This window comes from Methylobacterium sp. 22177, from assembly GCF_052045615.1.
GTDB lineage: Bacteria > Pseudomonadota > Alphaproteobacteria > Rhizobiales > Beijerinckiaceae > Methylobacterium > Methylobacterium radiotolerans.
On sequence record NZ_JBQEPK010000004.1, the window covers coordinates 1 to 52,312 of the forward strand.

The following is a 52,312-nucleotide window of genomic DNA, read 5'->3' on the forward strand; positions in this document are numbered from 1 at the left end:
AGCTTCGGGTCGAACACGCGCTCGCAGGAGCAGTAGAAGCTGTTGCCGTCGATCAGCGCCACAGCGCGGCCGCCGCCGATGCGGTCGCGCCGGCGGGCCTCCGGCGTGCTCACGAGAGCTGCCCGCGGGCGACGTGCCAGCGGATCGAGAAGCGGACCACGCCCCAGATCGCCCCCTCGGCGAACTCGTCGACCGCGAAGGCGGGCAGGTCCGGGTTGCAGAAGGCGAGCCGGGCGACGTTGCCGTCGATCACGAGGCGTTTGCAGCTCATCTGGCCATCGATCGCCACGACGACGACGCTGCCGTGGCCCGCCTTCAGGCTGCGGTCGACGCAGGCGAGGTCGCGGTCATAGATGCCGGCGCCCTCCATGGACGAGCCGGCGATCCGCCACAGGAAGGTGGCGGGCGGGTTCGGCACGAGCCAGCGGGGCAGCTCGAGCGCGCCCTCGAGGAAGTCGTCAGCCGGGGACGGGAAGCCGGCGCAGAGCGCCTGCCCGATCAGCGGGACGCGGACGGCGTCAGGGCTATGAACCAGCAGTTCGTCGATGCGGTGAACTGACATGAGGCTCAGGCTGCGCAGCCGAGGCCGCGCGCGTAACCGTGGGAGACCAGTCGTCCATGGTCAGCGAGGTGGCTCTCGGCTGCGTCGATGTCGGCAAGGGCGTCGGTGATCGCCTGCACTAGCGCCGCCCAGCCGTCCCGATGCGCGGCCTGGTAGTAGTGAAGCGCGATCGCCTCGGCTTCAGTGAGACGAAACTCCACAGGCGGCTCGTGCTGGAGAGCGTGCATCGCATTTCGATTCCCTGCTAGAACAGACTGAGAACAAAGCGCAGGGGTGATCGCGGTTCAACCGTCGGTGTGGCGGCGGCTCGGATAGCGGTGGATCGCTGTGGAGGGTTCCCGAAAAGGGCAACGGCAACGGAGCTTTACCGCAACCGAAGCCGCCGAGACGAGACGACGACGATGGCGATGAAGACGGCATTCGTGGTGCAGCCCTTCGAGGTGCACCGGAAGCGGCTGCGGCCAGCCCGGCAGGAGCCTGCGCAGACCGAGAGCGGGGCGGTGAAGAAGGCCGAGAACTTGGCCAAGCGAATGCCGGGCGCGGCTGCGCTGAAGGTGGTAGCCGACGACGAGACCGGCGAGTTGGAGGGCGTCACGATCCTCGGCCAGTGGGGCGAGATCCCCGACGACTTCGCCGAGAGCCTGCAGGGCGGGTAGAACGAGCGATTGGCTCGGATCCCGAGCTCAGGAGAGAGGGAACCGTCAGCCTTGATCCAGCTTGGCTCGGCATGCCTGGAAAAACGCCCGCCAAGAAGAAGCCGGTCAAGGCGAAGGTCGCCGAGAAGGCGCCCCGCAAGATAGGCCTACCAACGCAGCTTGCGGCGATCCAGACGCGGTATCGCGACGCGCTGCTCGACGCAGCCGAGCGGCCCTACGCAGAGCAGGGCGATCGCATCCGGTCCGCATTAGCGAAGCTGCTCGCGGAGAAAGCTGCGCTGGGCGTGAAGGACGGCGAGGAACTCGCCGAAGTAGAGTAGCCCTACGGCCCCGCTCCCCGAGTTGCGAACTCCCAAACGGGCGGCCCCCAGGTCTGCCCGGGCTTCGTCAGGTAGCCGGAGAAGCGGTCGAACACGATCCGGTCAGGCTCGACGCCGACCAACGGGCTGTCGTTGACCATCAGCGCACCGGCGTACTCGATCCGCAGGAAGCCGTGCTCGGGGCGGGCGCCGAAGAGCTGCTCCGCAGTCCAGCTGAGCTGGAGTGCAATTACCTTAAAGAGCATCGTCAATATTTTCCGAGCCCATTCGCACTATGATATCGTCAGTTGTACCGCATATTTATCAAACTTATCGCAAACATTGTGGTTGAACTACCGTCTAAATAAATCGTTACGAGCGTCGCGTACAAATCATCAACCGGGAGCTTATTATTTGCATTGAGGCGAATCATTTTGCGCGCGAAGTAGAATGAGTTTATACAGTCACAATTCGATGCGGGAGAATATCGGATGAGGCGGTCTGCTAATTTTTCTGCAATGGCTGCGGCAAGCGCAGTCTTATTGCTTTCCTATTCCCCCGCCTATGCTGATATTACTGAAGGAATTTTTCGAGAAGTGACGAAATCCGCCTGCTATGGAAGCAGTCCTACTTTAGCAACGATGTATGTAGTTCGCAAAGATGATGGCGGATTTTCAGGTAGAATTGAGTTTATCTTTAAGGAAAAACCTTTCAGAGTTTTGCTTTTGGGATCAGGTATCGTCGACGGCAAAGAAAAACTTTTCGCAAAATCCTGGGCATCGCCTTATAGCCAAGAAGATTTGCCAAAAATCAATATTAATTGGATTGCGGGCAGCTACCTGATTACAATAACAGCAAAAGATTGGCGATGCCTGAGTGCTGATTATATACCTAACGGAACATCGCGAAGGGAGGCTCTGCTAGCGGAGCAAACGAAGTACGACGACGCTGATCGGCGTAGATGTGCAGCGTCTGCGAGTAATTACGAGACGTCTGATCTGGAAGTGGCGACAAATTTTGCGGCCGCCGCGAGCATATGTCAAACTGAAAACTTTACTTATCTAACAAAAATTGGGCAGAGCCAAATTTTTGAAATAAATGGTGACATGTGCAAATCAAGTTTGTTTGGCATGCATTTGCGGACACATCGCTTCCAAAACAGAGTTACAAACTGTAAGACCATCGATAATGAGGTCGAATGCAATAGCAATGTATATATGTTTTGTAAATCAACAGGTTCAGAGCGAGATTTGAACGATTGTAATAAATTCAATCTAATGTTTGATGCTGCCGTAAAATACAAGTATGATAAGATAGCATGCACTTGGAAATCGACATCATTTCAACCTCTCTTTGGAACCGTACAGCAAAATCCAAATGCACGATAAGACAATCTTGACATGATATTTTGTATGACAACTCGGTCTTTTTCGAGGTTGGCGCCGAGCGGATGCCTTGCTCAAGTTCGCCCGCATCGCCGCCCACCGCGTCGGGGTCAGATGCCGGCACGGCGAGGCGTGCTCGGACAGGCGCTCGATCTGGTCGCGCCAGGAGGCGACGGCGGGAGGGAGGTCGGACATGACCGGCGGGGTATGGTCGAATGGTTGCTGAAACAAGAAGGCGTGGGTCCAGACAGACGTTTGCTTTGCCGCATGCTCGTAGCCGTTCAGCGGACGTATGGCGGCCCGGCGCAGAACCCACCACCCCACATACGCAGAGCCGGGAATGACCAGATGCGCATCCTCTCGGCTACCAGGGCCGCCATACCCGCTCACGATAAGCAGGAAATCGCCCGGCGCTAGGCCGGGCCGCATTGGTCAAGTGTGTCGCGGGTCGCGCACCTTTGGGTACTCTTCTTCAGGTTCGTCCCAGTTCGGTATTTCCTGCCGCGCGGGCGCGGGGTCAGCGGCAACGACGACCGCGCGCGACGCCTTGCCGGACGGCTTCATCAACATTTTCAGCGCCTGGATCTTACTTTCCAATTCGCTTAGCCCATCGAAGTCAAGCAGCGCTTCGATTCGGACGGTGTTGCCCCGGATGCTCAGGTTAGGTTCGTTCAGTTCCAAATCACTCTGCGCCTGTACGGCGGCGGGCGGCGGAGTTGGTGAGGGGGCGGTCGCAACGAACTGACTGCTCATGGTCGCTGTCTCCTCTCGGGGGTGAGCCAGAGGTGACGCTGCATCGAACTCGTCTTCGACGCTCACACTTTCGTAAGCGTTTTCTTGCTGGAGGTACGCGCAGGTCTCCAGGTACGCTTTTGCTGCATATGGGATTGCCGCCGAAGCGAAGCCCGCTCGGGTGAGGTAGGACGTCAGCGTCGTCAGGGACGGCGGCGTGTTCGAATAGCGGTCCCGCAACTCCCGGAATAGGTCGGGGGCAAAACCAGCCTCGTGGAGTGCTTCGCGCTGCTCCTGATCACTATCTGGGTGCATGATGCGCATTGCCAGATCTGTCACCCGCAACTGGCCCTTCGCGACCTTTTCGGCCAGCGCGTAATGATAGAGCGCCGAGATTGCGCGATCAGAGCTGCCCGTCGCGCCAGCGAACCCCATGTGTCGGGCAGCATCTTCTCGCGACACCGGGTACTGCCGGTCCTGGGCGTGGATTTTTCGTGCCCATTCAACCACTTCCTTTAAGGGGGCGCTGGGGTAACCGGGGCTTCTGATCCTGGACATTGCTGCCTCCGTCGCGCCGCTTTGGCGCCCTTCAGCAAGGAATGTACGGTGTCAGAGCCCGTTGCGCCACAAAAATCTTGCTGACTAGCGCAGCAAGAGGTTGACGGCCTAGCACTGCGCCGATATTTGGGGTTTGTGGTCGCCCAGAAATGAAATCGGCCCGGCGAGGTGTCCTACCACCAAGCCGAGCCGATTTCTGGGTCCCGCCCCGAGGGTGATGTCCTACGGGTGGGGTGGCGAAGTGCGTCCTTCGCGTACCAGCGGAGATAGCGCGCTTCGTCCACGGTCGCAAGGATGTCCTATGCGTCGAGGACTACTATGGCTAATCGGTCTTGCCACTACGTGGCTCCGTACACCCGCGTCCGCTTCGGTCAGTTGGAGCATGTCACCGGGCACTGGCGCTGCTGCTGGTAACCCACCGCTCTCCCGTGCCGTCTGGCTTCGTATTCTAAAACGCCAGTGGTGCACCGCGAGGAATTCAGGTTGGCCGTCGAGGGACTTCGTCCCCCGGCGGCCATTTCTATTCACACGCTCGATAAATTCTCTACGTTGCCCGCTCGGCCCCGCCCCGATCTGCTCACGGGGCGCGGCAGCGGTTGCCCGATCAAAAGCGGCGCATGAAATCTCCGAGTTCGAGGCTCATCCCCGCTTGGAAGCCGATGTGCCATGCCCGCACTTCGGTAGGTAACATCCCGGCTCTCAGGTGCTCCTGGGCCACGATGATGCCGACCTCTTCGACCCGACGCACGAGGCCTTGAATGCTGCCCGTCTCGGGGCTCAGCGTCTTGATCATCTCGCTCGCCGCAAGCCGTCCAGCCTTTTCACCCCGAACGGCAGGAGAATGCGGGTCGCTCTGCGACGGCATGGGGGTCGATTGCCTCTTCTGCGGGAGCCGAATTTCAGCGCGGCTCGCGTGCCTGGATGGCGAGCGTCACTTGCCGGATCGTTTGAGCATCCTCTACGCGTGCGTCCCGAATTGAGAACGGGCAGCGGCGTGCTGCTCGGCGGCAGGGGGCTGTCAGAGTGGACGACGAGGACTACGACTTCGAGAGTTCGCCCCTATCAGGTCCCTTCACGCGCGACGGGCATGAGGTTGAGGTCGAGATCTACCGCCTTGCCGGCACGCAGGATCGGTGGCGTATGGAGGTGATCCACTTCTCCGGCTGCACGCGGTGGCAGGACACGTTCGCCACGGACTTGGATGCACACGCGGCCTTTCTCGCAACGGTCGAGGCTGCTGGGATGGGTCCCTTCGTCGGCGATCGGCCCAAGGCGATGAACTGACCGTCGTGCTGTCGTGAAAAAGCCCGCGCCGGCGGACCGGGCGGGCTTCTTAGGCTCGGCACCGACAAGGGAGGAATCCCGCCAAACCTGCAACTGAGAGTGGGTGAGGAGCAGGGAAAGACAAGCCCCCGACGGTAGGGACGCTGGAAGCGAGGACACGACTCTCGCCTAGGCAAATCGAACCACCCACCGTTAAAAGCGTTCACGCCCCGCAACTACGGAAAGCACGACATGAAGGTGATCTCAGCGACCGTCCTTGGCCTGGCGCTCCTCAGCGGCGCCGCTCCGGCCTTCGCACAGCCATACGGCGGACGCGACTACGGCTACGATCGCGGCGACTACGGCCCTCGTGACCGGGGCTACGGAGATCGGGGCTATGGCGATCGTGGCTACGGCGACCGCGACCGCCGCGACTACGATCGGGACTATGACCGAGGCTCGCGGGGCGGGCGTGGCGACTACGCTTTCAACGAGATGGAATATCTGCGCTGCAATCCGGACGTGCGCCGAGCGGTCATCGGCCGAGCGATCAAGTCCGGTCTGGAACACTACCGGAAGGTCGGCATGGCCGAAGGCCGGAAGCTGACCTGCAATTAGAGCGCGTCTGAAGAGCGGAGCAGGATGTAAGAAAGCCCCGCGCGGCGGTGCCGGCGGGGCTGAAACGACGAATGGCGCCCCGGCCGAAGCCAGGGCGCCCGCGCGGATGCACGCTGAGGATGCGGCGGGTCAGTCGGGCGGCCGCCTCATGAAGGCCTTCAGCATCGCTTCGCGGGTCTCCTTCATCTCGTCGCGCACCGAGACCACCATGTCGTCGATGCGCCGCTCCAGGCGCGTGATCACGTCACCGGTCACGTAGGTCCGCGCCACCTCGATCTTGAAGGCGTTCAGCTTCTCCTCGAGGGAGCGGATCTCGATCTTCGCCGCCGCCATGTCGATCGTGAGCGGCGAGACCGCTTCCTTCGTGCCAGTGCGCAGCTTCCCGACGACCCAGTCGACGCCCTTGCCGACCGAGAACAGGAACAGCGCGAGCGCGATGAGCTGCGCCCAGGTGATCGGCCCGGGCGACAGGAAGGACGTGTCCATGGCGGCGGTCTTTCGCGGCCCTGCCCCTCTCCGGGGCGGGAGAGGGTTACCGGGTGAAGGTCTTCTTGACGCCGAGCAGGCCGATCAGGCCGACGCCGGCCCAGATGATCGTCTTCTGGATCTCCAGGTACTCGCCCGGCATCGCGGCGATCTTCCAGGAGCCGACCGTGTGACCGTCCCAGGGGAAGCAATCGAAGGTGACGGCACCGAAGTGGATGATCGCGATCGCGAACGCGACGGGCATCATCCAGGCGGTCAGTAGGGAAGCCCGATCGGCGTTCCGCGCGGCCGCGACCTGCTGCTGCGCCACGACCCAGGCCTGGAACATCTGCGCGTTGGTCGAGACGTCGGCGCCGACATCGACCTGGTGCTTGGCGAGATCCGTGTCCGCCCGCTTGTTGGCGAAGTCGAGGATCTTGCCGAGAAGACCGGGGACGAGCGTGAGGAGAGCGGTGAGCATCAGCGGGACCCTCCGGGCGCGTCACGGTCCGGCGCGCGCATGGGCGGCGTGGTCGTGTAGGCCCGCATCACGAGGCCCATCAGGAAGCACCCGGCCACGATAGCCTTCGCGGTCCCCTCCGGCGCGCCCATGTCGATGAGCAGCTGCCGGAAGTCGACGGCGTGCAGCGCATCAAGCAGCGCCAGCAGGAAGGCCGGCGTGAAGAAGATGAAGGTGCGCCAGCCGCTGAGGCGGCGCCACAGCATGCGGGCGCGGTGGAAGCGGGAGCGCGGCATCAGGAGGCCTTTCGTCCGAGGAAGAGGTCGACGAGGCGGGTGAAGAGGCTCGGCCGGGCGGCCGCCGGCTTCGTGCCCGTCATCGGCGCGAGCGGGTCGGGCGCGGTCGCCGGAGCCGGCAGCGTGCCGGCCATCGCCTTCACGGGCGAGCGGTCCCCGCGGCGCGCGTAGACCTTGGCGCCGGCGTAGGAGGCGAGGGCGGCCTGGTCGTGCTCACCCTGCCGGCGCGAGATGATCGCGGCCGGCTTGTTCCACATCAGGAACGCCCCGACGGCGCCCGCGAGGTCGCCGGCATTGACGCGCCGGACCACGGTCGAGTGCGCGAAGCCGACCGGCCCGATGTTGTAGGCGAGGCTCACACAGGCATCGAAGAACGGCTGCGGGACGGGCTTGGCCAGGGCGGCGCGGACCGGCGCCGCGTACTTCTCCAGCGCGGCGGCGAAGAGGGCGTCGGACTGGAGGGGCGTGATCGTGAGGCCCGGCACGACCTTGATCAGCCCGGAGGCGGTCGTGATGCCGGTGCCGATCGTCCAGACGCCGACGGAATCCTTGTAGGCGGTCAGCCGGGTGCCTTCGCGCCCCTCGAGGGCGGCGCGTCCGATGGGCGAGACGTCCATGGTGGTCTCCGGGTCAGCCGAGGATGGCGAGGTGGACGCGGCCGACGCCCGACAGGCCGATGGCCCGGGCCGCGCCGCGCGAGAGATCGATCGCCCGACCGGCGATGAACGGGCCGCGGTCGTTGATCCGGACGACGACCGACCGGCCGCCGTAGGTCACCCGCACCCGGGTCCCGAACGGCAGGCTCCGATGCGCGGCGGTCAGCCCGTCGGGTGCGAACCGCTCACCGTTCGCGGTGCGGTGGCCGGAGCCGTACCAGGACGCGACTTCGGCCTGGGCGCGCGGGACCGATCCCGCGAGCGCGAGGCACGCGAGGGCGGCCCGCGCCGCGTGACGCAGGGGCATGATGGCTCCGGGCATGAAAAAGCCGCCCGGAGGCGGCGCGGAAGGACAGGTCGGGCGGGGTGGCGTCAGGCGGCGAGGCGCGCGGCCAGGACGAGGTTCTGCCACTCGTCGTACCGGACCGAGAGCGTGCTGGTCTGCCGGCCGTCGGCGTCGAGCACGGGACGCTCCTCGATCTCGACGCGCCGGCCGCCGTCGGCCTCCGGATCGTCGACCGCCACCGGCACCATCACCGCGTCGGGGGTCCGGCACAGCACCGACCAGGCGAAGGCGTCCTCGCCCTCGGCCTCGAACGCCGCGGCGATGTCCTGGGCTATCACCCCGACGTGCCAGCGCGCTTTGTCGGCGCCCTTCTCCTCGATCGACTGCTTCAGCTTGTACCGGCGCATCGGCACCGCCCGGACCGCGCGCAGCACGCTGTCGGGGATGGCCTCGATCTCGTCCTTCAGCTTCGCGTCCGAGTTCACCGTGACGGCGTTCTGGAGGTAAAGGTTGCGCCACTGGAGCGACGCGCTCTTGCCGAGGTCGCGGGTGTTGGTCGCGGCTGGCGAGATGCCGGTGCTGTCCACCGCGACCTGTTGGGCGCCGGCCGTGGTCAGGTAGACGGTCGTCGGGGCCTGGAGCTGGAGGAAGGCCCCGCTCGAGGCGGCGATCGTGCGCGAGCCGCCGTCGAGGCTGATGTCGCCCGACAGGCTGCTGGCGCCCACTACGGTCAGCCCGGAGTTGAGCGTCGCCGTCCCGGTCACGGCGAGGCCGCCGTTGAACGTGCCCTTGCCGGTGCTGGTCAGGGTGCCGCCGACCGTGAGCACGCCGGACAGGGCGAGGTCGTTGTTCAGCGTCGCCTTGCCGGTCACGGTCAGGGTCGAGCCGAAGCTCGCCGCGCCGGTCGCGCTGAAGGTGCCGCCGACCGTACCGTTGCCGGTGACGCTGAGCGACCCGAGCGAGGCCGCGCCGGCGGTGGTGACCGCGCCGAACGTGCCCGTGCCGGTCACAACGAGGTCGTTCCCGAAGGTGCCCTTGCCGGTGACGTTGAGCGTAGTCCCGAACGAGCCCCCGGCCGCGACCGTGAGGCCGGTGCTGTCCACGGTCACCCGCTGCACGCCCGCCGTGGTCAGGAAGACCGTGGTCGGGGCCTGTACCTGGAGGAAGACGCCGGCCGTCGCCGCGATGGTGCGCGACCCGCCGCCGAGGTTCAGATCCCCGCCCGCGGTCAGGCCGCCGCCGAAGGTGCCGGCCGCGGCCACGGACAGGCCGGTGCTGTCGACCGTGACGCGCTGCGTGCCGCCGGTCGACAGGTAGACGGTGTTCGGGCCCTGGAGCTGGAGGAAGCTGCCCGAGGTCGCCATGATCGTCCGGGAGCCGCCCGCGAGGGCGACATCGCCGGCGATGGCCGCGCCGTAGCCCGCGACCGGCGCCATGCCGAGACCGACGCGGCCCGCGGTGTCCGCGTGGACGCCGAGCACGCCGCCGGCCGTGAGGCCGACCGCGCCGCCGCTGCCGGGGACGAGGAACAGGCCGGAGTTCTGCGCGGACCCGAAGGTGTAGCTCGGGGCTCCGACCGAGCCGCTGTCGTCGGCGTACATGCGGCGGATTCCGCCGAACAGGCCGGTGTGCGTGTCCCAGACGAAGGAGGGCGGGGGCAGCGTCTCGCCGTCCGAGGTCGAGTAGGCCGGGGCGCGGTTGCCGCCGGTCCCCCAGTTCCCGATCCAGCCGCCGAGGATGTGCCCGGCGAAGAAAGTGTTCTCGCACGGGAAGAACCCATCCTGGCTCGCGATGCCGCGCACGCCGCCCGAGCCGGCATCGGCCCCGTTGCCGCCGGCATAGGTGAACATCATCGGCAGGAGGTTGTTGTCGATCCGGTCGATGACGACCGCGGCGCAGCCGGCCGCGCCGGGGATCTCCGACTTGATGCGGAAGTTATTGCGGCTGAAGCCCTGGTAGAAGTAGCCGGGCGCGTTCTTGGCGACGACCGCCTCGTAGGCGCGTAGCACCGTACCTTCGGCGGTGCGGGTCGCAGGCAGGGTCGTGGTGATCCGCCCCGTGCACTCCATGAAGCCCTGCGTCAGGCCGTTGAAGGTCGGGCCGTTGATCGTGCGCAGGACCGCGCCGTTCGCGGTGTAGCGCTGGACCTCGAACTCGAGGTTGGACCGGAACGCATGGATCACGTCGACACCGGTCGCGGCGATGCCCATGCAGTTCACCGACAGGCGCACGTCCACGCCGGTGATCGGGCCGTTGAGCCGGAACACCTGACCGGTGCCCCAGGAGCCGACCGCCACGAACTCGGTGCCGCCCGGGCCGCCGACCTCGCCGCCGCCGGGGGTCGAGCAGCCGCCGGCCGGCAGGACCGAGAAGCCCGCCACGGTCGAGACGCTGGTGTCGGTGCCGTTGCCCAGCTCCCAGGCCGGGGCGTTCACGTTGGCCGGATCGGGCGCGAGCGCGATCTTGCCCGTGGGCAGGTACAGGGTCCGGCCGGTCGTGAGGTAGGCCTTGGCGACGTTGAGGCCGATGCGGTTCGCCGTGGCCTGGATGACCGTGAGCACGTTCGGCACGACGCCGAACCAGCCCGCCTGCATGGCCGGCTTGCCGAGGTCGAGCTGGAACCACGTCCCGGCGGCGTCCTGGATCGCCATCGGGCCGGCCGAGGTGCCGCGGATGTAGGTCGCGCCGACGCCGTAATCGCCCGCGACCGCGAAGCCGGACACCCTGAATGAGTTGATCGGGATGATGCGGCTGGGGATGTCCGCGCGGGCGATGCCCAGCGCGACCACGGGCGCGATCGCCGAGGTGAGCGGCTGCGATGCGCCGCCCGGCAGCGTGATCCGAAGCTTCGTCGCGTTGCCGCCGATCACCCAGCCGGTGGCGAGCCACGCGTCGGTGGTCTCGTCGTAGACCACCGAGACGGTGGTGCCGGCCACGAGGTCGCCCGGATCGAACTCCTTCCCGGCGATGTCCCGCCAGGGCTTCGGCCCGGAGCCGTCGACGTTGAGGCTGGCCGCCCCAGTGTTGGTGCGGTCGAGCCGCAGCAACAGGGACATGCCCGGCCGGAGCTCGGACACGCCCGACGAGGTCGCCGCGACGTAGGCGTTGGCTGTGCCGGTCGTGACGATGCCGCCGCCCTGGTCGTCCGCGTAGGCGCGCATCGCCGCCATCACGGACCGGACCAGGCCCGGCAGGTTGCGCGCCGAGGCTCCGTCGATGGCCTGGATCAGGGCATCGGACAGCGCATTACGGGCCGCAGACAGCGACCAGTTCCAGACACCCATGACGGTGTTCTCCGAAGGTTAGGTCTTGATGGCCCAGATCACGACGGCGCCCGGGGGCACGTTCGGATGCGGGTCGCCCGAGCCGGCCGTGTCGATCACCAGCGTGTGGACGTGGTTCGGGGTCGGATCGATCGTGTGGGTGTGGTCGCCGTCGATCGGGATGTCGTGCGCGTGCGAGCCGCCCGGATCGGTCGAGAAGGCATGCCCGTGGTTGCCGGCGGCGCCCGTCGTGAAGGTGTGCGAGTGCGGCCCGCTCTGGGTCGTCTGGCCGTTGCCCTGCGAACCCAGGTTGATGCCGGTCACGACCTGCGCGTTGTTCGGCGTCGCGGTGCTCACCAGCCCGTAGCCGTACTGCACGACGTGGGCGTGATCGCCACTGATGTCGCTCGTCCCGGTGTGCGCGTGGTTCCCCGACAGCGCCGTCGAACCCGTGTGAGTGTGGTCGCCGCCGACCTTCGTGCCGCCGTGGTCGTGCGAGCCGGCCTTCTGGATCTCGGGCTCGAAGAAGCCGGCCGGCGACATGGTCGAGGTGTGCATGTGGCGCGGCATCTGCGGGGCCAGCATCACCACCTGGTCGGCGCCGCCCACGGTGCCGAGCGAGCCGTCGAGGCCGCCCGCCGCGGTCAGCCGGCCGGTGCCGCGGTTGGCGCCGAACAGGGTGCGCCCACGGGCGTCGGGCAGGTTGAAGGTCGTGAAGCCGTCGCCGTTGCCCCATCCCGTGCTGATCGTGGCGAACAGGGCGGCGTAGGCCGTGCGCGAGACCGCGCGGCCGTCGCAGATCTCCCAGCCCGAGGGCACGTTGGGCCCGGCGAACGCCTTGATCGCGCCGGCCTGCTCGGTGGTCGGCGACAGGGTGCGGTAGACCTGCGCGACCGGGTCGTAGACCACCGACCACACGACGTTCTGGCCGATGTCGCCCGGCCCGAACTGCGTCCCGTCCCAGCGCAGCCATGGCTTCGGCGTGTTGCCATCGGCCGCGAGCGTGCACGGGTTGAGGTTGGTGGTCGTGGTTCGGAACTTGAGCGTGTGCGCCCGGCCCGCGGCCTTCTCCGAGACGCGCTGCTGGGTGAGCACGGTGTAGGCGTCCGACCCGAAGGCCTGGTTCACGCCCGAGTTGTCGACCAGCCACAGCGCGACGGAGGCCATGAGCGCCCGCATCGCGTCGTTGATCGTCTTGGCCGGCTGCCCTTCGTTGAACAGGATCGGGGGATCCGAGACGTCGTTGCCCGAGGGCGCGACGTCCCAGTTGATGGCGCCGGGCATAGAGCCGTCCTCGGGTTAGCGGGTCGTGGCGCCGGGCAGCAGCGCGAAGAACCGCTGCGCGTCGAAGCCGGGCGCCTGCCGGCGGTTCGGCGGCAGCGGGGCAGGCGCGGGGGCCGGGGCTGCGGCCGCCTGGGCGACCGGCGAGGCAGCCGGCGCGTCGGCAGCGGTGAGCGCGCGGAGGATCGACGCGACCTGGGTGGTGCGGTCCTGCTCCGGCGCCTGCATCGCGGCGCCGCCGGCGGGCGTGACCGAACCTGCGGTACCGGCGGCGACCGGTCCGGCGAGGCCGAACGCGCCCCGGCCGACGCCGCCGCCAGGCATCTGCATGGTCGGCGCTGTCCCGCCCACCTTGCCGTTCGCCCAATCAACAAGCTGCCCGGCCGTCATCGGCCGCACGAACGGGTTGGCCGAGACCTGTCCGGGCTGGAGGACCTGCACGACCGGTGTGGACGGATCCGCCGAGAGCACCGCGCGGGCGCCGCCCGGCCCGGCGAAGTGCGAGAGGTATCGGGTGCCGTCGGTGTCCGGCAGGCCGGCGGCGCGGAGCTTGGCCCCGTTCTCGTCGCCGTAGTGCTGGATCATCTCCCTCGAGATGTCCGGGTCGTTGCGCAGGGCGAGGATCTGGTCCTGCGGCAGCCCGGCGAGGTCGGGCCGGTACTTCGCGACCTGATCCAGCCACGTCGAGTCGATGAACTGGCCGAGGCCGGTCGCTGAGGAGCGCGGGTTCTTGGCCGTCGCGTTGCCGCCGGACTCGGCCGTCACGACCTGGTCGGTGTAGGCCATGCGATGCTCCGGAAACGCAAAAGGCCCGCGCGATGGCGGGCCTTGCAGGGTCCGGCGCGCAGCGCTGCGGACGGTGGCTGTTTCGGGCAGTTCGCCCGTCGGGTCAAGAGTGGTCGGGGCGCTGACCGGTCCGGCGGGACGTGCTACCGTCCCGGCATGCCCCGCTGGCTTTCACGAACGCTATGGATGCTCGCACAGGCCGCCGCGATCGGCGGAGGCATGTATCTAAGCTTCTGGAGCAGCTACGCCGATCCTACGCCAGCGCCTCCGCAAGCCTACCTGATCGTGCTCATATGCTGGATCTGCATGACGGCCTTCGCGACCGCCTGCATCACCCGCCTATGGGACTGGCTTCTCCGGTCGTTTTCCGCCGGTCGCGCCCGAGTTGGCCAGGGTGAGCAACCTCGTGGCGAAGAGCTGAGCATTCGGCGTCCCTTCCCGCGAGCGGAGGAGCGCACGCAAGTCGGGCAGCGCCGCCGGATCGGTTAGCATCCGAGCGAGCTGGGCGCCGTTCACCTCGATCCGGTGGCGCAGATGCGCCTCCTTCGCGGCATTCTTCAGCCCAAATAGCACCGCGCCGCCCGCGCCACCGACGCCGCCCGCCAATCCGCCGACAGCGGCATGCGTGGCGGCATCCGAGATCGCGGAGGCGAGTGGGCCCTTCGACTCCGCCATCTGCTTGCGCAGGTCGATGTTGAAGGCCGTGTCGCTGCCCTTCTGCGGGCGCCAACCGGTCGCCTCAAGGGAGTTCAACATCCGATCCAGGCCGCCCCAGATCGTGTCACCGTTCGGAAGCGCACGGATCGACGCTTCGAGGTTCCGCGCCTGCTGCGGGTTGCCCCGTACACCCGAGGCGAACGCGGCGCCGCCGTACTGGGCGGGAACGCCACGCAGGTCGCGCGTGCCGGCATTCAGCGCGGTCTCCAGATGGATGCGGGCGAGATCCCGTGCGGCGGCGGGGTTGTTGCGCGCCACCGCCCCCATCGCCGCCGCCACCTCTTGGTGGTTGGCTCCGGTCGGCGCGCGCGGGAACAGCACGTTGACCGCGCGGCCGATGTCGCCTGTCTGTGCCAGCTCGCCGAGCGGCGAAGCCTCGACCCGGGCGAGCCCGTCTCGCGCGCGCACCACGTCGTCGAGGCGGTGGTAGACGGCCGGCATCTGCTCCAGCACATCGGAATTGTCGCGCAGCGCCTCGGAGAGCTTCGCGGCATCGACGTTGCCGTGCCGGTCGGTTGCCCCGTCCAGGATGCGGGACGCGACATGCCCCTCGTAGGCGCGTCGCGCCTCCGGGGTCGCGTGATCCAGGAACTCGCGCGAAGCGGAGGCGCCCGACAGGTTGGTCGGGACCTGCTCCGTTGGGGTCGCCATCCGCCCGGTGCGGGGATCCTGTGCGGTGATCCGGGCGAGGGGAGTGTTCCCGGTGAACGGGTCGATCGGCCGGCTGTTGGCGGCGAAGTTCGCGTCCGCGGTCGCCACCTCGGGCACGCGCTTCAGTTGCTCGTCGAGCACCGAGCGCGTGGCCTGCAGATCCCGAACCTTGGTCGCGTCGCCGATGTCCTGCGCGGCGCGGATGCTGAAGTCGAGGCGCTCCCGGGCATGCAGCAGCCCGGCGACGCTCATGTCTAGATCACCGCCCGGCTCGCGCAGATCGCGTGCGACGCTGCTCAGCGCCCCGCGCACGTCCCCCTTGGCGGTGCGGCCCTGCTCCGCGACGACCGCGAGCGCCGGACGCGGGTCGACCTGCCCGAACCGAACGTCTGGGATCTCCTCCGTCACGGTTGGCGTCTTCACGAGCGGCGCGGGCTGCTCGCGCATACCCGCGACGACGGCCTCAAAGGCGTCGACCGGGTCGTTATGCTGCCCGCGGACGAGAGAGCCGACCACTCGGTCACGGATGTCGGGGTGCAGCGTGCTCGCGTCGATGCCGACCTTGCCGAGGTCCTCGCGGAGGCGGCTGTTCGCGAGGGACACCGCCTGGCTGTAATCGTCGGCGAGCTGGCCTGCCGTCGGCGCGCCGCCCGCGCTCCGGCTCGTGCCGAGCGGGTACGAGGGGAATCCGCGCTGCTCGTTCTGGAGCTTGCGCAGGAGCTCGGACGAGATGTCCCGCGCCATGCCGCCATCGGCATCGGGCCGGAAATACCCTTCCTCGATCAGCCGCTCGCGCCAGAAGTCGTCGATCCCCTTGCCGGTCGGGCGGGCGACGTTGCCCTGCCCGGGGATGTTGAACCGGTGCAGATCGGTCGCGGCGACATCGCCATCGAGCCGGATGCCGCCGTTGCGCGCGATGAAGCGCGCGAGGCTCTCCGGCCCTGCCGCAGCGGCCTCCGCCTCCGGACGCACGAAGGCCTCCAGCGGACGTGGCGCCGCGTCGGTGAACTGCGGGCGCGAGTAGGCCTGCGGCGTCACGATGGGCTCGCCGGGCCGTTCCACCGAAATCGTGCGCTCGACCCCGACCGTCTCCGGCGCGGAGCGGGCGGCCGCATAGTCCCGCGCCGCCTGCTCCGAACGTGCAGCCTCGCGGGCGTCGAGGACACTTCGCATCTGAGGCTGGATCACGCGCCCAGCCTGATCGGCGGTCACACGCGGCCCGACGACATCGCGCGCGGCCGCGAGCGCCATGCCTTCCGGCGTTTGGCCAAGTCCCGCCCGGGCTGCGGCCTGGACATCGAGGCCGACAGCGGACGGGGCGGCGTTCTCCGGACCGATGCCACCGAGCACGGTCCTGCCGACGCTCTCCACCTGTCCAGGCCGAGCGGCGTAGGCCTCGTTCAGCGCACGGGCCCCCTCTCCGCCGGAATTGGCGACGACACGGCTCACCTGGGACAGGCGTGCAGCGCGGCCGCTGGTGACGTGGTTCAGCGCCTCGTCCAGCGTCAGGTCGATGCCACCTCCGGGCAGCGCCTTCGATTGTTCGCGCAGGACCTGCGCCGCTGCGAGGTCCTCCGGCGAGATGCCATCGAGCGCCTGGCGCATCAGCACGCTGGAGGCCTTCGGAGCCTGCGCCACCGCCGCGCCAACGCCACCACCGAGAGCCGCAGCGAACCGTGCGTAGGGTTCAGCCGACGGAGCGACCTGCCGGGCCGCCTGACCGGCCGCCTCGCTCGCGAGCGCCGGCACCACCACCTGACCGACGCGCTGCGCGATCGACCCGCCACCCAGCAGCGCATTCGGCGCGAACTCGGCGAGGGTATTCACCACTTCGCCGGGGAGCGTCTTCGGCTTCGGCAGTTCACCGGTCACCGCCTCGACAGGACGGAGGACCTGCTCCTGGCTGGGGAACCCATCGGCGATTGAGCTTCCCTCTGGGAAGAACGGGGCATCCTTCGGCGTCCAGCCCAATGCCTTCCCGACGATGCGCGCGGCTGGCGCGGCAGCATAGCGATCCATCACGTCGATCGCAGCGTGCGGAAACCCGATGAGACCAGCCACGCCTCGAGCCAGCCCAGCGGGGACCTGCTTCGCCACGTCGGCGATGACGCTCGGCTTGTCAGGCGTAGGCGTGTCGTCCTCGACGAGCGTGCCCGAGAACCGCGGACCGGCCGGAGCCGGGGCCGCATCATCCTCGACGAGCGTGCCGCTGAAGCGGGGTCCGGCCATGGGTCAGTTCTTCCGGTAGCGGCGACCATCGGCGGGGTCGACGTACATCGCCCCCTTCGGCAGGGCATCGAAGTCGGCCTGGGAGCGCGGGGCCGCGATACCACCGGGACCATTCGCGCCGGTGGCGCCGTCTGACCGCTGCGTCGCCGATGCCTGCGCGGCCGGGAACAGCGGATTGGCCGCAGCGTACTCCTCGAGCTTCTGGTCGAAGCCGGAGTCGAGACGGCCTCCGTTCGCCGCGGCGTAGTCTCGGCCGAGCTTCGCCACCGCCTGCTGTCGCTGCGCGAGCGAGCGGGCGATCGCGATGAGCTCGAGGTTGCCGGCCTGGCTCTGAGCCAGCGTCGGCGCGGTGCGGCCGATATAGTCGCGGTCGGTGTTCGAGATGCCGGGCCCGAGGGAGCCGCCCAGGCCGTCGAGCACGACCTTGTTGGAGAGCGCGTCGAACACCTCGGTGGGCTTCGTGTAGTTCGCGTCCTTCACGCCCATCGCGACGAGGAACTGGTTGGCGCGCTTCACCGTCTCGGCGCCCGTGCCGGAGTAGAAGTTCGGGTTGCGGGCCGCCTGCTCCATGAGGGCGAGGCTGTTGAGGGTGTTGCCGGCGTTCCGGCCCTTCGTGGCGAGGTCGACCTGATAGTCGCCGTACGCCTTGCCCACGGTGGCGTCCTGCGCCTTCTCGGCGCCCATGTTGATCGTGGTCCCCGTCGGGTTCACCGGTGAGACCTTGTTCTTGCTGTCGACCTGATAGGCACCTGGCGGCAGGCCACGGGCGATCCGATCGGCTTCCGGCAGAGGCGAGTACGTGTCGTCTGGCTTCCCGGCATTCGACCCCTCGGCCTGCGCCTGGGCCTTGAGGCGGATCACTGCGGGATCGTTGTCGCGACCGTGGTTCGGATCCCGGAGGATCTTGAGAGCCTCGGTCACGGCCGCACCATTGGCCGCCTGCGCCTGGGCCTCCGCATCCGAGAGATCGGGATAGGCCCTCTTCAGGATCGCCGCGTTCCCGGTCAGGGCGCCGGCCTCCTGCTGTGCCTTCCGAGCCTTCAAGCCATACTCGGCGCGAGCGAGGTCGGAGGCGGCGCGCTTCCCTTCGTTGTCCTGGTAAGCCTTCAGCCCCGCCGCGGCACCGGCGCCGAACCCCGGCGTCGACATTAGTCCCACCCCGAGCGACGTGAGCAGGTCGGCACCACCGTTGGTGTTCAGACTGCGCAGGCCGTCGCCGATCCGGTCGAAGACGGACGGCTCCGCGGCGGCCGACGCCGGGACAGAGCTTGGCGACCCGGCGGCAGGGGCGGCGGTCGTCGACCCCGTCGTTGCAGGCGTGGCCGGCGCCGGCAGGCTGCCGAAAATCAGCGGGCGCGCGGGCGCGGCGGCCGCCGGCGCCTCATCATCACCACGCGGCGTAACCAGCGCGCCGACCGGGAGGGTGGGCGTGCGCGAACCGACGAGGCTGGGCAGCGGCGACCGCGCCGGCTCCGCGGCCGCGGGTGCCGACATCTGCGGGGGCAGGGCGCCGAACATGCGCAGCGGCGCGCGGGCCGGCGCCTCGGGCTCGGCGGCCGGCGCCGCGGTGGCGACCTGGGGCTGCATGGTCGGCGCGGTCGGGGGCACGAAGCCGGTGAAGCCCGGCGGGACCGCCGCAGGCACGTCGTCGGCCGAGACGTCGACCTGCGGCCGCGCCTGCTGCATCAGGCGGGTGATGTCGGCCGGGGAGAGGGCGCCGAACGGCATGAGACCTGCGGACACGGCGTGCTCCTACTTGCCCATGAACTTCGAGGCGGTGCCGGCGATGGCCAGCCCGCCGCCGAGAAGCTGCTGGAGCACGCCCGGCTGCGGGATCTTCTGGACCGACGTGCCGCTCGAGGAGCCGCCCAGGCCGGCGATCGGGTTCACGAGGCCGCTGTAGAGGCCGAGCTGCTTCCACGGGCTCGCCTGCTGCTCGTCGAAGACCTGCTGCGCCGTGTCGTACTGCCCCTGCCGGTCGGCATCGAGCGCCGCACCGACGCCGGCCAGGGTCAGGCCGGGCCGCTGCAGGTTGTCGATGTTCGTCCCGACCATCCCGAGGCCCTGGAGCGCGGCGGCGCGGTCGGACTGCGCCGCCGACAGCTTCATGCCCGACTTCTGGAGCTCGTTCGCGATGTTCTGGCCATCGACGCCCGCCAGAGCCGTCGCGCCGCCCAGCGCCGTCGTGTTCGTCGAGTTGTAGAGGCCGGCGCCGGACAGGGCGATGTTGGCGTTGGCCTGCTCGGCGTTGTTGATCGACCCATAGAGCCCCTGCTGGAGGCTGGTCCGGGCGTTGCGCGAGCTGTCGATCGCCGTGGCCGCCTGCGCCTGCCGGGTGCGCTCGTTATCATAGTCCGTGTAGCGCGCCTGCGTGGCGATCCCGCCGAGGGTGTCGGCGATGGTCGCGGCGTACCGGCCCGAGCCGCTGCGGCCCGCCGCGCCCATCTTCTGCGCGATCGTCGAGGCGGCCTCGCCCTGGCTCCGGCCGATCACCGCGTCGAGGTACGGGTTGGCACCGCCCAGGAACTTGCCGTCGGCGGCATCCTGAAGGGACTTCTCCGTCTGCGTCTGGCCCTTCAGGCCGTCGAGCAGCCCGGTGTAGCCCGAGGTCGAGAGGTTGTAGTCCCCGTTCGTGAGCTTGCGCGCGGTCGAGTAGGCGAGGTTGTTGGGGTCCGCTATCTGGTCGGCGAGCGACGAGATGCGCGACGTGTCGATCTTGCCGATGCTGTCGAGCCCGGCGAGCGCGGACTGGATGCCCGAGGTGGTGCCGCCGTTCGACAGCAGGCCGGTCAGGTAGCTGTCACCGGCCTTGGCCGCGCCCTGGCCCGCGCTGGCGCTGCCGGCGATGGTGTCCAGCGCCGCGAGCGAGGTGTCGCCCAGGCCGGCGTAGCGCGGCCCGGTGTAGACCTGCGAGCCGACGCCCGAGTTGTAGGCGTTCGTTGCGCCCGCGAGAACGCCCTGGAGCGCGGGCTGTGCCGGCGCCCACGGGTCGTTGTTCTGCTGCTGGACCGTGGTCTGGGTCTTGGTGCCGCCGCCCATGTCAGGCCCCGATGCGCTTCACGAAGTGGGTGCCGAGGTCGCAGGCCGCGGCGGTGTAGTCCGGCAGCACGCGGGACCAGCCGCGGCGGCCGACGAACTCGACGGTGGAGCAGCCGAGCCGGGCCGCACCGCGCTCGACGGCGGCGATCACCGCGCCCCACGGGCCGGCCGCGCGGCCCCCGAGCGACAGCACCCAGCAGGACAGGCGCCCGCCGCGGTGCTGGCGGACCTGCGTCACGCCCGCCGCCACGAACCGGTCGCCGTCGAAGATCCCGACGAGCTGCGCCTGTCCGGCCGCGCACGCGGTGAGGAGGCCGGCCACGGTCAGGTCGCAGCGGGGCAGGGCACAGGCGGCGGCCAGACATGCCTCGACGCGCTCGGCAAGGTCGGGCGCGAGCGGCATCGACAGGGGCTGGAGGCGCATCAGGCCCGGCGCATCTCGTAGCGGAAGGTCCGGTCGGTCGCCGCGTCGAGGTTGTGCCCGACGGTGAAGCTGCGGCGGTCGGCCGAGATCAGCCACACCGTCGCCTTCGAGGCGGATTCCGTAATCGGCACCCAGCGCGGCAGGGCGCCCGAGCCGCAGTTCTCGCAGGGCACCGTCGTGCGCGAGACGCCGTTGGCGAGGGTGAAGGTGCTCGACGCGATCGCGTTGGTGGCACCGCGCGCGAGGTCGTCGATCGCGCGGCTGAAGAGCGACAGATCCTTCTCGCTCCGGCCTGGGACGTTCATCGTGCGCCCTCCGCGGTCGCGTCCGGCTCGATCGCCGAGACGTAGGACCAGGTCGTGCCGGCCGGGATGCGCACGCGGGCGCGGTGGTACCGGCCCGACGCCCGGGTCGGGGCGATCCGCTCCACCGTCGGCGCCGTCTCCGGCAGCCAGCGCACGGGCGAGGACGCCGCGAGGCTCTCGCGCACGCCGATGACCACGCGCCAGTCGTCCGCATCCGTGTCGAGGCGGGCGCCGCGCAGGAACGAGCGGTTCGGCCGCGCCAGCATCGCGTCGGGCGTCTGCACGGTCGCCTCGAGCGCCGGGCCGTCGAGGAGGGCGAGCCGGTTGTCGGTGGTCATCACCGCCAGCAGCGTCGCGCCGCCCTGGTAGATCGGGTCGTCGAGCGAGGGCTGGCCCGGATGGTCGACCGAGCCCTCGATGCTGTCGACCGAGACGTCGGGCGTGGCTGCCGACAGGCCGAAGCGGAACGGCACGTTGAGGAACGACCAGCGGTCGAGGAGCCAGTCGTACAGCAGCGCCTCGCCCAGCAGAGACGGGTCGGCGGCGTCCGTGCCGGCGAGCCGGTAGGCGAACAGGATACGCTCGCCGGTCGGGTCGCGGAACGCCACCGTCATGCCGACACGCTCCGGGTCGACGCGGCCGAAGAAGAACCGGTTGACCCGCTCGGCGCCGATCGGCTGAGACGGGCCGCCGCCGATCACCAGGGCGTAGAACCCGTCCCGGTCGAGGAAGAAGATGCGCGGCCCGACCTTGGCGATGCACCAGGGCGCCACCGCGCCGCGGTTCTCCTCCAGCACCGAGCAGTCAAAGACGTTGCCGGAGTCGGGGCTCAGCGTCATGCGCCGGATCGCCCGCTCCTGGAAGATCACGCCGTACTCGCCGCCGGCGAAGCCGGTCACGGCGCCGCCGTCGGGGAGCAGCTGCTCGTCGGCCTCGTGCTGATCCAGGCCGAGACCCCATTTCTCGATGTCGCCGCTGTCCGACCAGCGCACCGTCTGTGGCGAATCGGGCAGGCCGGCCAGCACCAGGAAGTCACCCACGACGCCCATGTGCCGGGCGCGCGGGGGCTTATCGACGCCGTCCGTATTCCCGCCGAGGTCCGCGAACGGCTGGGAACCGGCCTGCAGGACGTCGATGGTGGCCTTCTGGATCCGGGTGCCGGCCGAGCAGGCCAGCAGCAGGGTGCCGTAGACCACGAAGGACCAGTAGTCCCCGGGCGGCACGCTGTAGGGCGTGGTCGGGTTCGTCACCTCGTGCCACGCCTGATCCGTCGTCTTGTAGACGAACAGGCCGGTGCTGGTCCCCGCGACGTAGATCGGAAAATTGTAGGTCGGCGAGAACACCGCGATCGCGCCGCGGCACTCCGCCGGCAGGGCGAGCGACAGCGGCACGGGCGCCAGGACCGGCCCATAGCCGTCCGAGCGCGGCACGACGTTCGTGGCGACCGCCGAGACCGAGGCGTCAACCGAAGCTGTGTCGGGCGCGTACGGCGCCAGCTTGATCGGGTTCATGCTACTCGGGCCGCGCCACGGCCTGGGCGGAGGCCTGCAGCTCGGCCGGGCGGCCGGTGCGCTTGGCCACCTTCGCCGTGTCGGCCTTGATCCCGAGCGCGTTCAGCACCGAGAGCATCAGGCCGGTGTGCGCCTGCACGGCCGCCGGATCCTTCTGGAACAGGTAGGCCTCCGCCAGGACGGCGTAGAGGTAGGCGTCCGGCGCCTTGGCCAGCAGCCAGTTCGAGGGCGCCGCGTCGGTCAGCGGCGGGATCGCGGCATAGTAGGCCAGCGTCACGGCGCCGGGCTTCTCCGGCACCATGCGTACCTTGCCGGCGCGGATCGTGAAGTACTGCGGGTCGCCGCCGGGCCGGTGCCGGAACCGTGCTTCTGGGCTGTCGGCCTCCGCGAAGGTCGGGCGCGCCGTACGGCCGGAGCCGGCCCAGGACACCGCCAGCCACTCGATGAAGTCGGCCGGCAGCGGCATCACGGCGACCGGCGCCGCGGCGGTGCCGAGGCTCGCCTCCGACTCCATCTCGCGCGCGCGCAGGATCGCGTTGAAGTGGCTCTCGGCCAGCGCGATGAAGCCGGGTACCGCGTCCGCGAGGTCCGGGCGCGCGATGTAGTCCAGGACGGCGGCCTTGAGGCTCGCCAGATCGGTGATCGGTGCGGCCACGGCTGCCTCAGAGATAGTAGGCCTGCACCTGGCCGGTGGAGGCGATGACGTTGGAGCGGCCGCGCAGCGCGCTCAGCTCCTCGGCGACGATCTCGGCCTGATCCCTGGCCATGGCCGGGCTGCGCAGGACGTTGCGGGCGAGGTGCCGCTTCGCGTAGGCCGCGATCAGGCTGGAGGCCTCGTCGGTCCAGGCGTTAGCGTCGTCGAGCGCCGGGGCCGGCAGCCGGACATGCGCCATGAGCCGCACCGTCCAGGCGTCCGACGGCATCGGCCACAGGCGGATGGACCGGTCGAAATACGAGTAGGCGCAGGGCCGCGACAGGCTGGTCGGCTGGTCGGCGCCCTCGATCCAGGCCTCGTCGATCCGGCGCAGGATCGTCGGCGTGTCCCCGTCGAGCATCACGGCGCTGTCGATCGCCATCAGGTCGGGGATGCCGCTGGCGTCGCCGGCCGCGTAGACGTCGGCGCCCGCCATGGTCTGGAAGGTCACGAAGCCTTCGTTGAAGAAGAACCGATCCGGCTGGTAGAACCGGATCGCCCGGTCAACGGCGGTCGCGATCTGCGGGCCGAGGTCCGCGCGCTCGATGTCGTCCGCGATCTCCGCGTACAGATCGGCGAGCGTCGGCCGCCCATCCTGTGTCGGCATCGGGCACCGTCTCCGTCTTCGAGGGCGACGGCGGGGCGCTGGGCTCCGCCGCCAGGACCGCCGCGCCGAGGTGCAGCAGCATCCACGCCGACATCAGCTGTCGTTGTTCGGCGCGTAGTGCAGGACGATCGTGGCCACGCCCGCGGCCGGGGCGCCCGCGATCGTGCCGTAGATCGGCGTGTCGGCGGCGAGGCGGCCCTTCAGGGTCGCGGTGTCGATGCGCTTCACGCCGGCCGCGGTGACGGCGGTGTCGGCCGCGGCGGCGAGGTCGTTGCCGCCGGCGACGGTGCCGAGCAGCATCGAGGCGCCGGCCGAGAACGCAGTCTCGACGAGCACCAGGAGCGAGGTGATCAGCGCGCCGGCCGGGAGCGACGCGGGCAAGACGAAGGCGCCGTTCACGAAGGACACGGTCAGGCGGACGTACTGCGACTCCTGCCGGCGGTACTCGCGCACCGACGGAGACGCGGGGGGGACGTTGGTGGCCACGAGGACCTCCTATTCAGACGGATCGGGGGAAGGGCGGAGCGGGCCGGAGCGCGAGGCCCCGGCCCGGGTCAGCCGTCAGGCTGGATCAGCGGGGGCTCAGCCGGCGGGCGCGGCGTAGGTCGAGACGGTGATGACGCCGAAGTCGTCGCCGTTGAAGGTCGTCTTCTTCAGGCCCCAGATCGCCCAGGCGGAGACCTCGAGGTTCCGCTTGTGGTCGTAGAGCTCCTCGTTCCAGCGGTAGCGCTCGTCGCCACCGGCCTTGCCGTAGGCCACGGTCGCGGCCTGGGCGCCGAGGAGGACGGCGCGGCGGGTGTTGGCCACGGCGGAGGTGCCGTCGACCGACACGCCCGGGGTGACGTCCTGGGCCTCGCGGAGCACGACGCCGTTGTACATGCCGAGCGCGCCCGAGAAGATCGGGCTCTTGCTCGACTGCATGCCGGCCATCGCGGCCTTCTGGATGTCGAGCCACTGGCCGGCGGCGGTGTTGGTCCGGAGCGAGGTGACCTGCGTGGAGTGCAGGTACATCACGTAGACCTTCTGGCCGTCGACCACGACGGGGCGGATCATCACCTTGCCCGCGGCGCCGCCGGTCTTCGCCAGCTCCACCGCCTGGTCGATCAGGCTGAGGGTGAAGATGTCGCCGGCGACGAGGGCGGCGTCGTTGGCGCGGCCGTTCGGGCGCAGAATGCGACCGGTGGACGGGGCCGTGACGAGGTTGTTGCCGTTGTACTTCCGGGCGTTCTTGCCCGGCAGCGCGTTCACCGGGGTGTAGCCGCAGACGTGGGCGAAGAAGATCTTCGCGCGGCGGGTCTGGAACCAGTCGGCGATGCCGGCGCGGGCCTGCTCACGCAGGTTGAAGGGCACGCGCTGGGCGTCGATGGTGTTGTCCGACTTCACGCCGACCACGTGGCCGAGCTCGTCGATCGTCACCTTGTCGGAGTTGGTGCCGAGCTGCTCGCCGTTGCCCTCGGCGACGTCGTCGGAGGTGAAGCCGTCGCCTTTGAGCTGCATGCGCAGACCAAAGGTGACCTGGTCGCCGTTGCCCTTCTTGGTCTCGGTCTTCTCCTGGATGATGGATCCGTCGGAGGTGCCGACCAGCGGGTCGATGTCGATGGACTTGTTGGCCTCCACTGCGAGCTTCTTGCTCCACAGCTTCTGGGCCATCGGGTCGCCGATGCCGAAATTCGTGAACGACATGAGAGGTGCCTCTGAGGGCTGGATTCCGTGGGGGAGGGGTTCGTGCGGGCTGTGTCGTCGCCGCGCGGACGGAAGCCGGGCCCCAGGTGACCGTTGGGGACGGTGGTCGGACGGGCGCCGTGACGTGGCGCGGACGGAGGCTGTGACGCGGCCGGGCGAGCCCTGTGACGGGGGCCAATCGGACGACCGGGCACGCGAAAGCGCCCCGCTGGGAACAGCAGGGTGCGGCGCGTGGGCCGGTCGGAAACTGGAGGGAAGCGGGACGGGGCCTCAGGCCCGCACATCACGCGACACTGGCGATATCCGGTGTTTCGCCCGTCGGGTCAAGCGTTTTTCCCAATAGACGCCCACCATAGCTGCGCTGAGCTATGGTGGGCGATCTAACCTTGGTCTCAGCTTACGACGGACGTTCCGCCCGATATATGAAGCCGTCGATTGAGGTTATTTTGTCTTAATTAAAGACGCATGATTAGAATTTTGTCCTAAAACACCGACGCTTATATCACTGGAGCGGTATTCCCTTCTCATCATAACGGACAACGAGATCGTTAGTCTCACCATCCTGATAGATAAAATCTTCATCTTGGTAGTCGATGTCGTCTTCTTTGTCCTTGGCTTTAGAAGTAGGATAGCCAGGTGCCCTGAGGAAGTACTGAACTGCTGTCCTGCCGTCCGAGCCGGAAGCATACCGGGTGTGCGGACATTTGTTCGTCTGGTTATCGGCTATAAGCATTTTGTCGCTACCAAGCCGCTCGACGACCAGGAACACGTGATCCGATCCCGCCGGGGGCCCATTGTCCTCGGTAACTGCGACGTCTCCCGCTTGTTGTTTGCCGACTGGTATTCTCTGCCAACCCCGGTCGCGTTCCAGAATGCGGGCCAATCTGCCGGCCCCGTACTCGAGAGGGACATCGATCCCCGCTTCCCGCAAGAAAATACTCAACGTAGCTGCGCAAGCGTTCTTGAAAGTCGGCTTCCCGTAAATGCGCGCCATAGCTTGACGAGCGTGCTCGCGAAGGCGCGCGCAACTGGCCGGATCGCTGCCAAGATCGATCAGTCGCTGTATGCGCGATCCGTCTGCGGCACGAGCCATGCCATTCGCTAGATCGCCATTCAAAGACTTTGAGGGCCGAACTGCAGACATTTTTATTGAAAAGGGCTTCTGTAAGTAGAATTCCTCCTGATTTCGTCCGACAGGAAACCAGTTTGGCTGCTGATACGAAGGCATTCCGTCGCGAATTTTTTGATAGAATGAGCGATAGTCGCCTTTAAAGTGGCCGTCGTTCCATACCGACTTCAGCTTCGCCGTGAACGCTCCGTTAGTATCACCATCCAGAGATGTCTGTTCGTCCTGGCATCCTGAGATAAGTAGCGCAGAGGCTACAACACGCGCTTTGGCTCCCTCCCGGGCTGGGTTTGCAATTAAATCCTCGTAGAAATCCTTATTTTTGAGAAAGACCTGTCGCTGCTGTGTCTTCGGGATAGCGCGAAACCTCTTGAACTCAGAGATACCAGACAGAACACCTCTTAGTACCGTTCCGCTATGGCAGCTATCAGACAGCACAAATATTCTAACCCCTTCCTTGAAATCTGTTAAAGCTATGTATATTTCGTCATCAATGAGCTCTCCGTCGTGGAGGCACCATGTTGAGTCTTGGGATTTTCTGGTTTTCTCATCGCCATTCATATCGGCGACAGTGCCCCCGTGTCCGGAATAAGTTAGGAAGAATATATCGCCTGATTGCAGCCTTTCGGCAGAACGTCTGATTTGTTTGAGAACGGCAGACCGTGTCGCTTCGGCCGTAAGAAGGACTTGAGGCTCGTATCCCTGTGAGACTGCCAGCGCTTTCATGTCATGTGCATCAGCTTCGCACGCTAAGAGCGGCCCCGACCATCCAGCGTAATGATCAGCATCGACCGAATTCAATCCAATGTGGAGTGAAATACCTTTAGTCATAGCCGCTCCTCCTGATGATTTTTCCGTACGTTAGGTGATCTTTACGACTCGCGCAGTCGACAGCGGGTCATAAATCGAAGAAGACCACTGCCCAACGTCAGATATTTATCGCAGCATTTGGTTTTGTCTTCGGCACAAACTCTGCGCCGGAAGATTGGCGTGTCATGCGCCGCATGTTCGTCGACGGCTTTCACGCATATCGACACAAAAAAATCTCAAAATCAATATGCGAATTCTGTTTTGACGCGACGCTCCGCGCGATCGATTGCCAACGTTTGGAAGCAATCCAATCCAAGCGGAGCGATCGTTCCAAATCCCAGAAAAAACAGCTCGGAAATTAGTTACAGAATTGTACGTTTACCCGCAATGTTTAATCCCTTCTGCGATCGAAATTTCTGCAGTTTGGTCAGAGAGAGCAGGGCCGCGCCATGCAACATTGGCTGAATAGCGTCGTTTGCTTCACTGCGGATCTGTTCAGAAGCGGACCTGCCCCCCGTTTCCGGTTTCGGCGCGATTCGGCTTTTTCAAGCGCATGAAGGCGGCCCCTCTCAGGATCCGAAAAGATCGAAAGCGGCCGCTGTGGGAAGCGGTTTGAATGGCTATTCTAGGCTTCAGCGCCCATGAGCTTTGCAAGCTTCTGCGGGTTCTTGGTCGCGAACGCCTCAAACTCAGCCTCGCTCATCGAACTTAGCATCTCCAGCGTCACCTCGCCGGCCGGCGCGCCACCGGCGGCGGACAGCGACTTGCCCGGACCGGCCTGGCCAGCGGCGACTCGCTCGGCCTTCTGCGCGGCGGTCTCGGCGGGAGCGGCAGCGGCCGGCGCGGCCTCCGTTGCCTTCGGGGCGAACCCGCGGCTCTTGGCGAGCTGTGCGATCATGGCGGCGGGCGAGGTGCCCCGCTCGCGGGCGCTCTGGGCGAGGTTGAACTCCTCCTCACGCACGGCCGCGATCGCGTCGTCGCGGGACATGCCGAACATCGTCAGCTCGGCAACGCGGCCCGAGAACAGGTGCTCGTAGGCGGCCGACACGGACGCGTCGGCCTGGATCGCGGCGCGGAGGTCCTGCTGGTAGAAGCCGATCACCTCGTTCCGCGCGTCGTTGGCGCGGCGGGTCTCTTCGGCCTTCTTCTGGGTCTCGGTGAGCTCGGTCTGACCGGCGCGGATGGCCTGGATCTGCTCCTCGAGGTACTTCGCGTATCCGAAGATGTCCTCGGCCGGGTCCGGCACCTTCGCCTGCTCGGCCGGCGTCGCGGTCTGGGCCGCGCCGGCCGGACGCTGCATCGCCTCGGAGAGGATGCGCAGGCGCTCGTCGCCGCGTGCGAACCGCTCGCGCAGGTCGGACAGCTCCTTCTCGACGGCCTTCCGGCGCTCGCGCTCCTGGTGGAACGCGCCGTGGCGGACGAACTTGCCCTTGTTCTCGTCGGGCGAGCCGGCATCGGCCTCGGGGTCCACGACATCACCGGGGGCAGCCGCAGCGGGAGCAGCAGCCTCACCACCGGCCGGAGCGGCATCGGGCGCCGGGGCAGCCGTCGAGGCGGAGGACGCATCCTCGCCGCGCTCGTAGGCGTCCATTGCGGCCTGCTCCTCGGCCGTGAGTCCTTCGGCGCTGTCGCTGGTGGAGGCGAAATCGTTATCGAACATGCTGTCCTCGTGAAGTGGATGGTTTGTGCTCCCGTTGGCGTAAGCCAGACGGTCGCTAGACTCTTTGCCGGACGTTTGATGCTCTGATGGCCAGACTGCTGCTCGGGCAGCAGACCCATCGACGAGGCCAAGCCTCGTCGGCAGCTTTCCGTGGTTCGGCCTAGGCCGGCTTCATCTAACCGGATTTGATGCGACCGAATGCAAGTTTGGCTTGTGCCTTTTACGAAATTGGGCTTTTCACTCCAAGGTCGGAAAGATTTAAAGCGGGTGCGCCAGTGCCAGGAGCTGCAGAAGTATTGTCTGACAACGCAGTGACTGCTGCATTTGTTGGAGCAATGGGTTGGCTTTGTGCTTATATTTTAAATATATATAAAGATGATCGAATACAGAAAACCAAGCTCACGATAGATCATACCGCCGAACAGATCAGAGATTTTTATGGCCCCCTCGTCTCCTTGACCGATCAACTCGATTCTTTAGCTTCCGTTATACACTTGATATCGTTTAACAATAATAATCCTGGAATAACAACAACATTCTATAACAAATTCTTCCTTCCGGTGCACAAGGAAATCAACCGGATTTTATCAACGAAGATACATCTGCTGGAGGGATCGGAAATACCAGATAGCTTCAAACTATATTTCGAGCACTACGCTGCGGAGCATTCGGTCCATGAACTGAACAGCAGCGGAATTTCTCTTGGCGGATCAATCGATGTTCCTCCGTATCCATCTGAATTTTATTGGGATGTCAGGAAGGGTTTTCAGACGGTGCTTGACCGCTATGAAGCTAGCGTTCGAAGAGTTCGTGTAAGGTCCTTCTGGCGTTAGGTCAGTGAACAATCCTCACGACATCACACCGGTGCCGCCGATTTGTGAAGCGGTCAGGCGCACCTACTGAACGCGCGGCTATGCGCGTGATCGGGTAAGGGGGCGCGGAGTGAATGGCATGTGCCGAATGCCATCCTCCGCGATGAGGGCCGCGACGGTCTCAGGCGAGCCGTCGACCAGCAGCATCGGCGTGCCGACCCTGAGCCAGACCTGGGAGGCGGGCGGATCGGCCATGCCGACCTCGATCATGCCGACGTTGTCCGGGTGGACGTAGATCGCCTCGCCGGGCGTCTCGGGATCGCCGGAAAAGATCCGGAGCTGGACGAGCTTCATCGACGGGCTCGCAGGTTAGAAGCCGGCCCGGCCCGGGTACTGCTCGGGCCCGGCGGGCGGCGGCAGCATCGCGAAGGGCGCCCGATCCACGGGGAGCGGCGTGGGGGCCGGAGCGGCGTGCCGGTGCTGCTCGGGCGAGGGGGCCGCGCCCTGCGTCACCTGCTGGTGACCGTGCGCGATCTCCAGCGTGCGCCCGACCGTGTCGACCTGGTCGTACGCGCTGAGCGAGCGCTGATGCTCGGCCTGGGCGCGCTTCAGATCGGCGGTGGCCGCGCCCTCCTCGATCTTGGTGAGGACCTGCTGCATCGCGATCTGCTTCTGCTGCTGGGCCTCCGGATCCTGCTGCTGCGTCGCGAGCAGCTCGCGCATCTTGGCGACGAAGCTGTCCGGGAACGGCGAGTAGGGCAGCACCTCGAGGAGGATCTGCGGGGTGATCATGTCGCGAATGACGGGCAGCACCGACACGAAGGTCTGCCAGACCACCTGCTGCTGGTTCGGCGACGAGGGCGCCTCGTCGATGATCACGTCGAAGTCGCCCGCGGTCTGGTCGCGCAGGAGCGGGATCACCTTCTGGCCAGCCGGCCCGGTGATCCGCACCAGCCGGCCATCCGAGAGGTAGCGCTGGATGAAGTAGAGCCGCACCCGGCCGATGTGCTTGCGGGCCCGCCGCAGCGCGTTGAACGCGGTGGCGAGGATGTTCATCGCCGCCTGCTTGCGGTGGATCTCCAGGATGCCGGCCTGATCGTTCTGCTGCTGGCCGAGCAGCTCCAGGTTCACGCCCGAGGAATCGCGGATGGAGCCGATCGCGAACTCCATCATCTGCCAGTGCCCGGTGGGCAGGACCGGGAGGGGCTTCTCCTTGATCGCGCCGGAGCGCAGGGCGCCGGGGTTCACCCAGGTCGTGGCGCCCGGCTTGGCCGCCGACGCCTCGAACTGCTTGATGTCCTTCACCGCCGACGTCTCGGCCATCACGCCGCCCTTGGCCTGGCGGTTGAGCATGTCGTGCGTCTGGCTGAGGAACGTGTTGGCGAAGCGCTGCGGGTCGCGCATCGGGCGCACGATCCCGAACCACGAGCTCTTGTTCTGGTCCCGGTCACCCGTGAGGAAGGCGTAGGAGAAGCGGTCGCCGGCCGGCGCCGGGCCCTCCTCCAGCACGGTCGCGCCGAGGAACGCGCGCCGGCAGACGCGCTTCATCTGGTGGAACACCTGCACGGGCGGCATGCCCATGGCGGCGGCGCGCTGCACCAGCACCTTCGCCTGAGCCGGATCCATGTCGAGCGGCTCGCCCGACTGCGGGTCGATGACGACCGCGACCTTCTTCCGCTCCCACCACTGCACCTCGACGATGGTGACGCGGCCCGTGCCGGCGTCGGCCGCCTCGCGGCGGTCCATCCGGTGCTCGCCGGGCTGGATCTGATGGTGCGCCTCGCCGCCGTCGCGATCCTCGGCCCAGGCCGCATCCAGGTCGGACGCGTCGGCGTCCGGGAACAGGCCCTCGGCCTCGGCCCGGTCCATCGTCTTCGCGCGGAACACCCGGCGCGCGTCGGACAGCCCGCGCTTGGTCGCGGTGTGGTCCCAGAACATCTCGAGCGGGTTCACCCGGTCCTCGACGTAGGCGCCGTCCGGGTTGATCTCGTAGTCCAGCCGCTGCTCGATCACGCCGACGCCGCAGATCACGGCATCCACGAAGGCATCGCTCTCCTCGTCCTCCGCGTCGGCCTCGTCCGCGAGGTAGCGGGACGCCTCGGTGAGCACCTCGTTCAGCGCGGCGTCGCCGATCTCGCGCGGCAGGTACTGGATGTCCTGCCGGGTCGAGACCTCGGAGCCGGCGACGGCCTTGATCACCGGCAGCACGCGGTTGAACGTGATCGGCGGCCGGCCCTGCTCCTTCAGCGCGGCGAGGTCGCGCGGGTCCCACTGGTGGCCGGCGACGAAGTCGAAGTCGATCTTCGCCTCCTTCCGCCACTCCGACGACGCGTCACGGTCGGCGCGGAACCACGCGCGATGCTTGCGGAACAGCGCCTCGCGGTCGAGGGCCGCCTGCTCCTCCGGCGTCACGGCCTCGTCGGCCGGCGCGTCGGTGTCCGTCACGCCCATCCGGTACCTTCGTGAGTTTCGGAGCGCTCGCGACGGCGGCGCCGGTCGTAGCGATCGTTCGGGGTGTCAGCCGGCGGATCGTCCGGGCGGGGCTCGGCGATCGCGACGGCGAAGTAGCGGAAGGCGTCGGCCGCGTGGCTGGCCCAGTCGTGCAGCGGGTTCTTCGAGAAGGCCTGCGTCTTCTCGTCGACGTCGTAGCGGTAGTTCCGCAGCGCCTGGATGCCGTCGGCGCAGCGCTCCTGATCGAACCAGCAGCGCGCGAACACCTGCCGGGCCGCGTCGATGCCCGAGGCGACCGAGAGCTTCGGCGTGATCCGGACCTGATACCCGGCCGCCCACATCTGCTGCTCGATCGTGCGCTCGGAGGCGAGGAGCTCGTTCTGAGCGTCGTGCGGGAGCCAGTGCTCGCCGTAGACGTAGCCCAGCTCGGCCGCCCGCCCGGCCAGCTCATCCAGGTAGTGCCGGAAGAAGTGCCCCCGGCTCTCGTAGAAGTCGATCAGCCGGAACTCGAGCCCGACCTGCTGGGCGAACCACACGCTCGTCTTGTCGGCCCGGCCCAGATCCCAGAACGTGTGCACCGGCTTCGTCGGGTCGAAGGCGACCTTCCGGAACCGGCCCTCGCGCGAGGCCGCCAGGATCTCGTGGGTGTAGATCGCCCCGTCGAGGACCTGCTTGCAGTTGCCGCCCCAGACCGTCTCGTAGGCGACCGGATCGCGCTCCTTCAGGTCCAACGCCTCCTGCCGGAGCACATCGGGGAACCAGGGATTGTCCTCCCAGCCGATCTTCACGACCCGCGCGCCGGTCGGCGGATGCACCACGAACCGCTGGTAGGTCTCGTCCCCCTCCAGCTCCGTGTTGAAGCTGATCCAGATCTCCGAGCCTTCCTTGCGGATGGTCGGGATCAGCACATCCCAGGACGTCTTCGAGACGGTGCGGGCCTCCTCGACCCAGCACACGTCCACGCCCTCCGTCGACTTCACCGAGGCGACGTTGTGCCGGAGCCCCTTAAAGATGAACTCGGTGCCGTTCCGGCCGAGGATCCGCTTCTCTTGGACCTCGTAAAGGCCATCGAGCCCGAGGAGGTCGATCTGCTGCGCGAACAGCGCGTGCGCCGATTCCGCGATGCTGTTCTGGAACTCGCGGGCGCAGAGCACCCGGAGCGGCCGCTGCGCCCCCATGATGAGGAGCGCCCGGCCGAAGCCCCAGGATTTCGCCCCGCCGCGACCGCCGTAGGCGACCTTGTAGCGGGCCGGCTCGAACAGGAAGGCGAGCTTCTCCGGAAACTCAACCTGCATCGGGCGGCTGCCCGGGCCGGATGAAGGTGACCGTCATGCCGGTCGGGATCGCGCCGCCCTCGCCGTCACCGTCGATGGGCTGAGTCGGCTTGCCGTAGCCGCGATCCAGGATGGCGTTGGCGGCTGCGACGCGGGCGGCCTCGCTCTCGCCACCCATCGCGATTTCGACGAGGACCTGGATGGCCGCCTCGGTGTGCTCGCGGGCGGCGTCACGGACGCGCGCCGACGCCTTCGGACGACCACCAGGGTTGCCCGACTGCCCAGGTTGGAAAGCCATTGCTCGGGCCTTGTTCTCAGGAGCGGCGCCGCTCGCAGAACGTCTTGTGCGTCCCGCCGGCCGGAAGGCTCAGATGCGTGGCCAGCAGCGTGCCGACCATCGGGCACTCGGTGACCAGCGCCACCGGCTGGGTGAGCACGTCGAGCGCGGTCTCGCGGGTGCAGGCCGAGCCCTCGACGCCGGCGGGGCAGGCGAGGGCGCCGGCCAGGAAGCCCGACGAGGCGGCCTGCGCGGGCCGGTCGAACACCCACACCCAGGCCCAGCCGGCGACGAGCACCAGGAGGATGCCGGCGAGGTGCCGGAGACCGACGATGCCGCGCATCAGTGCACCGCCCGGGACGGCATGTCGCCGAACAGGAGCATCAGGCGCTCGGCCGAGACCTGCACATCGGCAGGGAGCGCCGGCCGGACCATCACGAATGCGGCCGGGCGCCGCGCACGCAGGGCCGCCGCGGCGATGCCGGTGAGCATGAGGGCGGCGCAGACGCGGGGCATCGTCATCGACCCTGGTGGACGCCGAAGCACCGCAGCGCCTCGTCGTAGGACAGCTTCGGGACCGGGCCGGCCGGCGCGCCGAGACCGGGACCGGGGCACAGCTCGCGCTCGCCGCGGTGGACGATCGGAGCGGGCGCGGGCGCGGCCGGCCGGGCGCCGAACACCCAGCGGAGGACGAGGCGCTTCAGCATGACCGGACCCGCAGCATCGCCATGGAGCGGCGGACCTCGAACTCGCCGGCCCGGGCCTCGTCGTACGGGGTCTCGGCCGGGAGCCGGACCGGCGCCGGGATCAGCCCCTTGCGGCGGAGGTGGTCGCCGTAGGCTTGGGCGGCCGGGTCGCGCTGGAGGCGCTGCGCATGCCGAAGCGCTCGGTCCGCGTCGGCCGGGGTGAAGTCCGGGCGTGCGGTCACGCGAAGGCCTGGCGCAGCGCCGACGCGAACGCCGGGCGCGCGGCCTCGGCTGCCTCGCGCGTGGCGAAGCCCTCCTGGACGAGGCCGCCGGCGAGACGAGCGCGCAGCAGGAAGGGACGAGGCCCGGCGGAGGGCTCGTGGACGAGTTCGATGCGCATGGAAGCCTTCGTCAGCCGATGATCGCGGCGTGGGCGCCCGGCTGCAGGACGTGCGTCTCGGTCCCGTTCCAGCGAAACAGGTACTCGATCGCGCCGCGATATTTCGGGTTGTCGGTCACGTAGGCGACCGTGGAGACGGCCCAGCGGCCGCCCTTCGGCGCCGGGATGCCCTCGGCGTTCAAGCCGTCGGCGATGGCCTGGAGCGTCCGCTTCCGGCGGCGCTCCTGGTAGATCCGGCGCACGATGCGCGCCTGCTCCGGAACGACCCGAAGCCCGCCTTCCAGATCCTTCGTGTAGCCGTAGGGCGCCTGGCCCCCGGCGAAGCCGCCCTTGCCGGCCTTGGCCACCCGGCCGCCGGCGGTCCGGTCCCGGATCACGAACCGCTCGTTCTCCGCCATGCCGGCGAAGATGGCGAAGAAGGTCCGCCCCATCGGGTTCGAGGTGTCGATCACCGATTCCGTGACCGACCGGAAGGCGACCTCGTGCTGCTCTGCCAGACCCGAGACCGTCGTCATCGCGTGGCGGATGTCGCGGGACAGCCGGTCGATCTTCGCCACCAGCAGCACGTCGAAGGCCTTGGCCGCGGCGAGTTCCAGCGCCTGCCCGAAGGCGGGGCGATCGGCGGGCCGGGTCGCGCCCGACACACCGGGGTCGGTGAGGACCTCGATCAGCTCGTAGCCCTGGCTCTCGGCGAAGGAGCGAACCGCCTTCTCCTGCGCCTCGAGCCCGTGGCCGGTCGCGGCCTGCTCTTCCGTCGAGACCCGCAGGTACCCGAGCGCCCGGACGGCGCTGGCTGCCTTCGTCTCAGTCTGGATTTTATTCCGGGCCCGCTGGCGGCCCACACGACGTGAGCCCGAAACCACCTGCAAGCCTCTGATTTTTCTTACGTTTTAGCGTCTAAACAGCCGATATTTCCAAGATCTCAGGAGACCTTGGAAATGGCCTCGAAATCAGGCCGCCCGACGCCGCCGGGCCACCGTGAACGCCTTGCCCTTCTCGCTCTGTCCGGACAGGCCGAAGGTGCGCTTCTCGACGGTCCCGATCAGCGGCCGAAGCTGGCGGATCAGCGACCGGATGCGCCGGCAGTGATGGTCCCGCGCGGCAAGGTCGACGTCCTGGCGCCCGGTCGCGCGGAGGCGGCAGAGCGCGAGGCTCTCCTCCTCGATCGCGGTGACGATAGCGTGGGCGCTCATCGGGGACCGATCATGGCACGGAACACCGCCTGCGTCTGCCGGAGCAACGCCTAAGCTGTTGAGCGGGTTCGGTCTCGGGGAACTTACGGGGCCGTGCCCGGCTCGTTCAGCCGGTGCCGTGCCCCTGCCGGCCAGAGCCCAGCGCGTCCGCCAGTGCAGTACCGGAAGATCGGAGCGGACATGCAAACGCCCGGCGGCTTCTGAGCCCCGGGCGCGCGTCTCGCGACAATCGGGTTTTGCCGGGTTTCGCCCGTCGGGTCAATCCGGATCTGCGGAGGAGGACTTGATTCGATCGATGCGACGCCTCAGCCTGTGCGAGGGGCCCTTTTGCTCGTGGTCAACATGTCGAAACCAACGTCTCCAATAAAAACATACGCAGCAGTTGGGCGCTGCATATATTGCGGAATTGAGGGCGTACGGCTCGGCGAAGAACACATCATTCCATTCGGATTGAATGGCAACATAGTCCTTCCGAGTTCGAGTTGCGATGATTGCTCGCGGATCACAGGTCGTTTCGAGGGAGTCTGCCAAAGAAAACTACTAGGAAATATACGCATCAAGCTTGGTCTGAAAACTAGAAGAAAAAAAGACAGGCCCGCTAAGCTTGAGATCTATATCAAGACCCCTGCTGGGGAGACCGTAACTGAAGTCGACGTGGTCAATTATCCTCACATGTTCGCCGTTCCGATCTTAGACGAAGCAAGGATACTGCTTGGCGCGCCGGAGTTTCATTCTGATCTAATCGGATGCGGGATTTGGGCGAATGTGCCTGAGGAAGAAGTAAGGCCATACATCGAGAAAGAGCGTCACGGACTTCGTGTTGGTGCAGTCCAGGCCGATGTCTTTTGCCGCATGTTGGCAAAAATTGCGTATTCATTTGCTACTGCAGAATTAGGGTACGGAAATTTTCGACCGCTGATACTTCCGATTATACTCGGGAAATCAAGCAACTATGGCCATCTGATAGGAGGGCTGCCTCAGGCCCCAGAGCCGTCTGCTCAACTTCACGAAGTTAGTTTAGAGTACAGAATAGTAGGACTCCAAGTATATATTGTCGTCAATGTAAGATTGTTTGGACAAGCTGGCGCCCCACAATATCACGTTGTAGTCGGCACCGGCGAGCTACTCAATACGAAGCAGAAGGAGGCGCTCGAAGGAAAGGCCTTACTGCAAGCGTCTCCGCGGGAAGCGCGGGCCACCGAATGATCCGCCCGCTGCCCATCTTCCTGTACGTCGTTCGGCAACAAGGAGGGTGGAGTACGCGAAGCAGATTGTCAGCCGCTCGACTTGGCACATGCCGAGCGGCGAACCCGGCGGCAGGCAGGCATCAGGCGTCGCCGCCCACCCGGCACCGCGCCGCCACGATGTCCCGTACCCGCCCGCGCCCCGCGACGGCCCGCTGGACGTCCGGCTTGGCCTGCGGAGCGTAGCGCGCTTCCTCGGCGCCCCAGTACTGGCCTTGGCCGGCCGGGACGGCGCGGCCCAGCGCGTCGGTCTCCTCGCCGGTCTTTTGGCCCTGGAAGAAGCGCTCCTGCACGTTCGCGACGCCCTCGGCCGCGAAGTCCTCGTCGAGGTTCTCCATCAGGATCCGGAAGTGCGCGGCGATCTGGCTGGTGCCGCGGTCGCCGCCCTTGCCACGGGCTTGAGCGAACTGGGCGAAGGTCTGCCGGCCGGTGAGCACCTCGTGGAGGAATCGGGCGCCGGGCACGCCGACGGCGCGGACGACCTTGTCCTTCAGCTTCGCCACGAGGCGGGCGTCGTCGATCGCGTAGATGACGGACAACTCGTGCGCGATGGTCATGTCCTTCGAGCCACGCACACCGAACTCCATGGAGCCCAGCCGGGCGCCGGAGGCGCGCTCGAAGATCGCCTGGACCTGGCGCCCGACCTCGTACTGCGAGACCGTGAGCCGCCCGTGCGAGCGCTCCATCTCGAGGACGTCGACCCGGCGATTGACCGAGGCGAGCGAACGACCGCCCGGGGTCCACGGATCGTCGACCGCCACGGCCGCTGTCTCGATCGGGCCGCGCTTGCCCCGGACCGGCTTCGACAGGTCGGTGCGCGGGTCGAAGGCGCCGGCGTGATCGTACCGGTCGCCGCGCGGATCCCGGCGCCGCTCTGGCCGAGCGAACCGCTCGTGCGAGTGGGTTGCCGGCGAGCCGGCGAGGGTGATGGCCTTGGTCATGGACGCTGCCACGGTGGTGCCCCTTGAAGCGGTCGACCTTCCGTCGATCCGTGACACCCGATCTGCGTCCCGATTTTGGACACTGGCAAGCGAGCGCAGGCTCGCGCCGCATCCAGAGCTCAAAGCCATCGCTATTGCTCGAACTCCACCGTCAAGATCCACTCTCGAAGTCCACAACGGGCGGATTTCTTTTGCCGCTACAATTTTCCTCGCGATGTTTGGATTTCTGGCAATCAGGGCGGCAAAAAGCGCAATTCACTGTATAATCTAAAATATTGCCATAGGAATATGCTTCTGAATATCCGTCATTTTTGGCGAAAATTTCATTCGTCCGTTGAGTTTTTGAAGATGTTGCTGATTTAACATTGATGAATACTACACAAGATCTACAAATTCTCGAAAGTAAATTCTGAAGCAATATTTTCATTGACCAAAATTTTTGATATGCTTTGATGATCATTCTCTGATTGTCGGCGGATCGGCGGATGCACTCATGGGCAAGTTACGATTGCGGTTCAGAAGTATAGCCTCATACATTTCGACCGCCGTTGTAATTATACTTTTCCTAGGATTTGAATTAAGCCCGTTGTTTTTCAACAGAGCTGATCCGCCGCCGGATCCGACTCAATACAAATGTCCGGAAGGGTCGCCGGATGACCCTCGGCACATTAGGCGGCCGAATGATAGCATTAAGGTCATAAGGCTGACCAACGCTGGCGAATTCGCGCGTCGATGCGATTTTACCAACGCCCTCTACGAAACGAATTGGAACAGAGTATCTTCGCAAAAGCCGTTCGGCGTAGAAGTGGATCCTGACGCACCGAAGGATCGGCCCAAACTTGTCGTTCTCTTCGTTCATGGCTGGAAGCATTCTGCCAATGAAAATGACGACAACTATAAAAGTTTTACTGAGCTAATAAAAGCTCTTCGATCAAAATACGGCGACCAACGTTATGTAGTCGGGATTTACATTGGATGGAATGGTGACGCTAACCTTGGCGACGCTTTGGACAACATAACCTTCTGGGCGAAGAAAAACAATGCGGATCGCATCGCTCAGAGTAACGCGGTCACTACAATTACTAGCGCAGTTGGGGCTATCATACGAGCGGACCCTGCGAAGCGCGATCGCTTCATCGCGATTGGCCACAGCTTCGGTGCTCGCCTGCTGTTTGCTGCAACAGCCCCGTCGCTACTGGCAGCCGCCCAGATGGCACATCCGGGCCGCCCGTACAGCACCTACAAGGTGTTCCGTGGCATTGCAGATGCGGTTATCCTGTTAAATCCGGCTTTTGAGGCGTCTCGGTACACCGCGTTTGACAATCTTTCCCGTGTCGAGGAGGCATTCTCACCGGAGCAGCCACCACTCTTGGTGACGCTCTCGACAAGCGCCGACTGGCCAACCCGCAAGGCGTTTCCGATTGGCCAGTGGTTGGGCTTAGCAAGAAGCTCGCGCGAACTTATGACGCTCGGCAATTACAGCCCCTATCGAACTCATATTTTCACGGAACGGCATGGATCGAGCTGCACCGATGGCGACACGACTAGGTCGGGTGAAATCGACAACTTAGAAATTGGACCTGTTTGTCTCATTAGGATTAATAGAGAAGACAAACGGGTCAAAGCGGGCGACAATCCGGCGGCCACGTCACCCTATAACCCCTTTATGGTCGCGAGGACGGGTCCCGAGATCATGAGCGGCCATGGCGACATCTGGAATCCTAAGATCAGGGGTTGGCTTGTTGATCTCGTCGCCTTGCTTGAGCAAGAGCATAGCAATATTTTAGCTGTGAAAGACCCCGCATCGAAAGAGACGGCTGATCCAAAATCGCCCCAGTCACGATAAGCCATAGTGCCCATATTTGAAGTGATAATAATTATTTGACGGGCGGCGAATGGTGGCTATCTGAAAGAAGTGATGATCGTTTGCATGATTAATTCGGGTTGTAAGCAGCCCTGCTGGGCCGCTTAGCCAAAGTTCGCCGGCCTCAAATCGGTCAGGCTGATGCACCACCTGGCCGACGCAGGTTCCAAGCCTCCGCTAGCCGCTCGCAGGCTCGCTTCCGGCGCCGGTCGAAAGTTCGCCGCCAGATCCCAAACTCACGGCAATGGTCGGTGATCGATCCGCCGGGCACGTCTTTGAGCAGCCGAAGTCGGCGGTGACGCTTGATCCGACGCCGCGCCTTGGCCCGGGCCCAGGTCAGCAGGGCGATCCGCTCCTCGCTGTCCCGGCCCAGGACCTCCGCCGAGAAGACGATCCAATCGAAGGTCGCCCGCATCTCCTCCGGGTCGTTCGGCTGCAGCCGGTTCGGCCGCACGCTGAAGATGCCCGAACTGGTGAAGGCCATGAACGCCGCCACCAACCACCGCTCCACGTCCGCGCACGTCATGGCCGGCGGGTCCGGGCCTTCGATCCTCAGCGGGTTCGCCATCAGCACCGGTTACGCGCTTCCCTCAAGCGGCCGAGCGGCTGAACAGATCGGGCGCCGGCGGATCGGCCCAGGCGGGCTCGGCCGGCATCGGCGGCACCGCGGCCCGCGCCTCGACGATCGCGAGGCACTGCCAGTCGGCGCACGACCACAGCCCTTCTGAGCGATTCCGGAAGCATCCGAAGCCGAACGAGGCGCCGAACACGCCGCACTCGGCGCAGACGTGCTCGGCTGGCGGCTCTCGCTCAGCGTCGGCCGCCTTCCGCGCGGCCTCGCGGTCGCGCAGATTGGCCTTCCAGAGATCGGGACGCCGGCTCACGACGCACCTCTGGTCAGGCCCTGGCGCTGGTCGAGGCGGGCCATCAGCCGGCCGATGTCCGGCCCGTGGCCGGTCGCGCGGAGCCGGGCAAGGTCCTCGTCCAGCTTCGCCCGCTGCGCCCGGGCGATCTCGGCGGGCGTCTCGGCGCGGTGCCGCGCGGGCTCGGCCTGCCGCATGTGCTGCAGGTGCGCCTCGGCCGCCTTCGCGACCTCCGCGCGCTGCTCCGCCGTCGGCACGTCGTAGACCTCGGCCTCGAGCACGCGCCGGATGTGCAGCAGCCGCGTCCGGAGCGGGATCAGTCCCTCACGCACCTCGTCTGCGAACTCGGCCGGGGAGGGCCGGAACCGCTTCGACCAGGGCCGCAGAGTCTCGCCGGATCGGAAGCGCTCGGCCGCGGCGTGAATCGCGGCCAGCGGGAGAGCCTTCAGCGCCGACACGTACTCCGCGACGAGCACCTCATTCTCGTCGTCGCCGCGCCCGCGCCCCTGCTCGAAGCCGAGGAGGACTCGGGTCACGACCACGTCGACATGGCGGGGGTTTGAGGCCGCCGTCAGCTCGGCGTTAAGCCGCGCGGCGAGCGCGCAGAGCTGCTGCCGCTCGGTGGTCGAGACCGCCCTGTCCCGCCGCACGCAATACCGCGTCGGAAGGACGGGATGCGCCTCCAGCCTGCCATGCAGTGCCGAGATCCTTGCCTCGACTGGGGCCGGCATCAGGGTCGTTCGCGTCGATGGCAGGCGGTTCGACATCGTAGGCTCCCGTCAGGGATTCGGCGTGTTGGCGGATGAGGCGGGCGGCGAGGCCCGTAGGCGCTGGCTGGGCGGGGCGCCCGCGGTCTGGCCGGCGGCCGGTGGCTTCGCGGCGGGCCTGGAGGCGCCGCTCGACCCAACTCGAGAAGTCGGCCAGCTCGCGGCCGTCGGCCTCCTCGATCAGGCCCAGCACCACCACCGCCTCGTCGTGGGCGATGCCCAGCCAGTGGCCGATCAGGCCGCGGGCCGAGTGCTCGGACCGGCCGGTGTTGGCGCAGATCAGCGCGATGCCCCGGGTCATCAGCTCCCGGCGGAAGCTCCGGGTCTCGTCGGCATCGGCCGACCCAGTGCCGCCAGCCTGCCCGACGTCGTCGGCCGACCCCTCAGGGTCGGAACCGGGGGTTGGGGAGGGGTTAAGGGGTGGGGGTGGAGGTGCAGGAGGAGGGGGCGGACCATCCGGGGAGGGGCCGGGGGGTAACGTGCCGTCTGCGGTGTCACGTGACTTCACGTGACGCACGCGCCCCTGGCGGGCCCGGTCGGAGGTCCGACGCTTCTCGATCGCCTCGACGGCAACCTGCGCGCGGGCGAGCTCCATCGCGACGCGCTGCAACAGCTCGGGTTCGAGGCCGGCGCGGGCCAGATCGGCGATGAGGGTGGGATCGCTCATCGGCCTACTCCGCCGCCATCGGCATCGGGCCGGGCGCGTGGTCAGCCTCGGTGAAGTCCTCCCAGGACATGCGGCTGAGCTGCGTCGGGCCGCGGTGGGAGAGGTCCCAGACGAACCAAGCGAAGGCCATGTTCGAGGAGGCCTTCGGGCCCTCCCAGCCGTCGCGGTGCATCATCGGCAGGCGCTTGCGGAAGCAATACACCCGGGCCAGCGTGCCGGTGTCGAGGATGGAACCGCGCGAGATGCTCTCGTAGAACGAGAACCGCAGCAGCATCATCACGCGCGGGCAGAGCCGCACGGCCTGTTCCACGAAGGCGCGAGCGTCCTTGTAGGGCGGGTTCGTGACGATGCAGTCGATGCCCTCGGGCGCCGCGTCGACCTTCAGGAAGTCGACGTCCGAGACCTGCCCCTTCCAGCCGTAGTCGACGAGGTCTGTAGCCAGAACCTCGTGCCCGGCCGCATACAGCTCGCGCACGATGGCGCCGGGCCCGCAGGCCGGCTCCCAGATGCGCCGCGGCATCCACTCGATCGCCATCAGCGCACGCACGGCCACGGCCGGCGTCTCGTAGAGGTCGTTCCCGCGCTCCGAGAGCGCGTGCGCCTTGTTCTCGCGGTGGCTCACGCTGCAGCCCTCCGTCGAAAGGCCGGGACCATCCGCGAGAGCACCAGCATCACGCCGCGATTCAGGCGCGGCGCCAGCTCCGTCCCGTCCGGATGGTAGGAGCGCTCGCAGAGGCGCATGGATTCGGCCGCGTCGAGCGCGTCGCCATAGGTGCCGCGGAACAGCTCGCGGCCCGAGAAGATCAGCACCCATGTCATGCCGCCGCCCTCACGGCCTGCGGCTCCAGCGCCGCGACCTGGATCACCAGCTCGGGCGACTCGCCGTAGAACTTGCGGACCAGGCCATCGACCACGGACGCGTCGTCAGCCCAGACGACGTGGTTCAGCGGGTCGATGACCTTGGCGATGTTGTCCCAGTCGGGCTTGGTCGTGGGCCGCAGGCGGCGCTCGATCGCGTCCAGCCGCTTCCGCTTCGACCAGCTCGCCGGAATCGGCATGGTGGCGAAGATCCGAACCTCCAGCGGCCCGGTGAACAGGGCGCGCCCCCGCATGACGGCGCCGGCCGCGAGTCGCAGGGCGCTCTCGTACGCCTCGGTCTTCTGGTCGGGATGGGAGTGGATGCGCGCCACTCCTCCCCGATGGACGAGCTGCGCGCGGTGCCGGCCCTTCCCGCGAGGGGCACCCGGCAGGCGGATGATGACGGTCTCGGACACCGCGCGCCTCCAGGCTCAAGCGTCCGCGGGTTCGCGCGTGCGGCGCGACCGGGTCTCGCGGGCGGGCGGCTCCGGCAGAGGCGAGCGATCGGCTTCGCCCTCGGCGTCGCCCTCGTCGCCCTCACCCTCCTCGTCGCCGTCCTCGGCCTCGTCGCCCTCGTCGATAGGCAGGTCGGGCTGATCCTTGTCCGCGACCGCATCGGCGCGCTGGCCGAAGAAGACGCTCGGCTCCGCCAGGACGAGGACCGCAGGCTTCGCGCCGTGCTCGGCCAGCTTCGTGATGTCGTCGACCGAGCCGGAGGCGCCGACCTCGAGCTTGAGGCCGTCCTTCACGGTCCACTTGCCGGTCGAGACCACCAAGTGGTCGAAGCCCTGATGCGCGACGACCTTGATGGCCTCGCGCACCGTCTTCCCGGCGACCTCGTCGCAGCGGCCGATCATCAGCCGCTGCTCGTGCTCGGACATCTTGGTCCAGCACGGCATCTGCCGGCAGATGTTGTCGAGGATCCGGTCGCGGATGTCGCCCCGCAAGGTCTCGATGCCGAGCTCTACAGCGGCTTCGGCTTGCGCGACCGCGTCTGTTGTGGCTTCCATTGCTCTCTCCATGGATGGGCACCACGCCCATTCGGTTCAGACCGCCCGGCACCCGCTCCCACAGCAGGCCGGGCGGTTCTCGTTTCGGGGTCAGGGGTGCGGGCGGTTGCCCGGCAGACGCGGGTCATGACCGCGGCGCGGGACGAGCGGCTCCTCGACGACGGGCGAGCGATCGCCGAGCGGCGCGTGGAGTTGCTGCTGGACCGGAGGCGTCGGCGACAACGCCACCAGCGTCAGCGCAAGGCCCTCCGCCCAACCGAGCAGCGCGACGAGACACATGCGGACCGGCCGGTTCGCGCCAGTCTCGGGCACGTGTCTCTCGACGCCCTGGCGGAGCGTCGCGAAGTGGCCGGGCAGGGTGGTGACGAAGGTGCCGTCGGACATGGTCAGGCCGCCGCTAACCGCTCGCGGAGCAGGTAGCCTTCCAGCTCCCAGATGCGCTCGCGGGCATTCCGGTGCGCGATCTGCTCGCCAATCGCCGGATCGAAGTTCTCGGGCGACGCGGCCGCGCTGGTGCCGGTGACGATGAAGCCGTTGCGCAAGGTGAGCGCGCAGACCGTCAGTGTCGTACCCGGGAACACGTGATAGGCCGCGCTGACGATGCGGCCGTCGATGTGATCGGGCGTCAGGCGGGGCGCGTTCAGCCCCTTCGCCTGCAGCTCGGCCTCCAGCTTGGTCTCGTCGCTCGACATGCTCACTTCTCCTCGTTCGCGGCCCGCCACAGCGGCAGGTCCGTCAGATCACCCGCACCCGGCAGGCGCGGCACAAGCGGGCGAGCATCCGGACGGACCAGTGCCGATGCGGCCGCCCGTCCTGGACGGCGCGGAGCAGGGCCTGCCGCCGTGCGAAGAACAGCCTCAGCCTCAGCCACAGCAGGGTGCGCAGACCCGGCGACCGCGGCGGTGACCTCGATGTCATGGGCGAGCCTCCTGAGTTGCCGCTCGCATTCGGCGGCGTGGGCGGCCTCGATCCGGGACAGGATGTGCGAGGCGATTTCCTTGGGCGGCCGGTACCGGAGCGCCCACAGCTTCCCGAAGGGGATGGCCGCGCGCGTCGCGATCCGGCGCATGGCGTTGGCCGTGTCGCCTGGTCCGCGGACCTCGAAGCGCAACAGCTCGTCGAAGGCGCTCCGCGCCCGCATCACGTCAGCGTCCGACATTTGAGCCTTCCGCAAAAACCTTTTGCACATCAGCAAATCCGTCCGTGGTTACTTGCGACCACGGACGGAGAGGGCCGACATGCAGAGGGAGTTCTTGAGGGTACGCACGACACACAGCGCGACCGCCGGCTTGGCGGCAGGGACGGGCGCGCAGGAGGAGGGACGACCCGGCCGAGGGTCCGAGATTGCGATGGTCTCGGCCGGGTCGCTCGCTGGCGGGAGGCGCGAGCCTGCGACCGCTGCGATGGGCAATGAGGGACGCCTGCCCGCCGTTGTCGAAACGGAGGGGAAGGTGCGGGCAGGCGATCGGCCGGTGAAGCCCGGCACGATGAGGTGAAACCATGCACAGGCCAGCATTCGCCCTGAGCGACACTGATCCGGCGGACGCGTTATTCTTGGCGCGGACGAGGATGGCAGAACCGGCCATGGCGATCGGCAACGACATCTCAGGCGCGCCTCTTCAGGCGCGCCAGACCACGGCCCATCCGCTCGCGAAGCGAGGCGGCGTTGTCCTGCCCGACAACGACAACGTCCGCGGGGCTGGACGTCCGGGCGGCGACCGGCTCGACCGGAACGAAGCTGAGCCCGCGGTCCATGGCCTGGGCCATGCGCACCAGGTCGGCGAACTGGTCCCGGTGCTGCAGGAGCGCCAGCAGCTCGGGGTCCTGGGCTTGGGCTTGGAGGTGCTGCGCGGCGCGCTCCAGGTCGAGGGCCTGCTGCGCCATCTCGGCCGGTGCGCCGGTGTCCGGATGCTCGCCGCGCTCGACCTCGATGGCGAGACGCGACGCCAGGATCGCGAATGCGCCCGCAGCGCGACGGCAGGCGCAGCCAAGGGCCAGTAGGGTCTTCGCGTCGGTCACGGTGGGCTCCAGGTAGGAGACCGCCACCGAGGCCGCGGCCTCGACGCTGGCGACGGCAGGGGCACGCGGCGAAAGGCGAGGGGCGGCGCTCACCGGAGCGCTCCTCCGCAGACGATCAGCCCGGCGCCGACGACGAGGCCGACGTGGCTCGCGCGTCGGACCAGCGCGTCAGACGGACCACCCGAGATCAGGGCGCGCCCAGCGGTGCAGCTCAGGACGGACCACGCACCGAGGAAGAGGCATGCCGTGCCCATCACGCGGCCTCAGTCCGAGGCTGGTGCACCCGGACGAGAACATCGTTGTCGATTGCCAGCCCCTTGGCCTGCGCGGCTTCGACCACGCGAGGCCAGTAGACGACCGGGATCGAACCGCGCTGGCGCATGTCGCTGCCACGCGCCCCGGGGTTCTTGGTGAACCCACAGATCACACCGAAGGCTGTCGGGCCGCCCAGCGAAGCGATGATGTCAGCGACAGATCTCATGGCGATCGGCACGCTACGCCTGATGCGTAGCAAGTGTCAACGCACAATGCGTAACGCGTTGTGCGATGCGCCGACCATGGACTCGATTGCTGAGCGCCTACAGTACTTGCGGAAGAAGGCCGGCTTCGGCACGGCTACCGAAGCTGCGCGAGCATTCGGATGGGCTGTGCCCACCTATCTCGGACACGAAAACGGCGATCGAAATCCCAGCAGAGAGACAGCCAAGCGATATGCGGCCGCCTTCAAGACGCGCTGGGAATGGATCCTGGAGGGTGGCCCCCGACTGGATGCGCCGAAGGACGATACGGTGCCGATCGTTGGCGACGTAGGCGCAGGTGCGCGCATTGTCTTCAACGGCGAGCCGCAGGGCGGATATGACCGGGCGCCGCGGCCTCCAGGATCCTCGCCGGATACAGTAGCAGCCCGCGTCCGAGGCGACTCGATGCCCGGCCTCGCCGAGGATGATTGGCTGATCTACTACGACCAGCGAGTTCGCGGATTGCCCGACGAGTGGATCGGACAACTCTGCGTCGTGTGGATTTCGGAGGACGAAGTCTACGTGAAAAAGGTGTTTCGCGGGCGCGACAGCGGTCCCTATCTCCTCGTCTCGACAGGCGGATTGCCGCCCATCGAGGTCGAAGAGATCACTTGGTCTGCCAAGGTCGCCTGGATCAAGCCGCGCTAGAAATCGTCGGTCTCGGGCACCTCGCCGATCCGCGCGAGAAACGTCGGTTCGGCGAATTCGTCCGCGCTGCTCGCTCCCGGACGCGAGTAGGCCAGAGCACCTACCGCCTTATTCTCTTCGACGAGACGTTCAGCCAAGCGCTTCGCAGCCTCTGGACTTGGGCACTGCCGGATAGGTCCGGCCGATATCGCTCCCCGGCCGCCACGTATGAACGGCTGTACGGCGTGATACTGCGCATGAGCCATTGCTGATCCTGATGTCTGCTTCGGCCTTTATAGGCTGGCACCCAAAACAGAACGAAGCAAGAACATAGTCCCACGCGATCCGGGATCGATGGAATCCTCGCGACACTCCCGTGGGTTGGGCTGTGCACGGCTGTGGACAACGCATTCTGCGCAGAGAGCGCCACCTCACAACGGTGTGCTACGCATAATGCGTTGACATTCGTTACGCACGATGCGTAGTATCCGCCATCGTCCCCCGACGAGCCGATGGAGCCGCAGATGCTCGATGCCCCCGCAGATCTCGTCCTCACCCTGATCGCAGTCAGCGCGGTCCTCCTCGCGTTCGGCATGCCGGCTGTCGGCATGTCCCTCGGCTGGGGCCGCTGACATGGCCGGCCAACCCGCAACCGACGTCGACATCCGCATCGGCGAGCGCATCTGCGCCGCTCGGATCCGGGCTCGCCTCACCCAGCGCACCGTCGCCGCCGCGATCGGAGTCTCGGCCGCTCAGCTCCAGAAGTACGAGAAGGGCACGAACCGCATCAGCGCGATCGCGCTGAGCATCATCGCCAAGCTCACCGGGGCGCCGATCGCGTCCTTCTTCGACGCGCCCGAGCCGCCCGCGCCGCTGAGTGTCCCGCAGACCGTCGACAGGGCTCGCGAGCATCTCCTGAGAGCAGCCGACCTCTACTTCGAGGCGCGACTGGTGGCTGGGGAACTGACCAGCCCGCGCGCGATCGCCTTCATAGCCGAGGCCGGCTGACTATGGCGCTCCTCGACCTCCCCGCCGGCTACCGGATCACCGGCTCCTCCGCCGGCTACGCCCTGCGCGGCCCCTACGGGCCCCTCGGTGACGCCTTCGACTGCTGGGCCGAGGCCTGTTTCGCCGCCCAGGACCACGCCGATTCCCTCGTGCTGGAAGCCGCCGACGAGCTGGCCGCCATCGCGGATTTCGAGGCCCAGCAACTCTTGGAGGCCGCATGAACGCCCAGCACCCCATCCGCGCCGCCTTCGGCCATCTACCCAAGGTCGCCCCGCACCTCGTCGAAAGCGTCGCCGTGGATCAGCCCCTCGTTCGTCTGGCGCCGGGTGTCACCGTCGACGAGATCGCCGCGCGGGTATCCGCCTTCGATCAGGCCCACTCCGTCGGCGAGCTCGGTGCCGGCATCTCCGGCCTGGACGGCTTGATCGAGAGCCTCGCGATGATGGCGTGGCACGTCGAGCGCGCCGTCGAGCGCGGTGCCGGTCAGAGCTACGACCTCGACAAGCTGGAGAGCATCAAGGGCCGCATCGCCGAGGTCCACCAGAAGGTGGAGATCTCAGCCGGCCGCCTCACCGCGAAGCTGGCAGGTGCGCGATGAGCATCGTCAGCTATCTCGACCTCGCCCTCGCGCTGCCAGCGGCCTTGGCGCTTGCCGCCCCAGAAACCCGCCCGACTGCCACCGAGGATCACCGTCTCACGTCGGCGCAGGCACTCGCCCTGCTGCCGCCGGACGAGACCATCCACGTCCAGGTCGGCCAGAGCCGAAGCCGCTGGCGCCGCGGCAACGTCATCATGACGATCCGGGGCGGCAGCGACCGGCGTATCGCGCTCGCATCCCGCTCCGCTGGGTTCGGCCTGTCCTTCACCCGGGACACCGGGGAATCCGTCCTCGTCCAGACCGACGACGCGAAGATCCGCGGCTGGCTGGAGCGCCAGGCCAAGCGGGCAGGGGATTGAGCCGTGCAGGTTCGCTACCTCATCTGGTCGAACGAGCGCGGCATGTGGTGGAAGCCGAACCACAGCGGCTACACCACGCTGACCCACGAAGCCGGCCTGTATTCGGAAGAAGAAGCACGCAAGATCTACGCGAAGGCGAACTTCGATCCCGGAAATCTCAACGAAGTCGTTTGCCGCGTGCCGTGGAATACCTTGGCGCGCGAGCAATTCGACTGGGCCGTCCAAGAGCGGCTCGGAGACGCCGGCCATGCCGCGCCCCGAGCAGACGACATCCCCTTCTGAGGAGCGCCCCATGGCCTTGCTCGCCCCCGACGCCCCCGCGCGCCCGTCCACCGTGCGCATCCACGCCGACCTCTACCAGGGCACCGACGAGTGGATCGCCGCCCGCTGCGGGATGCTCACCGCCAGCGAGATGACGCTGATCCTGACGCCGACCCTCAAGGCGGCCAAGAACGAGAAGGAGCGCTCGCACCTTTACGAGCTGCTCGCCCAGCGGATCACCAAGTTCGTCGAGCCGCGGTACGTCAGCGACGACATGCTGCGCGGACGCGACGACGAGGTCGAGGCGCTCACGCTCTACGCGCGGCACTACGCCGAGACCGAGACCGTCGGCTTCATCACCAACGACCGTTGGGGCTTCACGCTCGGCTACTCGCCCGACGCGCTGGTCGGCACCGACGGCCTCGTGGAGTGCAAGTCGCGCCGGCAGAAGTACCAGGTCCAGACCTTCCTCGAGCACGTGCCCGAGAGCACGATCCCGGCCGAGTACGCCCTCCAGATCCAGACCGGCCTCCTCGTCTCCGAGCGGCTCTGGTGTGACCTCGTCTCGTATTCCGGCGGCCTGCCGCTCGCGGTGATCCGCGCCTACCCGGACGAGACGATCCAGGACGCGATCATCTCCGCTGCCGGCGACTTCGAGCAGCGCCTCCGGGACGCGATGAGCCGCTACCGCGATGCCGTCGCCTCCGCCGGAGCCATCCCCACCCAGCGCGTCGAACGGGAGATCCTGGCGTGATCGACATCTCGCAGACGGTCGCGCCCAAGAGCGACCAGCTCAACGCCGACGACCTGATCGGCGGCCCGCGGACCATCACGGTCACGCGCGTGTCGAAGATGAAGGAGCCGGACCAGCCGATCGCGATCTACTTCGAGGGCGACGGCGGCAAGCCGTACAAGCCCGGCAAGTCGATGCGCCGCGTGCTCCTGCGGATCTGGGGGCAGGACGGTGCCACCTACGCCGGCCGTCGGATGACGCTCTACCGGGACGACGCCGTGCAGTTCGGCGGCGCGGCCGTCGGCGGGATCCGGATCAGCCACATGTCGGGGATCTCCTCGGCGGTGACGATGGCGCTCACGGTGACCCGGGCGAGCCGCAAGCCCTTCACGGTCAAGCCGCTGGCCGAGGAGCGCAGGCCTGCCCTGGAGCAGCCGAAAGGCGAAGCCGCGCCTGCCGGCGAGGAGCAGGGGGGCACGCGCCAGCCGGGCCCGCGCGAGCGAATGTTCGCCGCTGCCAGGCTCGAGGCCGCCAAGGGTAGCGATGCGCTGCGAGCGTTCCGCGACGGGCTTCCCGAGCGGGCTGATCGCGTCCTCGACGAGATCGGCGCCGAGCTGGAGCGGATCGCAGCCGGCGCGGACGTCGCCGACGACGATGGCTTCCCCGGCTTCGCGCCTGCAGACGAGCAGGCCGCCTGATGTGCTGGCCGAGCTTCTTCATCGGCTGCGGTGTCACGGCCGTCCTGGCCCTGGCCGCCTGGGGCCTCATGTCCTCGGACCGCGCCCTCAAGGCCGAGGACGCCGCGCGCACCGCCTCCCAGCGCGGGGAGGGCGACCGCTGATGGTTGCCCCGATCCTCCGCGGCTCGCGGCAGCACGACCTCTTCGCGCTGACGGCCGAGCGCCTGGTCTACGACGACGCCGTCGAGATGACCCTCGCCTCGCTCCAGACCTATGGCCCGCAGCACGAGCGCTGGGCCATGGCTTGGTCCGGCGGGAAGGACTCGACCGCGACGCTGACCCTGATCGTCCACCTGATCGAGGCCGGCCGGCTTGCGCCGCCGAAGACGCTGACCGTCTACTATGCCGACACTCGCCAGGAGCTGACGCCGCTCGCGATCGCCGCGGCCGACGTCATGGCGCGGCTCGCCCGCTTCCCGTGGATCCGGCTCCGCGTCGTCACCGCGCCGCTCGACCGCCGATTCCTCGTCTACATCCTCGGCCGCGGCGTCCCGCCGCCGAACAACAACACGCTCCGCTGGTGCACTCGGCAGATCAAGATCGACCCGATGGCGGCCGCGATCGAGGCCGACCTCGCCGGCCTGCCCGAGACCGACACGGTTCTGACGATCACCGGCGTCCGCCAGGGCGAGAGCGCGATCCGCGACCGGCGGATCGAGATGAGCTGCTCGAAGGACGGGGCCGAGTGCGGGCAGGGCTGGTACCAGCAGGTCCTCCCCAACATGAAGGGCGTCCGCGGGCGCCTCGCGACCCTCGCGCCGATCCTGCACTGGCGGGTCTGCAACGTCTGGGACTGGCTGCGGGTCTACGCGCCGATGCGCGCCTATGGCGGCTGGGCGACGGCGATGCTGGCCGACGCCTACGGAGGCGACGAGGCCGAGGAGGCGAACGCGCGCACCGGCTGCGTCGGCTGCCCGCTGGCCGCCCGGGACAAGGCGCTCGAGGCGGTCGTCGCCCTGCCGGCCTGGTCGTACCTCGCGCCGCTGCTGGGCCTGCGCTCGATCTACCGGGAGCTGCGGCTCGCCCGGAACCGGCTGCGCCAGCCCGGCGGCGAGACCCGCAAGGACGGAACGCTGGTGCCGAACCAGCAGCGGATGGGCCCGATCACCCTGCCTGCGCGC

At 67.3% G+C, this 52,312-nt stretch carries 69 protein-coding genes (1 of these 69 cut by a window edge); 18 read left to right on the forward strand and 51 right to left on the reverse strand.

Features of this window, described 5'->3' with window-relative positions; all coding sequences use genetic code 11:
- Nucleotides 1-109: 109 nt before the first annotated feature.
- Together ACTJK8_RS06045 and ACTJK8_RS06050 are read right to left on the reverse strand one after the other, a co-directional pair.
- A complete protein-coding gene (locus ACTJK8_RS06045; protein ID WP_440761651.1) occupies nucleotides 110-562 on the reverse strand; it encodes a LexA family protein in 453 nt (150 codons plus the stop codon).
- 5 nt (nucleotides 563-567) lie between these two features.
- Complete coding sequence (locus ACTJK8_RS06050) at nucleotides 568-762, reverse strand: hypothetical protein (RefSeq protein ID WP_440761652.1); 195 nt, start codon at nucleotides 760-762, stop codon at nucleotides 568-570.
- 201 nt (nucleotides 763-963) lie between these two features.
- On the opposite strand from ACTJK8_RS06050, the gene ACTJK8_RS06055 reads away from it, so the two are divergent.
- Both ACTJK8_RS06055 and ACTJK8_RS06060 read left to right on the forward strand, forming a co-directional pair.
- Complete coding sequence (locus tag ACTJK8_RS06055; protein ID WP_440761653.1) at nucleotides 964-1,218, forward strand: hypothetical protein; 255 nt, start codon at nucleotides 964-966, stop codon at nucleotides 1,216-1,218.
- A gap of 71 nt (nucleotides 1,219-1,289) precedes the next feature.
- Nucleotides 1,290-1,538 (forward strand): hypothetical protein, encoded by a 249-nt coding sequence (locus tag ACTJK8_RS06060; RefSeq protein ID WP_440761654.1) that lies wholly within the window; start codon nucleotides 1,290-1,292, stop codon nucleotides 1,536-1,538.
- Between the two features lie 2 nt (nucleotides 1,539-1,540).
- Here ACTJK8_RS06060 and ACTJK8_RS06065 read toward each other — a convergent pair whose 3' ends face one another.
- A complete protein-coding gene (locus ACTJK8_RS06065; RefSeq protein ID WP_440761655.1) occupies nucleotides 1,541-1,783 on the reverse strand; it encodes a hypothetical protein in 243 nt (80 codons plus the stop codon).
- 225 nt (nucleotides 1,784-2,008) lie between these two features.
- Between ACTJK8_RS06065 and ACTJK8_RS06070 the strand changes: the two genes are divergently transcribed.
- A complete protein-coding gene (locus ACTJK8_RS06070; protein ID WP_440761656.1) occupies nucleotides 2,009-2,905 on the forward strand; it encodes a hypothetical protein in 897 nt (298 codons plus the stop codon).
- Nucleotides 2,906-3,334: 429 nt separating this feature from the next.
- Here ACTJK8_RS06070 and ACTJK8_RS06075 read toward each other — a convergent pair whose 3' ends face one another.
- Nucleotides 3,335-4,192, reverse strand: coding sequence for a hypothetical protein (locus tag ACTJK8_RS06075; protein WP_440761657.1), 858 nt, complete (start codon nucleotides 4,190-4,192; stop codon nucleotides 3,335-3,337).
- 604 nt (nucleotides 4,193-4,796) lie between these two features.
- On the reverse strand, nucleotides 4,797-4,985 hold the full coding sequence (locus tag ACTJK8_RS06080) for a hypothetical protein (protein ID WP_440761658.1): 189 nt from the start codon (nucleotides 4,983-4,985) through the stop codon (nucleotides 4,797-4,799).
- 230 nt (nucleotides 4,986-5,215) lie between these two features.
- On the opposite strand from ACTJK8_RS06080, the gene ACTJK8_RS06085 reads away from it, so the two are divergent.
- Complete coding sequence (locus tag ACTJK8_RS06085) at nucleotides 5,216-5,476, forward strand: hypothetical protein (RefSeq protein ID WP_440761659.1); 261 nt, start codon at nucleotides 5,216-5,218, stop codon at nucleotides 5,474-5,476.
- A 231-nt stretch (nucleotides 5,477-5,707) separates the two neighbouring features.
- Entirely contained in the window at nucleotides 5,708-6,073 is a 366-nt protein-coding gene (locus ACTJK8_RS06090; RefSeq protein WP_076728973.1) for a hypothetical protein, read from the forward strand.
- A 129-nt stretch (nucleotides 6,074-6,202) separates the two neighbouring features.
- Here ACTJK8_RS06090 and ACTJK8_RS06095 read toward each other — a convergent pair whose 3' ends face one another.
- The 20 genes from ACTJK8_RS06095 to ACTJK8_RS06190 all read right to left on the reverse strand — a co-directional run bounded on the left by ACTJK8_RS06095 (nucleotide 6,203) and on the right by ACTJK8_RS06190 (nucleotide 29,022).
- Nucleotides 6,203-6,559 carry a hypothetical protein gene (locus tag ACTJK8_RS06095; protein WP_440761660.1) on the reverse strand — a complete coding sequence of 119 codons (357 nt, stop codon included), beginning with the start codon at nucleotides 6,557-6,559 and terminating at the stop codon, nucleotides 6,203-6,205.
- 46 nt (nucleotides 6,560-6,605) lie between these two features.
- A complete protein-coding gene (locus ACTJK8_RS06100; RefSeq protein ID WP_440761661.1) occupies nucleotides 6,606-7,019 on the reverse strand; it encodes a hypothetical protein in 414 nt (137 codons plus the stop codon).
- Complete coding sequence (locus tag ACTJK8_RS06105; protein WP_427507816.1) at nucleotides 7,019-7,294, reverse strand: hypothetical protein; 276 nt, start codon at nucleotides 7,292-7,294, stop codon at nucleotides 7,019-7,021. Before ACTJK8_RS06105 ends, ACTJK8_RS06100 begins: the two co-directional genes overlap by 1 nt.
- A complete protein-coding gene (locus ACTJK8_RS06110) occupies nucleotides 7,294-7,911 on the reverse strand; it encodes a lysozyme (RefSeq protein ID WP_440761662.1) in 618 nt (205 codons plus the stop codon). Before ACTJK8_RS06110 ends, ACTJK8_RS06105 begins: the two co-directional genes overlap by 1 nt.
- A 13-nt stretch (nucleotides 7,912-7,924) precedes the next feature.
- Nucleotides 7,925-8,257 (reverse strand): septal ring lytic transglycosylase RlpA family protein, encoded by a 333-nt coding sequence (locus ACTJK8_RS06115; RefSeq protein ID WP_440761663.1) that lies wholly within the window; start codon nucleotides 8,255-8,257, stop codon nucleotides 7,925-7,927.
- A 65-nt stretch (nucleotides 8,258-8,322) separates the two neighbouring features.
- Nucleotides 8,323-11,520 (reverse strand): tail fiber domain-containing protein, encoded by a 3,198-nt coding sequence (locus tag ACTJK8_RS06120; RefSeq protein ID WP_440761664.1) that lies wholly within the window; start codon nucleotides 11,518-11,520, stop codon nucleotides 8,323-8,325.
- An 18-nt stretch (nucleotides 11,521-11,538) separates the two neighbouring features.
- Entirely contained in the window at nucleotides 11,539-12,783 is a 1,245-nt protein-coding gene (locus tag ACTJK8_RS06125; RefSeq protein ID WP_440761665.1) for a phage tail protein, read from the reverse strand.
- A gap of 15 nt (nucleotides 12,784-12,798) precedes the next feature.
- On the reverse strand, nucleotides 12,799-13,566 hold the full coding sequence (locus ACTJK8_RS06130) for a hypothetical protein (protein ID WP_440761666.1): 768 nt from the start codon (nucleotides 13,564-13,566) through the stop codon (nucleotides 12,799-12,801).
- A gap of 339 nt (nucleotides 13,567-13,905) precedes the next feature.
- On the reverse strand, nucleotides 13,906-17,163 hold the full coding sequence (locus ACTJK8_RS06135; protein WP_440761667.1) for a hypothetical protein: 3,258 nt from the start codon (nucleotides 17,161-17,163) through the stop codon (nucleotides 13,906-13,908).
- Nucleotides 17,164-17,166: 3 nt separating this feature from the next.
- Nucleotides 17,167-18,906, reverse strand: coding sequence for a hypothetical protein (locus tag ACTJK8_RS06140; protein ID WP_440761668.1), 1,740 nt, complete (start codon nucleotides 18,904-18,906; stop codon nucleotides 17,167-17,169).
- Between the two features lie 9 nt (nucleotides 18,907-18,915).
- On the reverse strand, nucleotides 18,916-20,202 hold the full coding sequence (locus ACTJK8_RS06145) for a hypothetical protein (protein ID WP_440761669.1): 1,287 nt from the start codon (nucleotides 20,200-20,202) through the stop codon (nucleotides 18,916-18,918).
- Nucleotide 20,203: 1 nt separating this feature from the next.
- Nucleotides 20,204-20,626: a hypothetical protein gene (locus tag ACTJK8_RS06150; protein ID WP_440761670.1), complete on the reverse strand. Its 423-nt coding sequence runs from the start codon at nucleotides 20,624-20,626 to the stop codon at nucleotides 20,204-20,206.
- Nucleotides 20,626-20,931, reverse strand: coding sequence for a hypothetical protein (locus ACTJK8_RS06155; protein ID WP_012322567.1), 306 nt, complete (start codon nucleotides 20,929-20,931; stop codon nucleotides 20,626-20,628). The genes ACTJK8_RS06150 and ACTJK8_RS06155 overlap by 1 nt, the downstream gene beginning before the upstream one ends.
- On the reverse strand, nucleotides 20,928-22,442 hold the full coding sequence (locus ACTJK8_RS06160) for a hypothetical protein (protein WP_440761671.1): 1,515 nt from the start codon (nucleotides 22,440-22,442) through the stop codon (nucleotides 20,928-20,930). The genes ACTJK8_RS06155 and ACTJK8_RS06160 overlap by 4 nt, the downstream gene beginning before the upstream one ends.
- 1 nt (nucleotide 22,443) lies before the next feature.
- Entirely contained in the window at nucleotides 22,444-23,097 is a 654-nt protein-coding gene (locus tag ACTJK8_RS06165) for a phage adaptor protein (protein WP_440761672.1), read from the reverse strand.
- Nucleotides 23,098-23,104: 7 nt separating this feature from the next.
- Complete coding sequence (locus ACTJK8_RS06170; protein ID WP_012322570.1) at nucleotides 23,105-23,743, reverse strand: phage adaptor protein; 639 nt, start codon at nucleotides 23,741-23,743, stop codon at nucleotides 23,105-23,107.
- Between the two features lie 93 nt (nucleotides 23,744-23,836).
- Entirely contained in the window at nucleotides 23,837-24,229 is a 393-nt protein-coding gene (locus ACTJK8_RS06175) for a hypothetical protein (protein WP_440761673.1), read from the reverse strand.
- A gap of 96 nt (nucleotides 24,230-24,325) precedes the next feature.
- Complete coding sequence (locus ACTJK8_RS06180) at nucleotides 24,326-25,426, reverse strand: N4-gp56 family major capsid protein (RefSeq protein WP_440761674.1); 1,101 nt, start codon at nucleotides 25,424-25,426, stop codon at nucleotides 24,326-24,328.
- 502 nt (nucleotides 25,427-25,928) lie between these two features.
- Nucleotides 25,929-27,383: a caspase family protein gene (locus ACTJK8_RS06185; protein ID WP_440761675.1), complete on the reverse strand. Its 1,455-nt coding sequence runs from the start codon at nucleotides 27,381-27,383 to the stop codon at nucleotides 25,929-25,931.
- 604 nt (nucleotides 27,384-27,987) lie between these two features.
- A complete protein-coding gene (locus ACTJK8_RS06190) occupies nucleotides 27,988-29,022 on the reverse strand; it encodes a hypothetical protein (protein WP_440761676.1) in 1,035 nt (344 codons plus the stop codon).
- Nucleotides 29,023-29,210: 188 nt separating this feature from the next.
- On the opposite strand from ACTJK8_RS06190, the gene ACTJK8_RS06195 reads away from it, so the two are divergent.
- Nucleotides 29,211-29,855 carry a hypothetical protein gene (locus ACTJK8_RS06195; RefSeq protein ID WP_440761677.1) on the forward strand — a complete coding sequence of 215 codons (645 nt, stop codon included), beginning with the start codon at nucleotides 29,211-29,213 and terminating at the stop codon, nucleotides 29,853-29,855.
- 78 nt (nucleotides 29,856-29,933) lie between these two features.
- Here the strand turns inward: ACTJK8_RS06195 and ACTJK8_RS06200 are convergent, their stop codons facing one another.
- The 11 genes from ACTJK8_RS06200 to ACTJK8_RS06250 all read right to left on the reverse strand — a co-directional run bounded on the left by ACTJK8_RS06200 (nucleotide 29,934) and on the right by ACTJK8_RS06250 (nucleotide 36,115).
- Complete coding sequence (locus tag ACTJK8_RS06200) at nucleotides 29,934-30,188, reverse strand: hypothetical protein (protein ID WP_440761678.1); 255 nt, start codon at nucleotides 30,186-30,188, stop codon at nucleotides 29,934-29,936.
- A 15-nt stretch (nucleotides 30,189-30,203) separates the two neighbouring features.
- Nucleotides 30,204-32,285 (reverse strand): portal protein, encoded by a 2,082-nt coding sequence (locus tag ACTJK8_RS06205; protein ID WP_440761679.1) that lies wholly within the window; start codon nucleotides 32,283-32,285, stop codon nucleotides 30,204-30,206.
- On the reverse strand, nucleotides 32,276-33,580 hold the full coding sequence (locus ACTJK8_RS06210) for a PBSX family phage terminase large subunit (RefSeq protein ID WP_440761680.1): 1,305 nt from the start codon (nucleotides 33,578-33,580) through the stop codon (nucleotides 32,276-32,278). The genes ACTJK8_RS06205 and ACTJK8_RS06210 overlap by 10 nt, the downstream gene beginning before the upstream one ends.
- Nucleotides 33,570-33,857, reverse strand: a complete 288-nt coding sequence (locus tag ACTJK8_RS06215; protein WP_440761681.1) for a DUF5681 domain-containing protein — start codon at nucleotides 33,855-33,857, stop codon at nucleotides 33,570-33,572. Before ACTJK8_RS06215 ends, ACTJK8_RS06210 begins: the two co-directional genes overlap by 11 nt.
- Before the next feature lie 16 nt (nucleotides 33,858-33,873).
- Nucleotides 33,874-34,179, reverse strand: coding sequence for a hypothetical protein (locus ACTJK8_RS06220; protein ID WP_440761682.1), 306 nt, complete (start codon nucleotides 34,177-34,179; stop codon nucleotides 33,874-33,876).
- A complete protein-coding gene (locus ACTJK8_RS06225) occupies nucleotides 34,179-34,358 on the reverse strand; it encodes a hypothetical protein (RefSeq protein WP_440761683.1) in 180 nt (59 codons plus the stop codon). Before ACTJK8_RS06225 ends, ACTJK8_RS06220 begins: the two co-directional genes overlap by 1 nt.
- Nucleotides 34,355-34,543 (reverse strand): hypothetical protein, encoded by a 189-nt coding sequence (locus tag ACTJK8_RS06230; protein WP_440761684.1) that lies wholly within the window; start codon nucleotides 34,541-34,543, stop codon nucleotides 34,355-34,357. The genes ACTJK8_RS06225 and ACTJK8_RS06230 overlap by 4 nt, the downstream gene beginning before the upstream one ends.
- Complete coding sequence (locus tag ACTJK8_RS06235; RefSeq protein ID WP_440761685.1) at nucleotides 34,537-34,764, reverse strand: hypothetical protein; 228 nt, start codon at nucleotides 34,762-34,764, stop codon at nucleotides 34,537-34,539. The genes ACTJK8_RS06230 and ACTJK8_RS06235 overlap by 7 nt, the downstream gene beginning before the upstream one ends.
- Complete coding sequence (locus ACTJK8_RS06240) at nucleotides 34,761-34,922, reverse strand: hypothetical protein (protein ID WP_012322585.1); 162 nt, start codon at nucleotides 34,920-34,922, stop codon at nucleotides 34,761-34,763. The genes ACTJK8_RS06235 and ACTJK8_RS06240 overlap by 4 nt, the downstream gene beginning before the upstream one ends.
- Before the next feature lie 11 nt (nucleotides 34,923-34,933).
- Nucleotides 34,934-35,764 carry a recombinase family protein gene (locus ACTJK8_RS06245; protein ID WP_440761686.1) on the reverse strand — a complete coding sequence of 277 codons (831 nt, stop codon included), beginning with the start codon at nucleotides 35,762-35,764 and terminating at the stop codon, nucleotides 34,934-34,936.
- A 108-nt stretch (nucleotides 35,765-35,872) separates the two neighbouring features.
- Nucleotides 35,873-36,115, reverse strand: coding sequence for a hypothetical protein (locus ACTJK8_RS06250; RefSeq protein WP_440761687.1), 243 nt, complete (start codon nucleotides 36,113-36,115; stop codon nucleotides 35,873-35,875).
- A 327-nt stretch (nucleotides 36,116-36,442) separates the two neighbouring features.
- Between ACTJK8_RS06250 and ACTJK8_RS06255 the strand changes: the two genes are divergently transcribed.
- On the forward strand, nucleotides 36,443-37,321 hold the full coding sequence (locus ACTJK8_RS06255; protein WP_440761688.1) for a hypothetical protein: 879 nt from the start codon (nucleotides 36,443-36,445) through the stop codon (nucleotides 37,319-37,321).
- Nucleotides 37,322-37,442: 121 nt separating this feature from the next.
- Here ACTJK8_RS06255 and ACTJK8_RS06260 read toward each other — a convergent pair whose 3' ends face one another.
- Nucleotides 37,443-38,300 (reverse strand): hypothetical protein, encoded by an 858-nt coding sequence (locus ACTJK8_RS06260; protein WP_440761689.1) that lies wholly within the window; start codon nucleotides 38,298-38,300, stop codon nucleotides 37,443-37,445.
- A 493-nt stretch (nucleotides 38,301-38,793) separates the two neighbouring features.
- Between ACTJK8_RS06260 and ACTJK8_RS06265 the strand changes: the two genes are divergently transcribed.
- Nucleotides 38,794-40,146: a hypothetical protein gene (locus tag ACTJK8_RS06265; protein WP_440761690.1), complete on the forward strand. Its 1,353-nt coding sequence runs from the start codon at nucleotides 38,794-38,796 to the stop codon at nucleotides 40,144-40,146.
- Nucleotides 40,147-40,297: 151 nt separating this feature from the next.
- Here ACTJK8_RS06265 and ACTJK8_RS06270 read toward each other — a convergent pair whose 3' ends face one another.
- From ACTJK8_RS06270 to ACTJK8_RS06330, 13 genes are all read right to left on the reverse strand, one after another.
- A complete protein-coding gene (locus ACTJK8_RS06270) occupies nucleotides 40,298-40,732 on the reverse strand; it encodes a hypothetical protein (RefSeq protein WP_440761750.1) in 435 nt (144 codons plus the stop codon).
- Between the two features lie 22 nt (nucleotides 40,733-40,754).
- The gene (locus tag ACTJK8_RS06275) at nucleotides 40,755-41,048 is read right to left on the reverse strand and encodes a hypothetical protein (protein WP_440761691.1); all 294 of its coding nucleotides are present in this window, start codon (nucleotides 41,046-41,048) and stop codon (nucleotides 40,755-40,757) included.
- Nucleotides 41,045-41,563: a hypothetical protein gene (locus tag ACTJK8_RS06280; protein ID WP_440761692.1), complete on the reverse strand. Its 519-nt coding sequence runs from the start codon at nucleotides 41,561-41,563 to the stop codon at nucleotides 41,045-41,047. Before ACTJK8_RS06280 ends, ACTJK8_RS06275 begins: the two co-directional genes overlap by 4 nt.
- A 46-nt stretch (nucleotides 41,564-41,609) precedes the next feature.
- Nucleotides 41,610-42,461, reverse strand: coding sequence for a hypothetical protein (locus ACTJK8_RS06285; protein WP_440761693.1), 852 nt, complete (start codon nucleotides 42,459-42,461; stop codon nucleotides 41,610-41,612).
- 4 nt (nucleotides 42,462-42,465) lie between these two features.
- The gene (locus tag ACTJK8_RS06290) at nucleotides 42,466-43,083 is read right to left on the reverse strand and encodes a class I SAM-dependent methyltransferase (RefSeq protein WP_440761694.1); all 618 of its coding nucleotides are present in this window, start codon (nucleotides 43,081-43,083) and stop codon (nucleotides 42,466-42,468) included.
- Entirely contained in the window at nucleotides 43,080-43,280 is a 201-nt protein-coding gene (locus tag ACTJK8_RS06295; protein ID WP_440761695.1) for a hypothetical protein, read from the reverse strand. The genes ACTJK8_RS06290 and ACTJK8_RS06295 overlap by 4 nt, the downstream gene beginning before the upstream one ends.
- The gene (locus ACTJK8_RS06300) at nucleotides 43,277-43,735 is read right to left on the reverse strand and encodes a RusA family crossover junction endodeoxyribonuclease (protein WP_440761696.1); all 459 of its coding nucleotides are present in this window, start codon (nucleotides 43,733-43,735) and stop codon (nucleotides 43,277-43,279) included. The genes ACTJK8_RS06295 and ACTJK8_RS06300 overlap by 4 nt, the downstream gene beginning before the upstream one ends.
- 15 nt (nucleotides 43,736-43,750) lie before the next feature.
- A complete protein-coding gene (locus tag ACTJK8_RS06305; RefSeq protein ID WP_440761697.1) occupies nucleotides 43,751-44,329 on the reverse strand; it encodes a hypothetical protein in 579 nt (192 codons plus the stop codon).
- A gap of 90 nt (nucleotides 44,330-44,419) precedes the next feature.
- Nucleotides 44,420-44,713, reverse strand: coding sequence for a hypothetical protein (locus ACTJK8_RS06310; protein ID WP_440761698.1), 294 nt, complete (start codon nucleotides 44,711-44,713; stop codon nucleotides 44,420-44,422).
- Nucleotides 44,714-44,715: 2 nt separating this feature from the next.
- Nucleotides 44,716-45,021, reverse strand: coding sequence for a Gp49 family protein (locus tag ACTJK8_RS06315; protein WP_427507859.1), 306 nt, complete (start codon nucleotides 45,019-45,021; stop codon nucleotides 44,716-44,718).
- A 2-nt stretch (nucleotides 45,022-45,023) separates the two neighbouring features.
- On the reverse strand, nucleotides 45,024-45,488 hold the full coding sequence (locus ACTJK8_RS06320) for a hypothetical protein (protein ID WP_440761699.1): 465 nt from the start codon (nucleotides 45,486-45,488) through the stop codon (nucleotides 45,024-45,026).
- A gap of 446 nt (nucleotides 45,489-45,934) precedes the next feature.
- Nucleotides 45,935-46,441 (reverse strand): hypothetical protein, encoded by a 507-nt coding sequence (locus ACTJK8_RS06325; RefSeq protein WP_440761700.1) that lies wholly within the window; start codon nucleotides 46,439-46,441, stop codon nucleotides 45,935-45,937.
- 160 nt (nucleotides 46,442-46,601) lie between these two features.
- Complete coding sequence (locus ACTJK8_RS06330; protein ID WP_440761701.1) at nucleotides 46,602-46,829, reverse strand: hypothetical protein; 228 nt, start codon at nucleotides 46,827-46,829, stop codon at nucleotides 46,602-46,604.
- Here ACTJK8_RS06330 and ACTJK8_RS06335 point away from each other — a divergent pair.
- Nucleotides 46,828-47,514, forward strand: a complete 687-nt coding sequence (locus ACTJK8_RS06335) for a S24 family peptidase (protein ID WP_440761702.1) — start codon at nucleotides 46,828-46,830, stop codon at nucleotides 47,512-47,514. The two genes, ACTJK8_RS06330 and ACTJK8_RS06335, sit on opposite strands and share 2 nt — an antisense overlap.
- Here ACTJK8_RS06335 and ACTJK8_RS06340 read toward each other — a convergent pair.
- Entirely contained in the window at nucleotides 47,511-47,651 is a 141-nt protein-coding gene (locus ACTJK8_RS06340) for a hypothetical protein (protein WP_440761703.1), read from the reverse strand. The two genes, ACTJK8_RS06335 and ACTJK8_RS06340, sit on opposite strands and share 4 nt — an antisense overlap.
- A 475-nt stretch (nucleotides 47,652-48,126) precedes the next feature.
- On the opposite strand from ACTJK8_RS06340, the gene ACTJK8_RS06345 reads away from it, so the two are divergent.
- The 9 genes in view from ACTJK8_RS06345 to ACTJK8_RS06385 are tightly spaced (at most 10 nt apart) and all read left to right on the forward strand, a layout consistent with a single transcriptional unit that may run on beyond the window.
- Entirely contained in the window at nucleotides 48,127-48,501 is a 375-nt protein-coding gene (locus tag ACTJK8_RS06345; protein ID WP_440761704.1) for a helix-turn-helix domain-containing protein, read from the forward strand.
- 2 nt (nucleotides 48,502-48,503) lie between these two features.
- Nucleotides 48,504-48,722 carry a hypothetical protein gene (locus ACTJK8_RS06350; RefSeq protein ID WP_440761705.1) on the forward strand — a complete coding sequence of 73 codons (219 nt, stop codon included), beginning with the start codon at nucleotides 48,504-48,506 and terminating at the stop codon, nucleotides 48,720-48,722.
- Nucleotides 48,719-49,099, forward strand: a complete 381-nt coding sequence (locus tag ACTJK8_RS06355; protein ID WP_440761706.1) for a hypothetical protein — start codon at nucleotides 48,719-48,721, stop codon at nucleotides 49,097-49,099. Before ACTJK8_RS06350 ends, ACTJK8_RS06355 begins: the two co-directional genes overlap by 4 nt.
- Nucleotides 49,096-49,458, forward strand: coding sequence for a hypothetical protein (locus tag ACTJK8_RS06360; RefSeq protein ID WP_440761707.1), 363 nt, complete (start codon nucleotides 49,096-49,098; stop codon nucleotides 49,456-49,458). Before ACTJK8_RS06355 ends, ACTJK8_RS06360 begins: the two co-directional genes overlap by 4 nt.
- Before the next feature lie 3 nt (nucleotides 49,459-49,461).
- The gene (locus tag ACTJK8_RS06365) at nucleotides 49,462-49,740 is read left to right on the forward strand and encodes a hypothetical protein (RefSeq protein WP_440761708.1); all 279 of its coding nucleotides are present in this window, start codon (nucleotides 49,462-49,464) and stop codon (nucleotides 49,738-49,740) included.
- Between the two features lie 10 nt (nucleotides 49,741-49,750).
- Nucleotides 49,751-50,473 (forward strand): YqaJ viral recombinase family protein, encoded by a 723-nt coding sequence (locus tag ACTJK8_RS06370; RefSeq protein ID WP_440761709.1) that lies wholly within the window; start codon nucleotides 49,751-49,753, stop codon nucleotides 50,471-50,473.
- Nucleotides 50,470-51,150, forward strand: a complete 681-nt coding sequence (locus ACTJK8_RS06375) for a hypothetical protein (RefSeq protein ID WP_440761710.1) — start codon at nucleotides 50,470-50,472, stop codon at nucleotides 51,148-51,150. The genes ACTJK8_RS06370 and ACTJK8_RS06375 overlap by 4 nt, the downstream gene beginning before the upstream one ends.
- Nucleotides 51,150-51,293 carry a hypothetical protein gene (locus ACTJK8_RS06380; protein WP_440761711.1) on the forward strand — a complete coding sequence of 48 codons (144 nt, stop codon included), beginning with the start codon at nucleotides 51,150-51,152 and terminating at the stop codon, nucleotides 51,291-51,293. Before ACTJK8_RS06375 ends, ACTJK8_RS06380 begins: the two co-directional genes overlap by 1 nt.
- On the forward strand, nucleotides 51,293-52,312 hold the 5' portion of the coding sequence (locus tag ACTJK8_RS06385; protein ID WP_440761712.1) for a phosphoadenosine phosphosulfate reductase domain-containing protein. It continues 258 nt past the right edge of the window; only the first 1,020 of its 1,278 coding nucleotides appear in the window; it begins with the start codon at nucleotides 51,293-51,295; the stop codon falls past the right edge of the window. The genes ACTJK8_RS06380 and ACTJK8_RS06385 overlap by 1 nt, the downstream gene beginning before the upstream one ends.

Bases quoted from the DNA above. Each gene is read 5' to 3' on its own strand.
- ACTJK8_RS06045 (WP_440761651.1), bottom strand. From the start codon at position 562: ATGTCAGTTCACCGCATCGACGAACTGCTGGTTCATAGCCCTGACGCC.
- ACTJK8_RS06055 (WP_440761653.1), top strand. From the start codon at position 964: ATGGCGATGAAGACGGCATTCGTGGTGCAGCCCTTCGAGGTGCACCGG.
- ACTJK8_RS06060 (WP_440761654.1), top strand. From the start codon at position 1,290: ATGCCTGGAAAAACGCCCGCCAAGAAGAAGCCGGTCAAGGCGAAGGTC.
- ACTJK8_RS06065 (WP_440761655.1), bottom strand. From the start codon at position 1,783: ATGCTCTTTAAGGTAATTGCACTCCAGCTCAGCTGGACTGCGGAGCAG.
- ACTJK8_RS06070 (WP_440761656.1), top strand. From the start codon at position 2,009: ATGAGGCGGTCTGCTAATTTTTCTGCAATGGCTGCGGCAAGCGCAGTC.
- ACTJK8_RS06075 (WP_440761657.1), bottom strand. From the start codon at position 4,192: ATGTCCAGGATCAGAAGCCCCGGTTACCCCAGCGCCCCCTTAAAGGAA.
- ACTJK8_RS06080 (WP_440761658.1), bottom strand. From the start codon at position 4,985: ATGATCAAGACGCTGAGCCCCGAGACGGGCAGCATTCAAGGCCTCGTG.
- ACTJK8_RS06090 (WP_076728973.1), top strand. From the start codon at position 5,708: ATGAAGGTGATCTCAGCGACCGTCCTTGGCCTGGCGCTCCTCAGCGGC.
- ACTJK8_RS06095 (WP_440761660.1), bottom strand. From the start codon at position 6,559: ATGGACACGTCCTTCCTGTCGCCCGGGCCGATCACCTGGGCGCAGCTC.
- ACTJK8_RS06100 (WP_440761661.1), bottom strand. From the start codon at position 7,019: ATGCTCACCGCTCTCCTCACGCTCGTCCCCGGTCTTCTCGGCAAGATC.
- ACTJK8_RS06105 (WP_427507816.1), bottom strand. From the start codon at position 7,294: ATGCCGCGCTCCCGCTTCCACCGCGCCCGCATGCTGTGGCGCCGCCTC.
- ACTJK8_RS06110 (WP_440761662.1), bottom strand. From the start codon at position 7,911: ATGGACGTCTCGCCCATCGGACGCGCCGCCCTCGAGGGGCGCGAAGGC.
- ACTJK8_RS06115 (WP_440761663.1), bottom strand. From the start codon at position 8,257: ATGCCCCTGCGTCACGCGGCGCGGGCCGCCCTCGCGTGCCTCGCGCTC.
- ACTJK8_RS06120 (WP_440761664.1), bottom strand. From the start codon at position 11,520: ATGGGTGTCTGGAACTGGTCGCTGTCTGCGGCCCGTAATGCGCTGTCC.
- ACTJK8_RS06125 (WP_440761665.1), bottom strand. From the start codon at position 12,783: ATGCCCGGCGCCATCAACTGGGACGTCGCGCCCTCGGGCAACGACGTC.
- ACTJK8_RS06130 (WP_440761666.1), bottom strand. From the start codon at position 13,566: ATGGCCTACACCGACCAGGTCGTGACGGCCGAGTCCGGCGGCAACGCG.
- ACTJK8_RS06135 (WP_440761667.1), bottom strand. From the start codon at position 17,163: ATGGCCGGACCCCGCTTCAGCGGCACGCTCGTCGAGGATGATGCGGCC.
- ACTJK8_RS06145 (WP_440761669.1), bottom strand. From the start codon at position 20,202: ATGGGCGGCGGCACCAAGACCCAGACCACGGTCCAGCAGCAGAACAAC.
- ACTJK8_RS06150 (WP_440761670.1), bottom strand. From the start codon at position 20,626: ATGCGCCTCCAGCCCCTGTCGATGCCGCTCGCGCCCGACCTTGCCGAG.
- ACTJK8_RS06155 (WP_012322567.1), bottom strand. From the start codon at position 20,931: ATGAACGTCCCAGGCCGGAGCGAGAAGGATCTGTCGCTCTTCAGCCGC.
- ACTJK8_RS06160 (WP_440761671.1), bottom strand. From the start codon at position 22,442: ATGAACCCGATCAAGCTGGCGCCGTACGCGCCCGACACAGCTTCGGTT.
- ACTJK8_RS06170 (WP_012322570.1), bottom strand. From the start codon at position 23,743: ATGCCGACACAGGATGGGCGGCCGACGCTCGCCGATCTGTACGCGGAG.
- ACTJK8_RS06180 (WP_440761674.1), bottom strand. From the start codon at position 25,426: ATGTCGTTCACGAATTTCGGCATCGGCGACCCGATGGCCCAGAAGCTG.
- ACTJK8_RS06185 (WP_440761675.1), bottom strand. From the start codon at position 27,383: ATGACTAAAGGTATTTCACTCCACATTGGATTGAATTCGGTCGATGCT.
- ACTJK8_RS06190 (WP_440761676.1), bottom strand. From the start codon at position 29,022: ATGTTCGATAACGATTTCGCCTCCACCAGCGACAGCGCCGAAGGACTC.
- ACTJK8_RS06195 (WP_440761677.1), top strand. From the start codon at position 29,211: ATGCGACCGAATGCAAGTTTGGCTTGTGCCTTTTACGAAATTGGGCTT.
- ACTJK8_RS06200 (WP_440761678.1), bottom strand. From the start codon at position 30,188: ATGAAGCTCGTCCAGCTCCGGATCTTTTCCGGCGATCCCGAGACGCCC.
- ACTJK8_RS06205 (WP_440761679.1), bottom strand. From the start codon at position 32,285: ATGGGCGTGACGGACACCGACGCGCCGGCCGACGAGGCCGTGACGCCG.
- ACTJK8_RS06210 (WP_440761680.1), bottom strand. From the start codon at position 33,580: ATGCAGGTTGAGTTTCCGGAGAAGCTCGCCTTCCTGTTCGAGCCGGCC.
- ACTJK8_RS06215 (WP_440761681.1), bottom strand. From the start codon at position 33,857: ATGGCTTTCCAACCTGGGCAGTCGGGCAACCCTGGTGGTCGTCCGAAG.
- ACTJK8_RS06220 (WP_440761682.1), bottom strand. From the start codon at position 34,179: ATGCGCGGCATCGTCGGTCTCCGGCACCTCGCCGGCATCCTCCTGGTG.
- ACTJK8_RS06225 (WP_440761683.1), bottom strand. From the start codon at position 34,358: ATGACGATGCCCCGCGTCTGCGCCGCCCTCATGCTCACCGGCATCGCC.
- ACTJK8_RS06230 (WP_440761684.1), bottom strand. From the start codon at position 34,543: ATGCTGAAGCGCCTCGTCCTCCGCTGGGTGTTCGGCGCCCGGCCGGCC.
- ACTJK8_RS06240 (WP_012322585.1), bottom strand. From the start codon at position 34,922: ATGCGCATCGAACTCGTCCACGAGCCCTCCGCCGGGCCTCGTCCCTTC.
- ACTJK8_RS06250 (WP_440761687.1), bottom strand. From the start codon at position 36,115: ATGAGCGCCCACGCTATCGTCACCGCGATCGAGGAGGAGAGCCTCGCG.
- ACTJK8_RS06260 (WP_440761689.1), bottom strand. From the start codon at position 38,300: ATGACCAAGGCCATCACCCTCGCCGGCTCGCCGGCAACCCACTCGCAC.
- ACTJK8_RS06265 (WP_440761690.1), top strand. From the start codon at position 38,794: ATGGGCAAGTTACGATTGCGGTTCAGAAGTATAGCCTCATACATTTCG.
- ACTJK8_RS06270 (WP_440761750.1), bottom strand. From the start codon at position 40,732: ATGGCGAACCCGCTGAGGATCGAAGGCCCGGACCCGCCGGCCATGACG.
- ACTJK8_RS06285 (WP_440761693.1), bottom strand. From the start codon at position 42,461: ATGAGCGATCCCACCCTCATCGCCGATCTGGCCCGCGCCGGCCTCGAA.
- ACTJK8_RS06295 (WP_440761695.1), bottom strand. From the start codon at position 43,280: ATGACATGGGTGCTGATCTTCTCGGGCCGCGAGCTGTTCCGCGGCACC.
- ACTJK8_RS06305 (WP_440761697.1), bottom strand. From the start codon at position 44,329: ATGGAAGCCACAACAGACGCGGTCGCGCAAGCCGAAGCCGCTGTAGAG.
- ACTJK8_RS06310 (WP_440761698.1), bottom strand. From the start codon at position 44,713: ATGTCCGACGGCACCTTCGTCACCACCCTGCCCGGCCACTTCGCGACG.
- ACTJK8_RS06315 (WP_427507859.1), bottom strand. From the start codon at position 45,021: ATGTCGAGCGACGAGACCAAGCTGGAGGCCGAGCTGCAGGCGAAGGGG.
- ACTJK8_RS06320 (WP_440761699.1), bottom strand. From the start codon at position 45,488: ATGTCGGACGCTGACGTGATGCGGGCGCGGAGCGCCTTCGACGAGCTG.
- ACTJK8_RS06335 (WP_440761702.1), top strand. From the start codon at position 46,828: ATGGCGATCGGCACGCTACGCCTGATGCGTAGCAAGTGTCAACGCACA.
- ACTJK8_RS06330 (WP_440761701.1), bottom strand. From the start codon at position 46,829: ATGAGATCTGTCGCTGACATCATCGCTTCGCTGGGCGGCCCGACAGCC.
- ACTJK8_RS06345 (WP_440761704.1), top strand. From the start codon at position 48,127: ATGGCCGGCCAACCCGCAACCGACGTCGACATCCGCATCGGCGAGCGC.
- ACTJK8_RS06350 (WP_440761705.1), top strand. From the start codon at position 48,504: ATGGCGCTCCTCGACCTCCCCGCCGGCTACCGGATCACCGGCTCCTCC.
- ACTJK8_RS06355 (WP_440761706.1), top strand. From the start codon at position 48,719: ATGAACGCCCAGCACCCCATCCGCGCCGCCTTCGGCCATCTACCCAAG.
- ACTJK8_RS06360 (WP_440761707.1), top strand. From the start codon at position 49,096: ATGAGCATCGTCAGCTATCTCGACCTCGCCCTCGCGCTGCCAGCGGCC.
- ACTJK8_RS06370 (WP_440761709.1), top strand. From the start codon at position 49,751: ATGGCCTTGCTCGCCCCCGACGCCCCCGCGCGCCCGTCCACCGTGCGC.
- ACTJK8_RS06380 (WP_440761711.1), top strand. From the start codon at position 51,150: ATGTGCTGGCCGAGCTTCTTCATCGGCTGCGGTGTCACGGCCGTCCTG.